The sequence below is a fragment of the Pseudomonas sp. FG6 genome (assembly GCF_057809015.1).
Genome location: NZ_JBMDJD010000018.1, coordinates 1 through 56,862, shown reverse-complemented (window position 1 = coordinate 56,862; position 56,862 = coordinate 1). Strand labels below are relative to the sequence as shown.

At 61.7% G+C, this 56,862-nt stretch carries 49 protein-coding genes and 2 pseudogenes (1 of these 51 only partly in view); 26 read left to right on the top strand and 25 right to left on the bottom strand.

What is annotated here, in order from left to right; all coding sequences use genetic code 11:
* Both ACODSJ_RS13930 and lpxO read right to left on the bottom strand, forming a co-directional pair.
* Positions 1-140 carry the start of a hypothetical protein gene (locus ACODSJ_RS13930; protein WP_489102278.1) on the bottom strand. It extends 199 nt beyond the left edge of the window, so the window shows 140 of its 339 coding nt (coding positions 1-140); the start codon lies at positions 138-140; its stop codon lies beyond the left edge, outside the window.
* Positions 141-387: 247 nt separating this feature from the next.
* Positions 388-1,287: a lipid A hydroxylase LpxO gene (gene lpxO, locus ACODSJ_RS13925; RefSeq protein ID WP_489102277.1), complete on the bottom strand. Its 900-nt coding sequence runs from the start codon at positions 1,285-1,287 to the stop codon at positions 388-390.
* 404 nt (positions 1,288-1,691) lie between these two features.
* On the opposite strand from lpxO, the gene ACODSJ_RS13920 reads away from it, so the two are divergent.
* Together ACODSJ_RS13920 and ACODSJ_RS13915 are read left to right on the top strand one after the other, a co-directional pair.
* Positions 1,692-3,278 (top strand): ABC-F family ATPase, encoded by a 1,587-nt coding sequence (locus tag ACODSJ_RS13920; RefSeq protein WP_489102276.1) that lies wholly within the window; start codon positions 1,692-1,694, stop codon positions 3,276-3,278.
* Positions 3,279-3,602: 324 nt separating this feature from the next.
* Positions 3,603-4,796 (top strand): MFS transporter, encoded by a 1,194-nt coding sequence (locus ACODSJ_RS13915; protein WP_489102275.1) that lies wholly within the window; start codon positions 3,603-3,605, stop codon positions 4,794-4,796.
* Here the strand turns inward: ACODSJ_RS13915 and ACODSJ_RS13910 are convergent.
* On the bottom strand, positions 4,790-5,827 hold the full coding sequence (locus ACODSJ_RS13910) for an alpha/beta hydrolase family protein (RefSeq protein WP_489102274.1): 1,038 nt from the start codon (positions 5,825-5,827) through the stop codon (positions 4,790-4,792). The two genes, ACODSJ_RS13915 and ACODSJ_RS13910, sit on opposite strands and share 7 nt — an antisense overlap.
* Positions 5,828-6,013: 186 nt before the next feature.
* Positions 6,014-6,622 (bottom strand): FMN-dependent NADH-azoreductase, encoded by a 609-nt coding sequence (locus ACODSJ_RS13905; protein WP_489102273.1) that lies wholly within the window; start codon positions 6,620-6,622, stop codon positions 6,014-6,016.
* Positions 6,623-6,762: 140 nt separating this feature from the next.
* Here ACODSJ_RS13905 and ACODSJ_RS13900 point away from each other — a divergent pair, with 140 nt between their 5' ends.
* On the top strand, positions 6,763-7,671 hold the full coding sequence (locus ACODSJ_RS13900) for a LysR substrate-binding domain-containing protein (RefSeq protein ID WP_489102272.1): 909 nt from the start codon (positions 6,763-6,765) through the stop codon (positions 7,669-7,671).
* Entirely contained in the window at positions 7,668-8,018 is a 351-nt protein-coding gene (locus ACODSJ_RS13895) for an MmcQ/YjbR family DNA-binding protein (protein WP_489102271.1), read from the top strand. The genes ACODSJ_RS13900 and ACODSJ_RS13895 overlap by 4 nt, the downstream gene beginning before the upstream one ends.
* A gap of 7 nt (positions 8,019-8,025) precedes the next feature.
* Here the strand turns inward: ACODSJ_RS13895 and ACODSJ_RS13890 are convergent, their stop codons facing one another.
* On the bottom strand, positions 8,026-8,445 hold the full coding sequence (locus ACODSJ_RS13890; protein WP_489102270.1) for a DUF1294 domain-containing protein: 420 nt from the start codon (positions 8,443-8,445) through the stop codon (positions 8,026-8,028).
* Complete coding sequence (locus tag ACODSJ_RS13885) at positions 8,442-9,272, bottom strand: undecaprenyl-diphosphate phosphatase (RefSeq protein WP_489102269.1); 831 nt, start codon at positions 9,270-9,272, stop codon at positions 8,442-8,444. The genes ACODSJ_RS13890 and ACODSJ_RS13885 overlap by 4 nt, the downstream gene beginning before the upstream one ends.
* A gap of 273 nt (positions 9,273-9,545) precedes the next feature.
* Between ACODSJ_RS13885 and ACODSJ_RS13880 the strand changes: the two genes are divergently transcribed.
* The 9 genes from ACODSJ_RS13880 to fapF all read left to right on the top strand — a co-directional run bounded on the left by ACODSJ_RS13880 (position 9,546) and on the right by fapF (position 17,814).
* Positions 9,546-11,180, top strand: coding sequence for a methyl-accepting chemotaxis protein (locus tag ACODSJ_RS13880; RefSeq protein WP_489102268.1), 1,635 nt, complete (start codon positions 9,546-9,548; stop codon positions 11,178-11,180).
* Between the two features lie 172 nt (positions 11,181-11,352).
* Entirely contained in the window at positions 11,353-11,916 is a 564-nt protein-coding gene (pnuC, locus tag ACODSJ_RS13875) for a nicotinamide riboside transporter PnuC (protein ID WP_489102267.1), read from the top strand.
* Positions 11,913-12,455 (top strand): AAA family ATPase, encoded by a 543-nt coding sequence (locus ACODSJ_RS13870; RefSeq protein WP_489102318.1) that lies wholly within the window; start codon positions 11,913-11,915, stop codon positions 12,453-12,455. Before pnuC ends, ACODSJ_RS13870 begins: the two co-directional genes overlap by 4 nt.
* A gap of 292 nt (positions 12,456-12,747) precedes the next feature.
* Positions 12,748-13,194: a fibril amyloid chaperone protein FapA gene (fapA, locus tag ACODSJ_RS13865; RefSeq protein WP_489102266.1), complete on the top strand. Its 447-nt coding sequence runs from the start codon at positions 12,748-12,750 to the stop codon at positions 13,192-13,194.
* A 1-nt stretch (position 13,195) separates the two neighbouring features.
* Complete coding sequence (gene fapB / locus ACODSJ_RS13860) at positions 13,196-13,774, top strand: fibril amyloid subunit FapB (protein ID WP_489102265.1); 579 nt, start codon at positions 13,196-13,198, stop codon at positions 13,772-13,774.
* A 60-nt stretch (positions 13,775-13,834) separates the two neighbouring features.
* Positions 13,835-14,812, top strand: coding sequence for a heme utilization protein (locus ACODSJ_RS13855; protein ID WP_489102264.1), 978 nt, complete (start codon positions 13,835-13,837; stop codon positions 14,810-14,812).
* Positions 14,813-14,980: 168 nt separating this feature from the next.
* A complete protein-coding gene (locus ACODSJ_RS13850) occupies positions 14,981-15,664 on the top strand; it encodes a C39 family peptidase (RefSeq protein ID WP_489102263.1) in 684 nt (227 codons plus the stop codon).
* A gap of 74 nt (positions 15,665-15,738) precedes the next feature.
* On the top strand, positions 15,739-16,485 hold the full coding sequence (gene fapE, locus ACODSJ_RS13845; RefSeq protein WP_489102262.1) for a fibril amyloid subunit FapE: 747 nt from the start codon (positions 15,739-15,741) through the stop codon (positions 16,483-16,485).
* Positions 16,486-16,530: 45 nt separating this feature from the next.
* A complete protein-coding gene (gene fapF / locus ACODSJ_RS13840) occupies positions 16,531-17,814 on the top strand; it encodes a fibril amyloid transporter FapF (RefSeq protein WP_489102261.1) in 1,284 nt (427 codons plus the stop codon).
* Positions 17,815-18,074: 260 nt separating this feature from the next.
* On the opposite strand, the gene ACODSJ_RS13835 is transcribed toward fapF, so the two are convergent.
* Positions 18,075-19,400, bottom strand: coding sequence for a sigma-54 dependent transcriptional regulator (locus ACODSJ_RS13835; protein WP_489102260.1), 1,326 nt, complete (start codon positions 19,398-19,400; stop codon positions 18,075-18,077).
* 341 nt (positions 19,401-19,741) lie between these two features.
* On the opposite strand from ACODSJ_RS13835, the gene ACODSJ_RS13830 reads away from it, so the two are divergent.
* The 3 genes from ACODSJ_RS13830 to nhaB all read left to right on the top strand — a co-directional run bounded on the left by ACODSJ_RS13830 (position 19,742) and on the right by nhaB (position 23,049).
* Positions 19,742-20,008, top strand: a complete 267-nt coding sequence (locus tag ACODSJ_RS13830) for a hypothetical protein (RefSeq protein ID WP_489102259.1) — start codon at positions 19,742-19,744, stop codon at positions 20,006-20,008.
* A gap of 185 nt (positions 20,009-20,193) precedes the next feature.
* Positions 20,194-21,483, top strand: coding sequence for a hypothetical protein (locus tag ACODSJ_RS13825; protein WP_489102258.1), 1,290 nt, complete (start codon positions 20,194-20,196; stop codon positions 21,481-21,483).
* Between the two features lie 63 nt (positions 21,484-21,546).
* Positions 21,547-23,049 carry a sodium/proton antiporter NhaB gene (nhaB, locus tag ACODSJ_RS13820; protein ID WP_489102257.1) on the top strand — a complete coding sequence of 501 codons (1,503 nt, stop codon included), beginning with the start codon at positions 21,547-21,549 and terminating at the stop codon, positions 23,047-23,049.
* Between the two features lie 169 nt (positions 23,050-23,218).
* Here nhaB and ACODSJ_RS13815 read toward each other — a convergent pair whose 3' ends face one another.
* From ACODSJ_RS13815 to gnd, 3 genes are read right to left on the bottom strand one after another with little or no spacing between them, the layout of a single operon-like run.
* Entirely contained in the window at positions 23,219-24,040 is an 822-nt protein-coding gene (locus ACODSJ_RS13815; RefSeq protein ID WP_489102256.1) for an HAD family hydrolase, read from the bottom strand.
* A complete protein-coding gene (gene zwf, locus ACODSJ_RS13810) occupies positions 24,037-25,557 on the bottom strand; it encodes a glucose-6-phosphate dehydrogenase (protein ID WP_489102255.1) in 1,521 nt (506 codons plus the stop codon). Before zwf ends, ACODSJ_RS13815 begins: the two co-directional genes overlap by 4 nt.
* On the bottom strand, positions 25,554-26,534 hold the full coding sequence (gene gnd, locus ACODSJ_RS13805; RefSeq protein WP_489102254.1) for a phosphogluconate dehydrogenase (NAD(+)-dependent, decarboxylating): 981 nt from the start codon (positions 26,532-26,534) through the stop codon (positions 25,554-25,556). The genes zwf and gnd overlap by 4 nt, the downstream gene beginning before the upstream one ends.
* Before the next feature lie 272 nt (positions 26,535-26,806).
* On the opposite strand from gnd, the gene ACODSJ_RS13800 reads away from it, so the two are divergent.
* From ACODSJ_RS13800 to ACODSJ_RS13785, 4 genes are all read left to right on the top strand, one after another.
* Positions 26,807-26,980, top strand: coding sequence for a DUF6026 family protein (locus tag ACODSJ_RS13800; RefSeq protein WP_489102253.1), 174 nt, complete (start codon positions 26,807-26,809; stop codon positions 26,978-26,980).
* Positions 26,981-27,269: 289 nt separating this feature from the next.
* Positions 27,270-29,009: a phosphoethanolamine transferase CptA gene (locus ACODSJ_RS13795; RefSeq protein ID WP_489102252.1), complete on the top strand. Its 1,740-nt coding sequence runs from the start codon at positions 27,270-27,272 to the stop codon at positions 29,007-29,009.
* A gap of 469 nt (positions 29,010-29,478) precedes the next feature.
* Complete coding sequence (locus tag ACODSJ_RS13790; RefSeq protein ID WP_489102251.1) at positions 29,479-29,964, top strand: flavin reductase family protein; 486 nt, start codon at positions 29,479-29,481, stop codon at positions 29,962-29,964.
* Between the two features lie 172 nt (positions 29,965-30,136).
* On the top strand, positions 30,137-31,180 hold the full coding sequence (locus ACODSJ_RS13785; protein WP_489102250.1) for an LLM class flavin-dependent oxidoreductase: 1,044 nt from the start codon (positions 30,137-30,139) through the stop codon (positions 31,178-31,180).
* A gap of 117 nt (positions 31,181-31,297) precedes the next feature.
* Here the strand turns inward: ACODSJ_RS13785 and ACODSJ_RS13780 are convergent, their stop codons facing one another.
* Positions 31,298-33,418, bottom strand: a complete 2,121-nt coding sequence (locus ACODSJ_RS13780) for a TonB-dependent siderophore receptor (protein WP_489102249.1) — start codon at positions 33,416-33,418, stop codon at positions 31,298-31,300.
* Between the two features lie 272 nt (positions 33,419-33,690).
* Here ACODSJ_RS13780 and ACODSJ_RS13775 point away from each other — a divergent pair, with 272 nt between their 5' ends.
* Positions 33,691-35,487 (top strand): methyl-accepting chemotaxis protein, encoded by a 1,797-nt coding sequence (locus ACODSJ_RS13775; RefSeq protein WP_489102248.1) that lies wholly within the window; start codon positions 33,691-33,693, stop codon positions 35,485-35,487.
* A 338-nt stretch (positions 35,488-35,825) separates the two neighbouring features.
* Here ACODSJ_RS13775 and ACODSJ_RS13770 read toward each other — a convergent pair whose 3' ends face one another.
* Positions 35,826-36,023 (bottom strand): YbdD/YjiX family protein, encoded by a 198-nt coding sequence (locus ACODSJ_RS13770; protein WP_047702630.1) that lies wholly within the window; start codon positions 36,021-36,023, stop codon positions 35,826-35,828.
* 15 nt (positions 36,024-36,038) lie between these two features.
* Entirely contained in the window at positions 36,039-38,099 is a 2,061-nt protein-coding gene (locus tag ACODSJ_RS13765) for a carbon starvation CstA family protein (protein WP_489102247.1), read from the bottom strand.
* Positions 38,100-38,436: 337 nt separating this feature from the next.
* On the opposite strand from ACODSJ_RS13765, the gene ACODSJ_RS13760 reads away from it, so the two are divergent.
* The 3 genes from ACODSJ_RS13760 to ACODSJ_RS13750 are packed head-to-tail and all read left to right on the top strand — an operon-like array spanning position 38,437 to position 41,286.
* Positions 38,437-39,798, top strand: coding sequence for a cache domain-containing protein (locus ACODSJ_RS13760; protein WP_489102246.1), 1,362 nt, complete (start codon positions 38,437-38,439; stop codon positions 39,796-39,798).
* Between the two features lie 28 nt (positions 39,799-39,826).
* Positions 39,827-40,459, top strand: a complete 633-nt coding sequence (locus ACODSJ_RS13755; protein WP_489102245.1) for a response regulator — start codon at positions 39,827-39,829, stop codon at positions 40,457-40,459.
* 35 nt (positions 40,460-40,494) lie between these two features.
* Positions 40,495-41,286: a transporter substrate-binding domain-containing protein gene (locus ACODSJ_RS13750; RefSeq protein WP_489102244.1), complete on the top strand. Its 792-nt coding sequence runs from the start codon at positions 40,495-40,497 to the stop codon at positions 41,284-41,286.
* A gap of 241 nt (positions 41,287-41,527) precedes the next feature.
* On the opposite strand, the gene ACODSJ_RS13745 is transcribed toward ACODSJ_RS13750, so the two are convergent.
* From ACODSJ_RS13745 to ACODSJ_RS13735, 3 genes are all read right to left on the bottom strand, one after another.
* Positions 41,528-42,157 carry a glutathione S-transferase family protein gene (locus tag ACODSJ_RS13745; RefSeq protein ID WP_489102243.1) on the bottom strand — a complete coding sequence of 210 codons (630 nt, stop codon included), beginning with the start codon at positions 42,155-42,157 and terminating at the stop codon, positions 41,528-41,530.
* A 129-nt stretch (positions 42,158-42,286) separates the two neighbouring features.
* On the bottom strand, positions 42,287-44,341 hold the full coding sequence (locus ACODSJ_RS13740) for a 2Fe-2S iron-sulfur cluster-binding protein (RefSeq protein ID WP_489102242.1): 2,055 nt from the start codon (positions 44,339-44,341) through the stop codon (positions 42,287-42,289).
* A gap of 248 nt (positions 44,342-44,589) precedes the next feature.
* The gene (locus ACODSJ_RS13735; RefSeq protein WP_489102241.1) at positions 44,590-45,204 is read right to left on the bottom strand and encodes a TetR/AcrR family transcriptional regulator; all 615 of its coding nucleotides are present in this window, start codon (positions 45,202-45,204) and stop codon (positions 44,590-44,592) included.
* Between the two features lie 140 nt (positions 45,205-45,344).
* Here ACODSJ_RS13735 and ACODSJ_RS13730 point away from each other — a divergent pair, with 140 nt between their 5' ends.
* Together ACODSJ_RS13730 and ACODSJ_RS13725 are read left to right on the top strand one after the other, a co-directional pair.
* A complete protein-coding gene (locus tag ACODSJ_RS13730) occupies positions 45,345-46,127 on the top strand; it encodes an SDR family NAD(P)-dependent oxidoreductase (RefSeq protein WP_489102240.1) in 783 nt (260 codons plus the stop codon).
* Positions 46,128-46,165: 38 nt separating this feature from the next.
* On the top strand, positions 46,166-47,167 hold the full coding sequence (locus tag ACODSJ_RS13725; RefSeq protein ID WP_489102239.1) for an NADP-dependent oxidoreductase: 1,002 nt from the start codon (positions 46,166-46,168) through the stop codon (positions 47,165-47,167).
* A 33-nt stretch (positions 47,168-47,200) separates the two neighbouring features.
* Here the strand turns inward: ACODSJ_RS13725 and ACODSJ_RS13720 are convergent.
* The 9 genes and pseudogenes from ACODSJ_RS13720 to ACODSJ_RS13680 all read right to left on the bottom strand — a co-directional run.
* Positions 47,201-47,674, bottom strand: a pseudogene (locus ACODSJ_RS13720) (methyl-accepting chemotaxis protein); the annotation flags it as partial.
* A 114-nt stretch (positions 47,675-47,788) separates the two neighbouring features.
* A pseudogene (locus tag ACODSJ_RS13715) lies at positions 47,789-48,466 on the bottom strand (PAS domain-containing protein); the annotation flags it as partial.
* 538 nt (positions 48,467-49,004) lie between these two features.
* A complete protein-coding gene (locus ACODSJ_RS13710; RefSeq protein WP_489102238.1) occupies positions 49,005-50,150 on the bottom strand; it encodes an OmpA family protein in 1,146 nt (381 codons plus the stop codon).
* Entirely contained in the window at positions 50,147-50,614 is a 468-nt protein-coding gene (gene tssE, locus ACODSJ_RS13705; protein WP_489102237.1) for a type VI secretion system baseplate subunit TssE, read from the bottom strand. The genes ACODSJ_RS13710 and tssE overlap by 4 nt, the downstream gene beginning before the upstream one ends.
* Before the next feature lie 3 nt (positions 50,615-50,617).
* Complete coding sequence (gene tssJ, locus ACODSJ_RS13700) at positions 50,618-51,160, bottom strand: type VI secretion system lipoprotein TssJ (RefSeq protein ID WP_489102236.1); 543 nt, start codon at positions 51,158-51,160, stop codon at positions 50,618-50,620.
* Entirely contained in the window at positions 51,141-52,238 is a 1,098-nt protein-coding gene (gene tssG, locus ACODSJ_RS13695; protein WP_489102235.1) for a type VI secretion system baseplate subunit TssG, read from the bottom strand. The genes tssJ and tssG overlap by 20 nt, the downstream gene beginning before the upstream one ends.
* Positions 52,202-53,971, bottom strand: a complete 1,770-nt coding sequence (tssF, locus tag ACODSJ_RS13690) for a type VI secretion system baseplate subunit TssF (protein ID WP_489102234.1) — start codon at positions 53,969-53,971, stop codon at positions 52,202-52,204. The genes tssG and tssF overlap by 37 nt, the downstream gene beginning before the upstream one ends.
* 28 nt (positions 53,972-53,999) lie before the next feature.
* Entirely contained in the window at positions 54,000-55,586 is a 1,587-nt protein-coding gene (gene tssA / locus ACODSJ_RS13685; protein ID WP_489102233.1) for a type VI secretion system protein TssA, read from the bottom strand.
* The coding region (locus ACODSJ_RS13680; protein WP_489102232.1) for a type VI secretion IcmF C-terminal domain-containing protein at positions 55,583-56,862 on the bottom strand (1,280 nt) is incomplete at its 5' end. The genes tssA and ACODSJ_RS13680, both read right to left, overlap by 4 nt.

Genomic DNA, 56,862 nt, shown 5'->3' with positions numbered 1-56,862 from the left:
GCCCGGCGCGTCGGGCTGTTGTAGGGATTGCTGTTGCCCGGCAGATTCTGGGCCAGGAGCGCAGGACCTGCGCTCGGCACAGCGGCTTGGACAGCGGCGCTCAGGAGCAGCGCCAGGAACGTGATCATCAACCTGCTCATTCGCACACCTCGTGTATTCACGCATATCGAAAACACGCTACGCCGCCGGTTCGGCGCTGTATAAGAAAAATGTCCACCGCGAAGCCCCCTGCGAAACCTGCGAAAAACGGCAAATCCGCTCCGGCTAAAAAAGCCTCGAAGGCCTCCCGGGGCTAAGCCCTGGCGCGCAATACAAAGGAATCTGTCATGGCCAAGGCGTAACAACTGGAGGCGCCGGAATTTGGGGCATAAAGACACCGGCCCGCCTTCAAATCCAGACAAAGACCGCCAGCAAAGCGCCAAAAAACGTCCATTTCTGCAAGTAGTACAGCGGGCGGTTACGCTTCTTCAGTGCCTTGCCTTGCAGGCGGATCTTGTACAGCCTGGAAAATGCCCGGTTCAAGCCGCCGGTCTTGTCGCCGGCATCGTTGGGGGCACCGGCGGCAGCCATCACGGTGCGGCTGAACCAGCGGTTGAACGCCGTGGCCCAGCGAAATTTCATCGGCCGCTCCACATCGCAGAACAAAATGATGCGGTTACGGTTGGTGGTGTTCTCGGCGTAATGGATGAACGTCTCGTCAAACATCACCGCCTCCCCGTCCCGCCAGTGGTAGCGCTCGCCGTCGACGTCGATGTAGCAGCCGGGGTCGTTGGGCGTCTCCAGCCCCAGGTGATAGCGATACGACCCGGCATACGGGTCGCGATGGCGGACCAGCTTCGACCCAGGCGGCAATTCGGCGAACATCGCGGCCTTGATCGAACCGATGCCCTGCACAAGCTCGGTAGTGCGCGGGCACAGTTTCATCGCCGAGGGGTGACTGTCGCCATACCACTTCAGGTAGAAACGCTTCCAACCGGTCTTGAAGAATGAATTGAAGCCAACGTCGTCGTATTGGTTGGAACGCTTGATCTCGCCGGCCTGCAACAACTGCTGGCCCTCGGCGCGAATCTGCTCCCAATTGGCCTGCAACGGACTCAGGTCCGGAAACTCCCCAGGGCTCAGGAACGCTCGGCTGGGCCATTTCGAACACAAGTACAACAGGCAATTGATCGGCGCGAGAAAGGACGAGTGATCGCTCAACTGCCGCCCGAGCTTGTGCCGTACGCGCCCTCGCAGGTGCACGTAGCCGATGGACAGCAGGTAAATCGCGACGATGAACAGTTTCAAAGGAGTCCGTCACACAGTGGGGTGAACAGGCGGCCTCCCCGGCCAATCAAGCGGCAAGGGGGATGGCGTCGAGGGAGATGGCATTTTAGCCACAGTTCGTAACCGAAAGTTAAGCCTCAGTTGTGAAAAACTGTCTTGCTCCGGCAACACCCTATCGTTAATGCGGCCAGATCAGTACAATCGCCGCCAATATTACGCGCCCCCCTTTTGGCCGATGCCGCAAACCTGGCTTCGGCGCACTTGCACTCGGGCCTGGCGCTCCGTATGCAGCTGTCCTCTTATGCCGGAAGGACCCTTGCGCTTGCGACCGCGACACCTTCGCGCGGGCCGCATCAGCGCAAACAAGGTACTGAACAGGTACTGCCGCACCCTTAGCTACTCTGAATGTTCCGCAGGATAAACCTTTGATCTCTACAGCTAACATCACCATGCAGTTCGGCGCCAAGCCGCTGTTCGAAAACGTTTCGGTCAAGTTTGGCGCGGGCAACCGCTACGGCCTGATCGGCGCCAACGGTTGCGGCAAGTCGACCTTCATGAAGATCCTTGGCAGCGACCTCGAGCCGTCCGGCGGCCAGGTGATGCTCGAACCGAACGTGCGCCTGGGTAAGCTGCGCCAGGACCAGTTCGCCTACGAACAATTCACCGTGATCGACACCGTGATCATGGGCCACGAGGAGCTGTGGAAGGTCAAGGCCGAGCGTGATCGCATCTACTCGCTGCCGGAAATGACCGAAGAAGACGGCATGGCCGTGGCCGAGCTGGAAACCGAATTCGCCGAAATGGATGGCTACACCGCCGAATCCCGCGCTGGCGAACTGCTGCTGGGCCTGGGTATTCCGTTGGAACAGCACTTCGGCCCGATGACCGAAGTCGCGCCAGGCTGGAAGCTGCGGGTGTTGCTCGCCCAGGCACTGTTTTCCGATCCGGAAGTGCTGTTGCTCGACGAACCGACCAACCACCTGGACATCAACACCATCCGCTGGCTGGAAAACATCCTCACGGCGCGTAACAGCACCATGATCATCATTTCCCACGACCGGCACTTCCTCAACAGCGTCTGCACCCACATGGCCGACCTGGACTACGGTGAGCTGCGCCTGTTCCCGGGCAACTACGATGAGTACATGATCGCCGCCACCCAGTCCCGCGAACAGCTGCTGTCGGACAACGCCAAGAAGAAAGCCCAGATCGCCGAGCTGCAGACCTTCGTCAGCCGCTTCTCGGCCAACGCCTCGAAAGCCAAGCAGGCCACCTCCCGCGCCAAGCAGATCGACAAGATCCAGCTGGCCGAGGTCAAGCCGTCGAGCCGCGTGAGCCCGTTCATCCGCTTCGAACAGACCAAGAAGCTGCATCGCCAGGCGGTCACCGTCGAGCGCATGTCCAAGGGCTTCGAGGGCAAGACCCTGTTCAAGAACTTCAGCTTCACCGTCGAAGCCGGCGAGCGCGTGGCGATCATCGGCCCCAACGGTATTGGCAAGACCACCTTGCTGCGCACCCTGATGGGCGAGCTGACCCCGGACGCCGGCTCGGTGAAGTGGACCGAAAGCGCTGAATTGGGCTACTACGCCCAGGACCATGCCCACGATTTCGAAGACGATGTCAGCCTGTTCGAGTGGATGGGCCAATGGACCCAGGGCGAGCAGATGATCCGGGGTACCCTGGGCCGCATGCTGTTCTCCAACGACGAGATCCTCAAGTCGGTCAAGGTCATCTCCGGTGGTGAACAGGGTCGCATGCTGTTCGGCAAGCTGATCCTGCAAAAGCCTAACGTACTGGTGATGGACGAACCGACCAACCACCTGGACATGGAATCCATCGAAGCGCTGAACCTGGCGCTGGAGAACTACCCGGGCACGCTGATCTTCGTCAGCCACGACCGTGAGTTCGTATCGTCCCTGGCCACCCGCATCATCGAGCTGAGCGCCGACGGTGTGGTTGACTTCAGCGGCACCTACGACGATTACCTGCGCAGCCAGGGTGTGATGTTCTAAGAACGGCCCCGAGCGGTAAGCTGCAAGCAAAGCCCTGTCCGTTGTGACAGGGCTTTTTTGTAACCGGTCCCCGTGGAGAGGGAGCTTGCTCCCGCTCGGGCGGTCCGACGCCTCGGGCGCAGCAGCCGCACACCAAGCCATGCGGTTCACCTGGAACAATGCAGGGGCCTGCTTCGCAGACCAACGGGAGCAAGCTCCCTCGCCACGGGTGTTGCGGTGCCTGGGCCTACACCCCTCTCCCAAGCCATTTAGTTAGCCTGCTTCCTTTTCTCCCCGCCGCGCGCCATGATGAGGCTCTCCTGCCGCCGCCCGCGAACGAGCCCCATGTCAACGCATTCACCCGCCCCCAGCTCGCTGTCGATCACCCTGCAGATCGTTTCCATCGTCTTCTATACCTTCATCGCCTTCCTCTGCATCGGCTTGCCGATTGCCGTGCTGCCGGGCTATGTCCATGAGCAACTGGGCTTCAGCGCGGTGGTGGCCGGGCTGACCATCGGCTCACAGTACCTCGCCACCCTTCTCAGCCGCCCGATGGCCGGAAGGCTGTCGGACAGCGTCGGCACCAAGCGGGCCATCGTCTATGGGCTGTCGGGGATCGTGCTCAGCGGCGTACTGACGCTGCTCTCCACGTTATTGCAGAGCCTGCCGCTGGTGAGCCTGCTGATTCTGATTGGCGGTCGTCTGCTGCTTGGTGCAGCCCAGGGCCTGATTGGCGTGGGCACGATCAGTTGGTGCATGGGCCAGGTTGGCGTGGAACACACCGCCCGCTCGATTTCCTGGAACGGCATCGCGTCATACGGCGCCATCGCCATCGGTGCCCCGCTGGGGGTAGTGATGGTCGGCGAGCTCGGTTTCGCCAGCCTGGGCGTCGCCCTGTCCCTGTTGGCCGGCGCGGCGTTGCTGATGATCCGCAACAAACCGTCGGTGCCCGTCGTTCGCGGTGAACGCCTGCCCTTCCGGGCGGTTTTCGGGCGCATCGCGCCTTACGGGACCAGCCTGTGCCTGGCCTCGATCGGCTACGGCACCCTCACCACGTTCATCACGCTGTTCTATATCAGTCGCGGCTGGACCGGCGCAGCATGGTGCCTGACGGTATTCGGCGTGTGCTTCATCCTGTCGAGGTTGCTGTTCATTTCCAGCATTGCCCGCTTCGGTGGATTCAACTCCGCCATTGCCTGCATGAGCATCGAGACCCTGGGGCTGGCGTTGCTTTGGCTGGCGCCCAGCACCGCCTTCGCACTGGTCGGCGCAGGGTTGGCGGGCTTCGGGTTGTCGCTGGTGTACCCGGCGCTGGGTGTGGAGGCCATCAAGCAAGTGCCCAACACCAGCCGGGGCGCGGGATTGAGCGCCTACGCGGTGTTCTTCGACCTCGCGCTGGCCATTGCCGGTCCGCTGATGGGGGCGGTGGCGTTGAACCTGGGCTATGCCTCGATTTTCTTCTGCGCCGCGCTCCTGTCCATCACCGGCCTGGGCCTGACCCTGCTGCTGCGCCGCCGGAGCGAAAAAACCGCTTATTGATCGGCCGTGCGCATACCCGCCCGACTCGGCTTGCCCAAGGCCTGGCTGAAAAAGCGGCTGGCCTCGGAGATCATCGTGCGGTGAATGTCCTTGCGGTCCACACCGTCGGCATCGGTGCACAAGGCCGGCATCGCCGCGATCTGTTCCTCGGTGCACGGGGCCAAAAACACAAAGTGTCCGGCGCCGACCAGGGTCTTGAAGTCCGGAGCGATGGGCAGCTTGCGGGCCAGCGCGGCGGCGTTCTTGTCAAAAGCCACCAGTTTGTCGCCGTCGCCGCTGTACAGCAGCACCGGCACATGAACGTCGGCCAAGGTGTGCCGACCGAATTTCAGGCTCAGCGGCGCCATCAGCAGCAAGGCCCGGACCCGGCTGTCGGCCACCGGTTGCAGATCGTCACGGTCAGCCACCAGCTCGCCCTGGGTGTTGCAAGCATCCCGGTCATCCGGGCGCTCCAGGCAATAACGTCGCAGGCGATTGAGGTCCGGCGTGGCGCCCGACAGGATCAGCGCCGTCTCGCCACCTGCGGAATAACCGATCACACCCACCTGGTCGGCATTGACGAACGGTGAAAGCATCGGGTCATTGAGCGTCGCGGTGATGGCTTCAGAGATCTGGATCGGCCGCCCGTAAAGGTTGCTGAGGGTACCGAGCCGGCTGTGATCCTGGGCGTTGTCGCCGGGATGAATCACCGCCACCACGACAAACCCCTTGCGCGCCAGGGACGTCGCCAAGTCATGCAGGGCCAGCGGTGTACCGGTGTTGCCGTGGGACAGCATCAGCATCGGAAAGCGGCCGATGGCGATCTGGGCGTCTGGCGCGGCATCGATCTGATAGCCGCCCAACGGGCTGGTCTGCTCTTTATCGGTTGAGGGGTAGAACGCGATGGCATGCATCGGCTGCCGATCCAACGGATCGAGAAAGCTGAGTTCATGAAAACCGGCGCTCCAATGCGGATGCAGTCCCGGAGCGGCCTGCACCGGACCGAAACTGGCAAACAAGCAAAGCAGCGACGCTGCACCAAAACGTATCATCGTATCTTCCACCTTCACCAGCGTACGGGAAGGCCCCGTCGCTCGCACACCTTGGCCGTGCATAACTTGCGCCAGAAACCCCGGCGCCGAATGCAGCAAAACCCTGCATCCCGGCCATCCAATGACGACGAGAATACAGGGTTTTGCGAAGGTTGCCCCGAAGAGCTTGGTGTCTTTACGCAAGCCTTACGCGGCGGCGAACTGTTCGCCGATCTGCGCCTTGGCGTCGCTCATGGCTTTGGCACGCATATCGTCACCGTAGGCCAGGCCTTCGGCGCGGACGAATTCGATCTCCGTGATGCCCAGGAAACCGAACATTTGTTTCAGGTATTGCTCATGGCCCACGCCGCTCGGTTGGCCGGCATGCAAACCGCCCGCGGTGGAAACGATCACCAATTTCTTGCCGCGGCACAGCCCTTCAGGGCCCGCTTCGGTGTAGCGGAACGTCTGGCCGGCCACGGCGATGCGGTCGATCCAGGCCTTGAGCTGGGTCGGAATGCTGAAGTTGTACATCGGCGCGGCAATGACCACCGCATCGGCTGCCTGGAACTCGGCCATCGTCACGGCACTGAGCTGCGCCTCGTGTTGCAGGGCAGCGTCGCGCAATTCGGCGCTGGTGCCGGCGGCGACCAGGGTCTGGGCGGAGAAATGGCTAATGGCGTCGGCGGCCAGGTCGCGATAGGTCACCACGGTTTCAGGTTCGGCGGCTTTCCACGCGTCGACCACGTCGCGGCTCAGTTGGCGGGATGCGGAGTTGTCGCCGAGGATGCTCGAATCGATGTGCAACAGTTTCATGTAAGGGCTCTCCAAGTGAGGATCGCAACCGGCGATCAATTGAGGACAATCCTACCGATGAAACCAATAGCCGATTAGTCCGTATCGGTGCGATAGTTCGTTCCATCGATAGGACAATGACAGGACAAATCGAGCCAGCTATGCAAGACCTCAACGATCTGTACTACTTCGCCAAAGTCGTCGAAGCCGGCGGGTTCGCGGCAGCCGGTCGGGCCTTGGGCATTCCCAAGTCGCGGCTGTCCCGGCGCATCGCGGAACTGGAGGCGCGTCTCGACGCCCGCCTGCTCCAGCGCACCACCCGCCAGTTGAAACTGACAGCCGTGGGCGAACGCTATCTGCGCCATTGCCAGGCGATGCTGCTAGAGGCGGAGATGGCCGACGAAGCGGTGGCGAGCATGTCCAGCGAACCTCGCGGGCGCTTGCGCGTGTCGAGCCCGGTGGGTTTGGCCCATGAAATCCTGTCGGGCTTGACCGCCTCGTTCCTGGCGAAATACCCCCAGGTGCAGTTGGAAATGGTGCTGCTCAACCGCCGGGTGGACCTGGTGAGCGAGGGCATCGACGTGGCCTTGCGCGTACGCGACCTCGGGACCGAAGACCCACTGCTGGTCACGCGACGCCTGCGCCAGGCCCGGCTGGTCATGGTGGCCAGCCCGGCCTTCGTCCAGGGGCGTCGGATCGAAACGCCGCAAGACCTCGCGCAGCTGCCGGTGCTCGGCGCACTGGAGGCCGATCGCCTGGTGCACCTGCGCCTGCTCAATGCCAACGGGGAAAGTGTCGAGCTGGCGCTGGAGGCACGGCTGGGCATCGACGATTTCATCGTCCGGCGCGCCTGCGTCCTCGAAGGCCTGGGTTTTACCTTGTTGCCAAACATGTATTGTGAGCAGGCGTTGCGCGACGGCACCCTGGTGGAATTGCTGCCGCAATGGTCGCTGCCCGACGGCTGGCTCCAGGCGGTCTACCCTCATCGCCGGGGCATGCTGCCCGCGGTACGCGCCTGGATCGACCATCTGGTGGAAGGCTTCAATCTGTGTGGAAACAGAACCCTATGAGCATGAGTGAAGAAAGCGTTGCACGGTTTTGCCTGAGCCTGCCCGGCGCCCGGGAAGACTACAAATGGGGCGGCGTCCGAGTGTTTTCCATCGCCGGGAACAAGATGTTCGCCCTGCAAAACCTGCGGGGCGACTCGTTGGCGTTCAAGGTCGACAAGGACTTGTTCCTGGGGCACTGCGACCGCCCCGGCATCCACCCCGCGCCTTACCTGGCGCGCGCCCAGTGGATCATCATGCAAGTGCCCTACCCGCTGGGCGCCGAAGAGCTGCGGGGCTTGCTGCAACGCTCCCATCAACTGGTGGTCAGCAAGTTGCCCAAGCGCACCCAGATTGGCCTGTTGCTATAGCCGTTGTTCAGAACAAGGCGCCGCCGAGGAACAACTGGTCGATCCAGAACACCTGGTGCAGCAGTACGATGATCCAGAACACCACTTGGAACGACACCTTGCGGGTCTTGTGGCGAAACACCTGCTGGGCCAACAAGGCGCCGGGCCAGCCGCCCGCCAGTTCCACCGCGTGCAGCACGTTTTCCGGGGTACGCCAGGCGTCGGTGCGGGCCTGGCGCTTGTCGTGCCAATACAGCAGGAACGCCACCAGGCTGACCGCGCCATAGGCCAGCAAGGGCACCCACGACACCGACCGCAGCCCGAACAGCAACGCGCCGAACAACGGCAGCGCACACACCAGGGCAAATACCGTCAGCTTGAGTCGCAGGTACTGCACGCCTCCGTTGCCATTGCGCCCCGCGCGTTTGCGACTGCCCGTTTCATTCATGGCTTGGCCGCGCTCCAGTCCACCCAACCGAACTGCCAGGTGGCCAGGATCAGCAGGCCGAAGGCGATCCGATACCAAGCGAACACGGCGTAGCTGTGGCTGGCGATGAAGCGCAGCAGGGCCTTGACGGCAATCATGGCGAAAATGAACGCGGTGACGAAACCGATGGCGAACACCGGGAAATCCGCCGGGACGAACAGTTGACGGTACTTGTAGCCCGAGTACACCGCCGCGCCGACCATGGTCGGCATGGCCAGGAAGAACGAAAACTCGGTGGCCGTCTTGCGCGACAGGCCGAACAACAAGCCGCCAATGATGGTCGCGCCCGAACGGGAGGTGCCAGGGATCATCGCAATGCACTGGGCCAGGCCGACCTTCAGCGCATCCTTCCAGGAGATCTCGTCCACCGTTTCGGCGTGCACCTGGTGCTGGCGCTTCTCGGCCCAGAGCATCACGAAACCACCGACCACCAGTGCTGCGGCCACCGTGATCGGATTGAACAGGTAGTGATGGATCCAGTCGGCCAACAACACGCCCAATACCACGGCGGGCAGGAAGGCGATCAGCAGGTTAGCGGTGAACCGGCGCGCGCTGGGCTGGGTCGGCAAGCCCAGCACCACGTCGAAGATCTTGCTGCGAAACTCCCAGACCACCGCGAGGATCGCGCCAAGCTGGATGATGATGTTGAACGCCATCGAGCGCTCGCCGCCAAAGTCGAGCAAGTCGGCCACGATGATCTGGTGTCCCGTGCTGGAGATCGGCAGAAACTCCGTCAAGCCTTCTACCACGCCAAGAATCAGTGCCGAAAAGGCGCTCCACAAATCCATTCATCCCCCAAAAAGGACCCTGTTTTGTACGGGTCTCATCAATAATCAAGTGTCAGGCAGGTGCACGCAGCGGCTGCACGATAACGGCTACCGGTCGAAAAAAACCAATGAAACATCGCGCGGGGCTCAGGTTTTGCGCTGCGGCGCCGAAATCCTATCAGACAAGCCCTGATAACGCTGCCGCGTTATGACTCAGGTCAATTACGGACAGCCGCCGGGCGCTACAGTGCCGGCCGTCGATATGACAAGAATAAAAAACCGGAGTGACAGCGTATGAATAGCTTGCGCAATGTGTCGATCAGCCGACGCCTTTGGCTCATCCTGATCGTGTCCATCGTGATGGTGTTCACGCTGGGCGCGTTGATGCTCAACCAGATCCACACCGACCTGTACCAAGCCAAGGTGCAGAAAACCCAGCATGTGGTGCAGACCGCCAGTGGCGTGCTCGCTTATTACCATGGCCTGGAAACCGCCGGCACCCTGACTCGCGACGCTGCGCAAAAGCAGGCCCTCAGCGCCGTGCGTGGGCTGCGCTACAACCAGAGCGACTACTTCTGGATCAACGACCTGACACCGGTCATGGTCATGCACCCCGCCAACCCGAAGCTCGAAGGCCAGAACCTCTCGGCCATTCGTGACCCGAACGGTTATGCGCTGTTCAACGAAATGGTCGCCATCGCCAAGGCCAAGGGCGCCGGCATGATCAACTACCTCTGGCCGAAGCCGGGCGCCGACGCGCCGGTGGGCAAGACTTCCTACGTTCAATTGTTCGAGCCCTGGGGCTGGGTCATCGGCTCGGGGGTGTATGTGGATGACGTCCAGGCCGAATTCCAGTCCCAGGTGATCAAGGCCTCGGTGGTTGGCCTGATCATCACGCTGCTCATGGGCGTGCTGTTGACGCTGATCGTGCGCAGCATCGTCAGCCCCCTGCAGGAGACGGTCAACGCCATGGCCAACATTGCCAGTGGCGAGAGCGACCTGACCCGCACCCTCGACACCCATGGCCAGGACGAAGTGACCCAATTGGCCCGGCATTTCAACGCGTTTACCGCCAAGTTGCGCCAAGTGGTCAGCCAGTTGCAGGTCTCGGCCAGCGCGCTGGGGCAATCCTCCAGCGAGTTGGGCAACGATGCCGCCCAGGCCCAGGAACGCAGCCAGCAGCAATCGCAGCAAATGGAACTGGTGGCCACGGCGATCAACGAAGTGACCTATGGCGTGCAGGACGTGGCGAAAAACGCCGAGCACGCCGCCAGCGAGATGCGCGACGCCGAGTCCCAGGCCCAGCAAGGCCAGGTCAACATCGACGGCAGCCTGCAACAGATCGATCGCCTGTCTCAGACCATTGACCAGGCGGTGGAAGTGATTCGCACCCTGGCGAGCGAAAGCACCCAGATTGGCAGCGTGCTGGAGGTGATCCGTTCGATCGCCGAACAGACCAACCTGTTGGCGCTCAACGCCGCGATCGAAGCCGCGCGTGCCGGCGAGCAAGGCCGTGGTTTTGCGGTGGTTGCCGATGAAGTGAGGCTGCTGGCCCAGCGCACGCAGAAGTCGACGGCGGAAATTCAGGCCATGATCGAACGCCTGCAGAATCACTCCGAAGCGGCGGTGAAAGTCATCAGCGACAGCAGCCGCGCCTCGCAACTGACCATCGAGCAGGCCGGCCTCGCGGGCGCCAGCCTCAATGCCATTGGCCAGGCCCTGCGCAATCTCAACAGCCTCAACGCCTCCATCGCCAGCGCGACCCTGCAACAGGCCCATGTGGTGGAAGACATCAACCAGAACGTCACCCAGGCCGCCGGCCTGTCCCACAGCACCGCCATGGCCGCCGAACAGTCGAGCCTGGCGAGCGGCCGACTCAAGGCGCTGAGTGAACAGTTGAACGGGTTGCTTACACAGTTCCGGGTCTGACGACCGATCGACAACCCTGTGCGAGCCTGCTCGCACAGGTTTTTTTGCTGTTCACCATAAGCTCTGTGGAAGGCCGCTCGCGATAGTGCACCCCATTCAACATTGGTATTGGAGCTCTCCACACCCTAGCGTTTACAATCCCCGCCCTTTTCCATTTCCCAAGGAACCCACCATGTCCGGGCTTGAACTGTTTGCCGCAGCCCTCGGCGTGATCGCTGTCTGGTTGACCGTCAAGCAGAACCCCTGGTGCTGGCCGATCGGCCTGGTCATGGTGGCGCTCTACAGCTGGATCTTCTTCGAAGTGAAGTTGTACTCGGACATGTTGCTGCAAGTGATTTACGCCGCCTTGCAACTCTACGGCTGGTGGCAGTGGACCCGGGCCGGGCAGCATCACGACGGGCGGCAGGTCACGCGGCTGGATGGTCCGTCCATGCTGCTCGGCCTGGGCGCAGGTGCAGTGGGCAGCTTGGTGCTGGGCGCGGCCATGGCGCACTGGACCGACGCCGCCCAGCCTTGGCTCGACGCCGCGCTGACCGGTTTCAGCCTCGTGGCCCAATGGTGGATGGCGCAGAAACGCGTGCAATGCTGGCCGCTGTGGATCGCGGTGGACGTCGTTTTCGTGGGCCTGTTCGTCTACAAAGATTTGTACCTGACCGCCGCGCTCTATGCGCTGTTCACGCTGCTGGCCGTGCAAGGTTGGCGGCAGTGGCAGGCCGATCCGGCTTTGCGCGCATGAAGGTGGTGGTGCTGACCGGCCCCGAATCCAGCGGTAAAAGCTGGCTGGCCACGCGTTTGCAGGAGCACTTCGGTGGCTTGCGGGTGGACGAATACGTGCGCCACTTCATGGAACAGAACCCACGCGACACCTGCCTGGCCGACATCACCGACATCGCTGGCGGGCAGTTGGCCTGGGAAGACGCGGCCCGCGCCGAGCAACCCTCGTTGCTGATCCTGGACACGCATCTGTTGAGCAACATCCTCTGGAGCCAGACCCTGTTCGGTGACTGTCCGGACTGGCTGGAACCGGCCCTGCTGGCCCGTCATTACGACTTGCACTTGCTGCTGAGCCCGGAGCAGGTCGAATGGACCGGTGACGGCTTGCGTTGCCAACCGGAGCTGGGTGAACGGCTGGCATTTTTCGAAGCGATCGAGGCTTGGTTGATCCGGCATCGGCAACCTTTGCGGGTCATCGAGGGCGATTGGGCGCAACGCCAGCAGCAAGTGTTCGCAGCCGTCGCCCATCTGCTGGGACAAGGCGCTGTGTTCCACGGCTGAAACAACGATGTCGCATCAAGCCCGGATCCAAAGCCGTTTCATATCGTTGTCATCAACACTGTAACCCCCCTGAAACACCCTCCCAAAACCCTGGATCCAGAGCCCTGTGATCACAGACGGCACGTCGATCGTCACGCGCCCTGTCTCAGCCTTGAAACAGGCCGCTCCTCCAAGGACGAACGCACAAATCCAATCCTTTGAATTCAAAGGCATTTCACAATCCGGCACGACCCATGCTCTACCCCTTCGCAACGCTGTATAGGGCCAGCGTACCGTAGAAGGAATCGATGCCATGGGGATGTTCGAGAGGCGCTTGAGCTATTTGCTGTTAATCGGCTGCGCCGCCAACGCAGCGCTCAGCCTGCCAGTGCAGGCCGAAGGCAACGGCGTCATCGTGCTTAACCGTGACGTGCAACCCATCGCTATTGGTCGCAACGGCGGCAAAGACCCCTACCCGACCACCGTCAACGCCAACCCGTCCGAGCGGATCGCCCAAGCGAGCGCCAGCAGCGAGCTGAGCGATGGCGAGTTCGCCAGCGTGGCCAGCGGCTCATCGATCCGCAACACGATCAACACCAATACCGGCGTGCAGGGCCTGAACGTGGTGACCAACCCCAACGGCATGCCTGGCATGGGCGCCGGACATGGAGGCGGCAGTGGTGGTGCGATCTCCGGCACCATCAACCGCTCGTTGAGCTCCGGCCTGGCCCCATTGGGTCGGCTCGCCGGAGGTCAGTGACATGAAGCCTGCATGGCTTGTACTTGCCCTGCTCGGCGCGTCCTTTGCCCATGCCGATCCCCGCGTAACGGCGAGCAACAGCGCCAACCTCCAGGATTCGGGCAGCCATTACAGCGGCAACTTCAACCTCAACCAGGCTGCGGGCGACCAGACCCAGCAGACCAATACCCGGGCCATCGCCATCGGCACCGATGCCCAGGCCACCACCGGGGTGCACCAACGCCTGGATACACCCGCCGACCCTTCGATGAACGCCACCGCCCGCATCGGTGGCCGGTCATTCACCAACGGCAACGGCGTGCTGGGCGTCAACCAGTCCGCCGGGGCCAACAACCAGATGGCCAATGTCCTGCGGGTGGGCATCAGTGCTCATCCGCAGAGCATGGACGACAGCGCCTTGTCTCAACAGAACGTGGCGTTGTTACCGAACTCAGGCGCAACTGGCGCCCCAACCGGCAGTCGCCAGGTCGTTACCAGCGACCAGGCCTTCACCGGCAGCCGTGGGGTTATCCAGGTGAACCAGAGTGCCGGGGTGGGAAACCGCATGGCAAACACCCTGAGCATCCGGGTTGCTGACTGACCCGGTCGTAAAAATAAGAAAGTACCAACACTTAACCAACGACATGCAAGGAGAAACACCATGAAACCGACAATGGCACTCCAACCATTGGTTTTCGCTCTCGCCGCTGTCATGACAATGGCCGCGCAGGCCGGAGGAAACGATAACAACGGCCATGGCAACGACCACGGCCACCACGGCCCGAAAGGCCCGAACTGGGAGCAGCAACTGTCCATCAGTGCCGGCGCCACGGCTACGGTGCTGGATGAACAGAACAGCGATGGCAACGTCGTGACCAACCAGGCCACCAAAAACACTGCCGAAGCCAAGGACTCGCTCAACGGCAGCAACGGCAACATGGGTGCCAACGTCGCAGGCGGCGACGGCAACCAGCAGGACAACGCCGCCGCCCTGGCCACGGCAGACGAAAGCTTCATTTTCGGGTCGGCTGTTTCGGCCTCCAGCGCAACCCAGGTCAATAACAACAACTACGTCAAGAACAACTCGACGCAAAACAACGCCTCGCTCACCAACGCGGGCAACAACGGCTCCGGCAACATCGGCATCAACGTGACCGCCGGCAACTTCAACCAACAGAAAAACAACCTGGCCATCGCCGTATCCGGCGGTCGGGTCGCCCAGGCCTCTGCCGCGGCGGACCAAACCTCCACGGGCCTTGTGGTCGACAACAAAGGCGTGCGGACCTACAAGACCGACACCCTTACCAGCACCTACAGCGCTTCCGGGACCTTCAAGGCCAAAGGCACCGGTACCGCCGAAGACGATCATGGCGGCTGGGACAACAAAGGCGGCTACGGCGGCGGTCATGATGACGACAAGTTCAAGTTCTCCGCCGTGGGGACCTTCGAACTGGCCGGCAGCAACACCCAGCAGGTGCTGACCCGCGACGGTTGGAAAAACCCTGTGATCAACAACGCCACCATGACCAACTCCATGAACGGTTTCTCCGGCAACGGCGGCGCCAACGTGTCGGCGGGCGTGGGCAACCAGCAAAGCAACTCGCTGTCCATTGCGGCTGGCTGCAAGGCTTGCATGTAAAAAAGTACCACTGTGGGAATGACTCTGTGGGAGCACAGCTTGCTCGCGATGAGGGCGTCACATACGGCACCTCTGTCGGCTTGAAATCGCTGTCGCGAGCAAGCTGTGCTCCCACGGATCCACGCCCACAGGGAGCTTTTTCCCGGCTCTAGATCAGGTGTATCGATCATGCGCGCCACGACTGCCCTTTCCCTACTGCTCTGCATGGCTTGCACAGCACAAGCCGCATCGATGCCCGTTGCCGCGCTGCCCGGCGGCATGCTGGTCTTCAAACCCGTGCAAAGCGTGCGCGAACGCAAGTTCAGTGACATCGTCGAGCAGAAAACCGATTTCAGTTGCGGTGCCGCCGCGCTGGCCACAGTGCTGCGCCAGGCCTATTGGCTGGATGTCGACGAAGAACACGTCATCAAAGGCATGTTGGTCAATGCTGACCAGAACCTGGTCCGCACCCAAGGGTTCTCCATGCTCGACATGAAGCGCTACGTGGAAACCATCGGCATGCGTGCCCGAGGCTACCGGATCCCACCCGAAAAACTCGAAGCGGTGACGATCCCGGTGGTCGTGCTGATGGAGATCCGCGGCTACAAGCACTTCGTGGTGTTGCAGCGCGCCGACAAGCAGTGGGTCTACATCGGCGACCCGGTGCTGGGGCACAAGCGCTACGCCCATGATGACTTCGTCAAAGGCTGGAACGGCATCGTCTTTGCGATCGTCGGCCCCGGCTACGACAAGACCAATGCCCTGCGCAGCCCTCCACAACCGTTGACAGCCCGTAACAAGCTGGACGGCTTCAACCCGGTCAGGGATGCAGAGCTGATGGATTTTGGCTTCATACAGAGCGACTTTTTCTAATCGCCGATCTTTCCAATTGCTGACCACTGCCAACGAATAACTACAAAAGGAGCAGGATGCTCCGGGAGCAGGACATGAAAACTTCACACTGGCTCTCGCTGGCCTGCCTGGTCGCGACTGCCTCGGGCTACGCCCATGCCGGATTCAAACCCATCGAGGTCCAGGACCAGGAGCTTGCCGAGCTTCGCGGCCGCTACATCATGCCAGGCCGGATCATCAGCTTTGGCATTGTCATGAGCAGTACCTGGCGCAACGCCAGCGGTGACGTCATCGGCGCCACGAGTTCCATGCAGATCCAGGCCAGCACGGTCAAACCCCAATTCTACGTTTCCACCCTCAAGCAGACCGGCAATGGCCACACCCCGGAACAGGGCAACGGCAACATTACCGGTGGCGCCGGCCTGGGCTCCAGCCAGGGCGTGACCCAGAGCGTGCGCGCGGCAGGCGACGGCAACACCGCCTACAACAACGTCAGCATCAATGTGAAGGAGAGCAACCAGGCACCCGCGCTGGCGCCCTCCCAAGGCCAGCTGCTGACCCAGGGCCAGACCATCAGCGGCAGCAATGCCGCCGGCAGCGTCGCGGTCACCGCCACCGGCAGCGGCGTGCAAATGGCAATCCAGGCCAACCATAACCAGGGCAGCACGTTGCAGCAGGTGGCCCAGGGCGGCTTGCTGCAAAACACCCGCCTGCTGGGCAATAGCAACCTGGTGAATAACCTGACGCAACTCAACGTGGTGCTGAACAACAACGGCCCCAGTGCCGGGGCATTGGACTGTAACCTGACCCAACTGCGAGGCCTCCGCAATCTTGGTTATTGAACTACGCTGAGTCGCGATCATTGGGCAAATAGGGACGGCATATTCATGTATCGATCCGTATCGTTGCGCGCTGTGATGTGTTTAAGCACGTTGTTCCCGGCAGCCGTGTTGCAAGCGGCACCCGATGCGGACATCGAGGCCCTGAAACAGGAACTTCTCGAGCTCAAGCAGCGATACGAGGTCCAGCAAAAGGCCTTGGCGGTGCTCGAACAGCGGGTTCGCCAAGTGGAGGACCAGCCCGCCACGCCGGCGCCCAAGCGCCTGGTCAAGTCCCCTGCCGACATGAAAGGCAACCAGACCGTCGCTGGCGGCGCGGCGGCAACGGCCGGTGGCAGCGGCTATGGGCAATCCCTGGCCGATGACTCCCAGCCCGCCCAAAGCGTATCCAACCTGTATGACGAGGCCAGCGGCTTCTTCGGCGGCGGCAAGTTCAGCTTCGAAACGGGCGTGACCTATTCGCGCTACGACACGCGGCAACTGATCCTCAACGGTTTCCTGGCCCTGGATTCGATTTTCCTGGGCAACATCAACCTGGACCGGATCAAGGCCGATACCTGGACCCTGGACCTCACCGGTCGCTACAATTTTGACAACCGCTGGCAGTTCGACCTCAACGTGCCAGTGATCTACCGCGAATCCACGTACCAGTCGGGCGGGGCCAACAATGGCGCTGCCGGCGTCACCAGCGAAGAAACGGTCACCCGTGACCCGACCATTGGCGACGTCAACTTCGGCATCGCTTACAAGTTCATGGACGAATCGGTCGACAGCCCGGACGCCGTGGTCACGCTGCGGGTCAAGGCGCCGACCGGCAAGGACCCGTTCGGCATCAAGCTGCGCCAATCCCAGGCCAACACCAACCTGTTCGTGCCTGAAGACCTGCCCACCGGTAACGGCGTCTGGTCGATCACCCCCGGGCTTTCGCTGGTCAAGACCTTCGACCCGGCCGTGCTGTTCGGCACCCTGTCCTACACCCACAACTTCGAAGAGTCGTTCGATGACATCAGCTCCACCGTCAATCAGAAAGTCCCGGGCAAGGTGCGCATCGGCGACAGCTTCCAGATTGGCGCCGGCGTGGCATTTGCCTTGAATGAGAAGATGAGCATGTCGTTCTCGGTCTCGGACCTGATCCAGAAGAAAAGCAAGCTCAAACAGGACGGCGGCGATTGGGAATCGGTGGTGTCCAGCGACGCCAACGCCGGCTACTTCAACATCGGCATGACCATCGCTGCCAGCGACAACCTGACAATCGTGCCCAACCTGTCCATCGGCATGACCGACGATGCGCCGGACTTCAGCTTCAGCCTGAAATTCCCGTATTACTTCTAAGGGCGGAGCAAAACCAATGTGGGAGCAAGCAAACTTTGCTCCCACAGAGATTTGGTGTTGAAACACAGCCCCGTTGAACACCCGAGAACCCTGTGGCGAGGGAGCTTGCTCCCGCTGGCCTGCGCAGCAGGCCCCTGCGTCGCGTCAGACAGGCCGCACTATCCGGCTTTGCGACTGCTGCGCAGCCGAGCGGGAGCAAGCTCCCTCGCCACAGCAAGGCTGCTCAAGGCGTGAGTGCGGGAGTGGGTTGGCCCCTTGGTTCAACGAATTTGATGCTTATGCAACAACCGATAGAACGTCGGCCGCGAGACCCCCAGCACCCGGGCGGCGACGCTCAGGTTATCGCTGTGGCGGTTGAGCACGTCGCTCAGCGCCTGGCGCTCGGCGCGGGTCTTGTAGTCTTCCAGGGTCCCCATGGGGGCGGCGACACCTTGAAAGCCGTCCAGGCCGAGGTCGCGGGCTTCGATCTGGCGGCCCTCGGCCAACACCAGGCCACGACGTACACGGTTGGCCAATTCGCGGACATTGCCGGGCCAATCATGCATGCCCATCGCCACCAGCGCATCCTCACTGAAACTGCGCGGACGGCGACCGGTTTCCTGACTGTAGGAATGGGAAAAGTGGCTGGCCAGCATCGCCAGGTCGCCATGACGCTCACGCAACGGCGCCATCACCACCTGCAACACGTTCAAGCGGTAGTACAGGTCTTCGCGAAAGCGCTTGTGCTCGATCGCCGCTTCAAGGTCCACATGGGTCGCGGCCAACACCCGCACATCGACAGCAATCGGCTGGCTGCCACCGACCCGTTCGATGCGTTTTTCCTGTAGGAAACGCAACAGATTGGCCTGCAATTCCATGGGCAGATCGCCCACCTCGTCGAGGAAAAGCGTGCCACCGTTGGCCGCCTCGATCCGCCCGATCTTGCGCTGGTGAGCCCCCGTGAAAGCGCCCTTCTCGTGCCCGAACAGTTCGGACTGGATCAAGTGCTCGGGGATCGCACCACAGTTAATGGCAATGAACGGTTTGTTGCACCGGTGGGACTGGCGATGCAGGGTGCTGGCCACCAGCTCCTTGCCAGTGCCGCTCTCGCCGCGAATCAGGACCGGCGACTCGGTCGGCGCAAGCTTGCTCAACAATTTGCGCAGTTCCCGCATCGGTTTGCTGTCACCGAGCAGTTCATGTTCGGACTGGCTGATGTGAATCGAGCCCTGCCCGCGCAGGCGCGCCATGCCAAACGCCCGACCCAGCGTCACCTGGACTCGGGACACGTCGAACGGCAAGGTATGGAAGTCGAAGAACCATTCGCAGACGAAATCGCCCACGTTCTTCAAGCGCAGCACTTCCTGGCTGAGCACCGCGATCCACTCGGCACCACTGCGGCTGATCAGTTCCTTGACCGCTTCGGGGCGCTCAAGATGAAACGGCTGCAGGCGCAACAGGCCAACGTCGCAGGTGCGATCGGCTGCATGTTCAAGGGCGCAACTGTCCACTTCCCAACCGATGCTGCGCAGCTCAGGCAACAGGCGATGGCAATCATCGCAGGGATCAACCACGAGCAGACGACGCGACGTACTGGCTTCGATCATGACTGATCCTTGGCGCCAAAATAAAGAAATATGATTAGAAACAGGCGTTTGGCAAACCTGCATGTAACAGTAGCAAGAAGTTGACGCTCGCTTGTATCAATTGATTATCGAAAGTCTCGAAAAGTGGTTATAAGCGAACGTTTCGTTAGTTGCCAAGCCGAAAAAACTTTCAAAAACCTTTCAAACAAAAGCCCCGGAGCCTGGTCTGAAAGAAAATCGAAATTTATTCAAAGAATGTGTGACCCGCCCCCGGGTTCGGAACATCAGTACAAGTAACCTGCCGCACGGTACGCCCAACCGACGGCCTATCATTTGATTGGGCAAACTCAAGAGAAACTGCCATGAACGCCCCGCTCCGTATCAACGAAGCTCTTTTGATCGCCGACCGCGCATTTCGTCCTTTCCAGTGCGTGGCCTGGGCTCCACAAGACGGTAATGGTGAACTTAACCTGACCGTCGTCGACCGTACCAACACCCATATAGGCCGCACCAAGATTCCAAGCAGTGCCTATACCGATCCTGCCAAACTGGCCAATCTGTTGAAACAGGCCCGTGCGCAACTGAGTCAGGAAGGTTACACACTGCAATCCTGGTCCATGCCTGAATAAACTCCGGGAAAAGCCTGTTATTGATTGCAGGCTTTGCAGTGGCCCGGAAAGTCATTGTTCCGGCACGGATCGTCTGTCGTTGTATAGGACATGACAGTTGTCTGCTGTCCCGTTCAAGGATTGAATGTTGCCCTCATGCAGTCGTCGCCCTCACGGGCCGGTCGATACGCAAGGAGAGGCATTGCATGCCCGATCAATACGCGTTTGCGGTCTCCAGGGCCGAAGCCCGTGCCGGACAACTGGACCCAGGCTTTGCCAATGCCGGCAAAGCCTGGGTTCATTTTGCCGACAGCACGTGCAGCCTGACCAAGGGCTTGACCGTCGACCACGCCGGACGGATTCTGCTGACCGCCCGTATCGAAACGCCTCATGGCAGCCGCTTCGGGCTGGCGCGACTCAATGCCGATGGCTCGGTCGATCCCAGTTTCGGCATCCACGGCTGCATCACCGGCGCGTTTGAAGACGGCGGCGAAGCGACTGTCGGCAAAGCCGTCGAATTGCCCGACGGGCACATCCTCCTGTCCGGCCTGCACTACGAAAACCGCGACCGCACCCTTCCCGCCCTGGCGTTGTTCGATCAACAGGGCCGCGCCGTGCAGCGCTTCGGCAACACCGGCCGACAGGTTATCCGACTCTGCGGCAACCTCTCGCAAGGCTTGCGCGACCCTTGGCTGCCGCCCGGCATACCGGGTCTTGAAGCCTGCGACATGCAAGTCCAGGCCGATGGCCGGATCCTGTTGCTGGCCAATCATCACTTCCAATTGGCCGACCATGTCGGCGTACTGATCCGACTCCTGCCGGACGGCACGCTGGACGCTTCGTTCAATGGCCGAGGCTTTGTCATCGTCCGGCGATCGCTGAAGAACACCTGGCTCGGCTGTTTGCTGCTCCAGGCTGACGGCCACATTATCGTGGGGGGCGCCATCGACTCGCCCCAGCAGGGCCTGATCGCCCGTTACGACCCCAGCGGCAAGCTCGATGACAGCTTCGGCGAGGACGGTTTCCTGTCCATCAACGTCCAGAACCGCAGCGTAATGGTCAGCCAGGTCGTCCAGTATGAACAGGGTGACCTGCAAGCGTTCGGCAGCAGCCGCGACCCCATGCATTGCCTGTCCTTGAAAGTGCGTGCGGACGGCAGGCCAGACCCGCACAACAACCAGGAACAATGCCGCCTGCTGGAGATGGGGCACAACCCCAGCCAATGGACCGCCGCCCTGGTTCAGCCCGACGGCAAACTGGTAACCGCCGGCGCCATCGTCGGCGGCATCGAAGCCGATTTCCTGCTGGCCCGGCACCTGCCCAACGGCAGCCTGGATCCGGGCTTTGGCCAGGGCAAGGGCTGGGTCCGCACGCGACTCGGCTACAGCCTGGACACCGCTACGTCACTGGCCGTACAGGCGGATGGCAAGATTCTGGTGGGCGGCTATTCGCTCTTGGGCAATTATCGAGCGGTGGTGGCACGGTACTGGGGGTGACGAGGCTTGATATTCGGATTTTCTTGCGGCAAGTTGCGCGCTTCTAATTAAAAGGAGCAGCCGATGTCCGGTTCAATGGCCCAGGCTTTCGCGCATAACTTTCTGGGGCACTCACCACGCTGGTACAAGGCGTGCATCGTTACTTTCCTGATTCTCAACGCCGTGGTGCTGTGGACACTGGGTCCGGTGGTTGCCGGCTGGATGCTGGTCATCGAGTTCATCTTCACCTTGGCCATGGCCCTCAAGTGCTACCCGCTGATGCCCGGCGGCCTGTTGCTGCTTGAGGCCCTGGCGCTGGACATGACCACACCCCAGGCGCTGTACGACGAGCTGCTGCACAACTTCCCGGTGATCCTGCTGCTGATGTTCATGGTCGCCGGGATCTACTTCATGAAGGACCTGCTGCTGTTCCTGTTTTCACGCCTGCTCCTGGGTGTGCGCTCCAAGGCGGCGCTGGCGCTGATGTTCTGCTTTCTTTCGGCCTTCCTGTCGGCGTTCCTCGATGCATTGACCGTCACGGCCGTGATCATCAGTGCCGCGATGGGTTTCTATGCGGTCTACCATCGCGTGGCCTCAGGCAACGATCCGCGCCAGGACAGCAGCGTCGACGAAGACCATGACCTGCCGACGCTGCATCATCAGGACCTGGAGCAGTTCCGCGCCTTCCTGCGCAGCCTGCTGATGCACGGCGCCGTCGGCACCGCGCTGGGCGGCGTGTGTACCCTGGTGGGCGAGCCGCAGAACCTGCTGATCGGCCATGAAATGGGCTGGCACTTCGCAGATTTCTTCAGGAGGGTCGCCCCGGTTTCGCTGCCGGTGCTGGTGGCGGGCCTGGTGACCTGCGTGCTCCTGGAGAAGCTGCGCTGGTTCGGTTACGGCACGCTGCTGCCGGACAACGTACGCGCCGTGCTGGCCGACTACGCCGAGCAGGACAACCGCGAGCGCACCGCACGCCAACGGGCTGCGTTGATCGTCCAGGGCGTCGCTGCGCTGATCCTGATCGTGGCCTTGGCCCTGCACATCGCCGAAGTCGGCCTGATCGGCCTGACGGTCATCGTCCTGATCACCGCCTTCACCGGCATCACCGACGAGCACCGGCTCGGCAACGCCTTCAAGGACGCCATGCCGTTCACCTCTCTGCTGGTGGTGTTCTTTGCGGTGGTGGCGGTCATCCATGACCAGCAGTTGTTCACACCGCTGATCCAATGGGTGCTGGCCCTGCCCGTCGATCGCCAGCCTGGCATGCTGTTCATTGCCAACGGCCTGCTGTCGGCCATCAGCGACAACGTCTTCGTGGCCACCATCTACATCACCGAAGTGAAGCAGGCGTTCGTTTCCGGCAGCATCAGCCGTGAACATTTCGAAACCCTGGCAGTGGCCATCAACACCGGCACCAACCTGCCCAGCGTCGCCACGCCCAACGGCCAGGCGGCTTTCCTGTTCCTGCTGACCTCGGCGATTGCCCCGCTGATTCGCCTGTCCTATGGCCGGATGGTCTGGATGGCCTTGCCCTATACCGTGGTGATGGGTGGTTTGGGCTGGTTTGCGGTGACGTACTGGTTGTAAAGCTACTGGAGGCAGAAGTAACCCGTGGCGAGGGAGCTTGCTCCCGCTGGGCTGCACAGCAGCCCCATTCCCATTTAACACGGTGTGCCAGGAAAGTATGGCCGCCAGGTTTACGGCCGCTGCGCAGCCCAGCGGGAGCAAGCTCCCTCGCCACAAAGGTCATAAGGTCCTATCGCGGGAGAATGTACCGCTCGATGGCCAAGGCCGCGCCGTCTTCGGTCACGGCGGCGGTGACCACATCGGCCTGGTGCCTGATCGCCTCCTCCGCCTGCCCCATGGCAATCGACAATCCCGCACGTTGGAACATCGCCGGGTCATTGCCGCCGTCGCCCATGGCCGCTGTCTGATGCAGCGGCACCTCGAGGAAGGCCGCCAGGGTCGACAAGGCTTCCCCTTTGTTGGCCTTCATCGCCGTGACGTCCAGATAGATCGGTTGCGAGCGCGAGACCTGGGCCTGGCCCTTGAGCAGCGGATGCAGCCGCGCCTCCAGTTCCACCAACAGGTCGGTGTTGGCGCTAGTGGCGACGATCTTGTCCATGCGCTCCAGATAAGGTTCGAAACTCTCGACCTCCACCGGCGGATACCCCAGGCCGCGCGTTTCCACAGGCACCATCGGCCCGTTGGCGTCGCGTACCAGCCATTGGTCGTCGGCAAACACCCACACCTCGATGCCAGGCTGGTCGGCGTACAACGCCAGCGTCGTGAGCGCCGCTTCGACGGGCAGGTAGTGCACGGCCAGGAAACTGCCGTCGGGATGAACCAGCGTACCGCCATTGAACGCAGCCGTAGGCAGGTCGACACCAAACGCTTCGATGAAGTGCAACATCGCCCGCGGCGGTCGTCCGGTGGCGAGGCTGAACAGCACTCCTGCCTCACGCAAGGCGCGAACCGCTTCGACGGTGCGCTGGTTGAGACTGTGATCAGGCAGCAGCAACGTGCCGTCCATGTCACTGAGCAGAAAACGGATGGGATGTTTCACCTGGACACTCATCCGAGGCCATGCCAGACGCGACCGTCGCGTGTCAGCAGGTCATTGGCGGCCGAGGGGCCATCTTCGCCGGCCTTGTAGGACTGCACCGAGGCATCCTGCTGCCAGGCATCGAGGAACGGTTGCACCGCACGCCAGCCATTCTCAATGTTGTCGGCGCGCTGGAAGAGCGTCTGGTCGCCGGTCAGGCAATCGTAGATCAGCGTTTCGTAGCCCGTGGACGGCTGCATTTCAAAGAAATCCTTATAGGCAAAGCCCAATTCGATGTTCGCCATGTCAAGCGTCGGCCCGGGCCTCTTGGCCAGTAGGTCGAACCACATGCCTTCATTGGGCTGAATCTGGATTCTGAGGTACGTCGGTTGCAGTTCGTCGACCTCCGTGTCACGAAACGGCGCGTAGGGCGCGGGCTTGAAGCAGATCACGATCTCGGTATCGCGCACGCTCATGCGCTTGCCGGTACGCAGGTAGAACGGCACGCCCACCCAACGCCAGTTATCGATCATGACTTTCAGGGCCACATAGGTTTCGGTGTTGCTGTCAGGTGCGACGTTGGCTTCCTGGCGATAGCCGTTCACTGCCTTGCCGGCGACAGCGCCGGCGGTGTACTGGCCGCGGATCGAATTGGCCCGGGCCTGTTCCACTGTCCAGGGCCGAATCGCACCGACGACCTTGGCCTTTTCCCCCCGCACCGCATCGGCGCCGAACGCAGCCGGTGGCTCCATGGCCACCATCGCCAGCAACTGGAACAGATGGTTGGGGACCATGTCCCGCAGGGCGCCGGTGTGTTCATAAAAACTGCCACGGGTTTCCACACCGACGGTTTCGGCGGCAGTGATCTGCACGTGGTCGATGTAATGGTTGTTCCAGAACGCCTCGAACAGGCTGTTGGAGAAGCGGCTGACGAGAATGTTCTGCACCGTTTCCTTGCCCAGGTAATGGTCGATCCGATAGATCTGTTTCTCGCTCATGACCTTGAGCAGGCGGGCGTTCAGCGCTTCGGCGGTTTGCAGGTCGGAACCGAACGGCTTTTCGATCACCACCCGCCGGAAAGCGCCCTCACGCTCCTCAAGCAGCCCGGCCGCGCCAAGGCGACTGACCACTTCACTGAAGAAGCGCGGCGCGGTCGCCAGGTAGAAAACCGCATTGCCGGTGCCGCTGGCGGCGATCTTCGCCGCCAGCGCTGCATAGGTGTCGTCTTCGAGGAAATCTCCCTGGACGTAGCTGATGCCCTGGGCCAGCTTGGCCCACAGCAACGGGTCGAGCGCGCGGTCAGGATCGCCGCCCTTGCCCGCCGCTTCCTGACGGATGAAGTCCTCGAGCTTCCTGGCGAAATCCACATCGCTGATGGCGTTGTGGTCGACGCCCACGATGCGCAGCCCATCGTCCAGCAGACCGTCGCGACTGAGGTGGTAAAGCGCCGGCATCAGCAGGCGCTTTACCAGGTCGCCATGGGCGCCGAACAAAAACAATGTGCTCGGCGGCGCGGGTTCTGCCGTGGATGGGCTGCCGATCGAGGTCATTTTTTCGGTGTCTCCACGTGGCCGCCAAAGCCCAAGCGCATGGCCGAAAGCATCTTGTCGCCGTACGTGCTTTGCTGGCGCGAGCGGAAACGGGCGAACAGCGAACTGGACAGTACCGGGACCGGCACCGCTTGCTCGATGGCGGCCTCGATGGTCCAGCGCCCTTCACCGCTGTCGGCCACCTCGCCGGAAAAACCATCGAGTTTCGGATCGACCGCCAACGCATCGGCAGTCAGGTCCAGCAACCAGGACGAAACCACGCTGCCGCGCCGCCAGACTTCGGCAATATCGGCGACATTCAGGTCAAAACGCTGTTCTGGCGGCAGACTTTCGCTGGACTTGGTCTTGAGGATGTCAAAGCCCTCGGCGAAGGCCTGCATCATGCCGTATTCGATGCCGTTGTGGATCATCTTCACGAAATGTCCCGAACCGGCCGGGCCCGCATGGATGTAGCCACGTTCGGCACGGTCATCGTCGGACTGGCGATCACGGGTGCGCGGGATGGTGCCCATGCCCGGCGCCAGGCTGTCGAACAGCGGGTCCAGGCGCTTCACCACCCCGGCGTCGCCGCCGATCATCATGCAATAGCCGCGCTCCAGGCCCCAGACGCCGCCGGAAGTGCCGACATCGATGTAGTCCAGGCCTTTTTCCGACAAGGCTTGGGCACGTCGGATGTCGTCCTTGTAGTACGTATTGCCGCCGTCAATGATCACATCGCCCGGCTCAAGCAATTCACCGAGCACGTTGATGGTGTCTTCGGTAGGAGCGCCGGCCGGCAACATGACCCAGACGGCCCGAGGTTTTTCCAGGCCGGCGACCAACGCCGCCAGATCGCCAGCACCTGTAGCACCCTCCTGGACCAGATTTTCGACAAAAGTCGCATTTCGGTCGTAGACCACGGTGGCGTGGCCTTTGAGCATCAAACGCCGCGCAATATTGCCGCCCATCCGGCCCAATCCGATGATTCCGAGTTGCATGTGCGGATGCTCCCTACTACAAATAAAGGTAAGTCAAAGGTTTAGCTCCGACTACAAAGGAGGTTAGTCCAGAGCATTGCAGCATAGTTTCCGGGTAATTGGAGGGATCACAAGCAATAACACTCCAAACCCGGTGAAGGCACAGCGACCATGAAAAATAAAAAAGTTCCAATCACAAGCAAAAGAAATCAGAATCGGCGCCGATAGTAGGGTGTCGACCAAAATACTGGCGGCATCTCTACAGTTGATGTACGCCATTTGCGAGGTGAGCAATGGGCCCAGTCGTTACCGCACGTCCTCCCCAAACCCTTTACGTGACCATTCGTCGCGACGAATTACGCCTGCTTAAAGAAGAGCGCGACCTGCTACTCGAAGAAGTGACGCAGTTGCGCATGCAGCTGCAACACGTCCAACTGTCCTCTCAGAACCAGGCGATGATTCGATAATCGCCCGCAGCTCCCTGCAAGCGACGCTGCCGACGCGGTGTCGCTTGCGGGAGCGAAGCTCGCACAGAGAAAAACTACACCGTCCTCATCGCGGCCAAGCTTTGCGACCACTAGTAGATCTATCCCTTGGGCCTGGTGCATTTGCACCCAAGGCCGCACTTTGAAACCAAAAACTCACGAACTTTTCACAAGCGCCTCGCAATAATCCCCGCCTTTAAGGTTTCTCGGCGTCTGCCTGCGGTTACCCATCCGGGACCGACAGCATCGTCGACAAGGGCTGGAGCGCTTGATGAGCTTGTTCAAACGCAGCAAAACGACTGCGAAAGGTTTCGACTGGGCCGGACTCGGCTGGCTATTCCTGTTCTTCTGGTATTTCTCGGGCATTACCCAACTGCTTATCCTCCTGAGCGACACGTCCGGCTTCTCCGGGTTTCGCCAGGCCTTCGTGATGAGCGCGTTGTGGCTGGCCCCCCTGCTCCTTTTCCCTGCCCGCGCGCGCTTGCTCGCCGCATTGATCGGCCTCGTGCTGTGGGCCTGCTCCATGGCCAGCCTGGGCTATTTCTTCATTTACCAGCAGGAATTTTCCCAGAGCGTCATTTTCATCATGTTCGAGTCGAACGTGGCCGAAGCCGGGGAATACCTCACGCAATATTTTGCCTGGTGGATGGTCGCGGCCTTCTTGGTCCACACCGCTGTCGGCTATTGGCTCTGGACGCGCCTGCGCCCGGTATACCTGCCTCGGGGCCAGGCCCTGGTGACGGCCGTTGTCATTGTGGCGGCCGTGGTCGGCTATCCGCTGGTCAAGCAGACCCAGCGCACCGGCAGCTTCGCCGGGGGCCTGGAGAAGTTCGAAGATCGCATCGAGCCCGCGGTGCCGTGGCAAATGGTCGTTGCTTATCATCGCTACACCGAACAGCTGGAAAACATGCAAGGCATGTTGCACAGCGCCAGCAAGATCCCGCCCCTGAGCAACCTCAAGGACGCCATGGCCGAACAGCCGGCGACCCTGGTGCTGGTGATCGGTGAATCCACCAACCGCCAACGCATGAGCCTCTACGGCTACCCGAGGGAAACCACGCCGGAACTGGACAAGCTCAAGGGCGAGCTTTCGGTATTCGACAACGTCATCACGCCGCGCCCCTACACCATCGAAGCGCTGCAGCAAGTGCTGACGTTCGCCGATGAGGAGAGCCCGGACTTGTACCTGAGCACACCGTCGCTGGTGAGCATGATGAAACAGGCCGGCTACAAGACCTTCTGGATCACCAACCAGCAGACCATGACCAAGCGCAACACCATGCTCACGACCTTCTCCCAGCAGGCCGACGAACAGGTGTACCTGAACAACAACCGCAACCAGAACGCCGCGCAATACGATGGCGACGTCATCGAGCCGTTCAACAAGGCCCTGGCCGATAGCGCACCGCGCAAGCTGATCGTGGTCCACCTGCTCGGTACCCACATGAGCTACCAGTACCGCTATCCGCCTGCCTTCGACAAGTTCACCGACCGCCAGGGCGTGCCGGCCGGCTTGCGTGACGATCAGGTCCCGACCTACAACAGCTACGACAATGCGGTGCTGTATAACGATTTCGTCGTGTCCAGCCTGATCAAGGACTACGCCAAGACCGACCCTAACGGCTTCTTGCTGTACCTGTCAGACCACGGCGAGGACGTCTTCGATTCGCAAGGCCATGACACCCTGGGCCGCAACGAAGGCAAGCCGACCGCACCGATGTACACCATCCCGTTCATGGCCTGGGCGTCGCCAAAATGGCGCGAAAGCCATGACTGGAACTTTGCCGGTGACCTGTCGCGGCCTTACAGCAGCTCGCACCTGATTCATACCTGGGCAGACTTGGCGGGCTTGAGTTTTGATGAGCTGGATCGCAGCAAGAGCCTGGTCAGCACTGACTTCAAGGCTCGGCCGCTGTTGATTGGCAATCCTTATGAGAGTCAGCACAAAGGGTTGATCGATTTCAGCCTGGTGCAGCCCAAGGCACCTACGGCCAAAGTCGTGCAGCAGTGACTGGGGCTCGCCGTTGCTGAGGTAACGGCGGGTCATTACTCAGTGCCTCGTCCAGGTCGGGATACCCGGACGTAGGCATTGCTCCGAGGGCCGCCGCCAGGCGGCCGGGTAGCCGACCGGTCTCTTCATCGGCACCCCGATCGTCTGCGTGAGCAAGCTTGCTCACGACTGCGATCTCACCTTCCCCCACGCACCCAATCAATCCGTGCAACCCCATCGCGCCGCCGGGCCTGCCCACGCTTGGCAAACGGCCGCTGCACCACGATGCCGATGAAGCCCGTCGCGATCGCCTGCCTACCGCACGCCCTCTGATTCGCAAACCGTTGCGCAAGAGCGCCGCGAAAACCCCATCCTCATTGGGGTTGACGCAACCGGACGACGTTTATCGGATCCGCCAGAAAGCCCTTGCAATGATCGTATTACGGTATACCATCAGACCTACAAATCTATAAACCACGAGGGCCGTCCAATGATCGATGCCGCTGTCTACAAACAAGTCCTGGGCTCATTCCCGTCCGGCGTAACCGTGATCACCACGTTGGATGACGACGGCCAAATCGTCGGCCTGACGGCCAGCGCCTTCAGCTCGCTGTCCATGGACCCGGCCCTGGTGCTGTTCTGCCCCAACTACAGCTCCGACTCCTACCCGGTACTGATCAAGAACAAGCGCTTCGCCATCCACGTGCTTTCCGGCGGCCAGCAAAGCGAGGCCTACGCCTTTGCGCGCAAGGGCAAGGACAAGGCGCAGGGCATCGAATGGACCCTGAGCGCGCTGGGCAACCCAATCCTGGCCAACGCCACCGCGGTGATCGAGTGCGAACTGTGGCGCGAATATGAAGGGGGTGACCACGCGATCATGGTCGGTGCGGTGAAGAACCTGATCGTGCCTCGGCAGGACGACGGCCCCATGGTGTATTGCCACGGCAAGATGGGCGCCCTGCCCGTTCTGGCCTGACAGGATATATTTTGCAGATATTCCGTATTATGGTATACCAATAATCAGTCAGATCGAGCGCAGTCCTCAGTGATGCGCTTACCCTGGCGAGAACACCCGGGAGCCCCGCGCTCGTCCCAGGCAACAGGCCCGCAATCGACAGGCCGACAACAAGAGATCCGAGGTAAGCGTCATGAAATTTTCCCTGTTCGTACACATGGAACGTTGGGACGAAAGTATCAGCCATCGCCAGCTGTTCGAAGACTTGAGCGAGCTGACCCTGCTGGCCGAAGCGGGTGGTTTCAGCACGGTCTGGATCGGCGAACACCACGCCATGGAATACACCATTTCGCCGAGCCCGATGCCGTTGCTGGCCTACCTGGCGGGCAAGACCACCACCATTCACCTGGGCGCCGGTACCATCATCGCGCCGTTCTGGCACCCGCTGCGGGTAGCCGGCGAGTGCGCGCTGCTGGACGTGATCAGCAATGGACGGATGGAAGTCGGCCTGGCGCGTGGCGCCTATCAAGTGGAGTTCGACCGCATGGCCGGCGGCATGCCCGCCTCCTCCGGCGGCCAGGCGCTGCGGGAAATGGTTCCGGTAGTGCGCGCCCTGTGGCAGGGCGATTACGCCCATGATGGCGAAATCTGGAAATTCCCGACCTCCACCAGCGTACCCAAGCCCGTGCGCAAACCGCACCCGCCCATGTGGATCGCCGCACGGGATCCGGACTCCCACAACTTTGCGGTCGCCAATGGTTGCAACGTGATGGTCACGCCGTTGATGAAAGGCGACGAAGAAGTCCTGGACCTCAAGAACAAGTTCCAGGCCGCCCTGGACAACAACCCCGGAGTGCCGCGCCCGCAATTGATGGTGTTGCGCCACACCCACGTGCACGCCGAGAACGATCCCGAGGGCTGGAAAGTCGGCGCCAAGGCGATCTCCAAGTTCTACCGGACCTTTGACGCCTGGTTCGGCAACAAGCAAGTGCCGGTCAATGGTTTCCTGGCGCCGAGCCCGGAAGAAAAATTCGCCGAGCGCCCGGAGTTCGAGCTGGAAAACATCCGCAAGAACACCATGATCGGCACCCCGCAGCAAATCATCGAGCGGATCAAGTACTACCAGGAACTGGGCGTGGATGAGTTCAGTTTCTGGTGCGACAACAGCCTGTCCCATGCCGAGAAAAAGAAATCCCTGGAGCTGTTCATCCAGCAGGTGGTGCCGGCGTTTCGGTGATCACGTAGATCGCCCTCGTCGGATTGCCGCCCAGAGCAGGCTCGCGATGACGGAGTTAAACTGAAACAAAAATGCCCGGACTTTCATGTCCGGGCATTTTTTTTTGCTGCGCTGCGATCAGAACGTCACGCTGGCACTCAACCTGGCGGTACGCGGCTCGCCGACGTTAACCTGCAACTCGCTGCCGGTGGAGGACGGGTAGTAGTGTTTGTCGAACAGGTTGTCGACGTTCAGTTGCAACGATGTCTTGTGCCCGAACACTGGCGACTCCCAGCGCAGGAAGGCATCGGCGACGGTGTAGCTGCTGAGCCAGAAATCATTGGCCTGGTTGGCGGCACGCTCGCCCACATAGCGCGCACCGCCACCGGCGTGCCAGGCGCCGAACTCGGCAGGCACATCCAGGTGGTGGCTCAGGTACAGACTGGCGATGTGCTTGGGCGCGTCAGGCAAGCGATGGCCTTCGTTTTTCGGGTCGTCGAGAATTTCCGTGTGGGTGTAGCTGTAGGTGCCGATCAGGTCCCAGCGCTCGGCCAGGCGTCCGGTGACATCCAGCTCCAGGCCTTGGGAGCCGACTTTGCCGGCGGCTTCTGCCAGGGTCACTCCATTGACCGTGGAGGACGTTACGACGTTCTTCTTTTCGATGTCGAACAAGGCAAGGTTGATATTCAAGCCCGGAAGCGGATCGTACTTGGCGCCGACTTCATAGCTGCGACCTTCCTCCGGCTTGAAGGTACTGAGGTTGTCATCGACCGTATCGTTTGGCTTGAATGAACGACTGTAGTTGCCGTACAGAGACAGGCTATCAGTGGCTTTGTAGACCAGCCCCAGGAACGGGACAAAGGCGTCACCGTTATCGTCGCGAACAGGTACGCGCGTAACCGAACCCTGTTCGCTGAATTGATCGTAATGCTGATACCGGCCGCCAAACACCAGAATCCAACGGTCATCAAGGTGCCAGTTGTCCTTCAGGTATACCGAGCTGGAGGTCAATTGATTGCTCAGGTTACTTTGCGGTGCATTCACGACGCTTGGCTCATCCAAGCCGCCATACACCGGTGCCGCAGGATCGAAACCTGGTTGATACGCGCCACGATATGTCTTGCCACGAAACTGGTCGGACACTTGGTTATCAACGCCGATCAGCAGGTCATGTCGTTGGCCGAACACCTCCTGTTTGCCGATGAAATCCCAACTGGCGTAGCGGGTTTCATCGTCGTAGTGCGCACCGTTAGCGGCACGCTGGAGAACACCACCTGACATTCGCGGCTGCGCAATCGAAAGACTGTACCGGTCATTATTCCAACCATAAGTCACACGGGTCTTCCACGCCTCGCTCAACTCATATTCGAACCGCGCCGTAGCAGTCTCGCGAATTCCCTCGCTTTTGGCCCACGGCTCGTCAAGGCGCTTGTCGTAGTCGATGTCCATGGGATGTCCGTTGCGGAACATCGTCCCACGGTCAAACGGGTTGGAGTACTCGTTGTACTCATAGCTCAGGTTCAACGAAGCCCGCTCGCCGGTCCAGGCCAACGATGGCGCCACCAATGTGCTTTCGTTGACCCCATAGTTGCGCCAGTAGTCCTCGTGCTTGCGCTCGGCGATCAGTCGATAGGCCAGCCCGGTGTCGCCCATCGGCCCTGTGGTGTCCACGGCCGTGGTGCCACCGCCTTCGCTGTAGGCGGAGCCGCTCAATGTGGTGCTCTGGGTGTATTCGGGTTTCTTGCTGATGACGTTGACCAGGCCACCGGGTTCGAGGGCGCCGTACAACATCGAGGCCGGGCCCTTGAGCACTTCGACGCGGTCGGTGGTGGCACTGAAGTTATGCCCGAGGTTCGAACGCACGCCGTCGCGCAGGATCGAGCCGTCGTCGTTGGTGCCGAAACCGCGCTTGACCAGCGAGTCCCGCGAGCCTCCCAGGGTGTTGCCCTGGCTGACGCCGCTGACGAACTTCATCGCGTCGTTCAGCGAACGCACCTGGAAATCGGACAGGGTCTGCTGGGTGACCACGTTGATCGATTGCGCCTCTTCCTTGATCGGTACATCGCTTTTGCTCGCCGTACTGGCTTGCGACGTTGTATAGCCCTCATCCTGAGTGACGCGAGTGCCCTGAATATCCGTGACCGGCAGTTCAAGCGTGTCCTGTGCCCACAACGGGCCGGCAATCAGGCAGCAGGAAAGCGTGGGGAAGACGCGTTTGAGGAAGGCGTTACGGTGAGCGGGAGGAGTGGAACGATTCAAGAGACGCACTCGTAGAGGGTTGTGAATGAGAGCGAATATACTTTGAGAACGATTCCCAGTAAATATTTTGTGTCAAATGATGTGGCTGCAAATCATTGTGGGAGCGGGCTTGCTCGCGAAATCGGTGAATCAGTCACACCTGATTAGCCTGACACTGCGCCTTCGCGAGCAAGCCTGCTCCCACAGAGTGATATCAAATCGCCCTAAAGCTTTGCTTCCCACGGTCGACTGTATGAACTGGAATGAGAGAGTTTTCGCCCAGGAGCAGCGGCATGCAGACGTTAAAGGCCTTGTACGAGTCTATCGAAATGCGTTTTTTCGATACGCTCACCAAAAAGCTTTCGAGCCTGTTCCTGCTGGTACTGGTCAGCGGGCTGCTGTACTGGGTGGCCCTCAACGCCCGGGCCGACATCGTGCTGCAATTGCGCAATGCGCAGTTGGACAGCGCGTTGCTGGGGCAGATCGAGGGTCGGCTCGACAACCTTACCCATGCCCTGCTCTTCGGCGCGTTCCTGACCCTGTGCATGATCAGTTTCATGGTCTGGTATTTTCGCCACCTCATCGTGCGCCCCGTCAACACCATGACCCGGGCCCTGGAAGAGATCGCCAGCGGCGAAGGCGATCTGTCCAAGGATCTGCCCCTGGTGACCCACGACGAGATCCGCGTGCTGGCCGGTACCTGCAATCGTTTCCTGGCCAAGCAGCGCGAGATCATCAGCAACGTCCAGGCGCTGACCGTGCACATTGCCGTCGAATCGGCCCGCTCGCTCAAGAACATCAGCGACTCCAGCGACAGCGCGACTCATCAGGCACGCTTCGCCAAGGAAGTGATGGACCAGAGCAACACCGCCGTAGGCCGCATCGACGAGGTCTCGCGCCAGACCCAGGGCATCTCCAGCACCACCGCACAGAACCTGAGCATGGCCCGCGACTCCTATGCCGAGTTGCTGGAAGTGACCGGCAACATCAGCGAAATCTCGGGCAGCCTCGATGAGTTCGCCACGCTGGTGAGCGCGCTGAATCAACGCTCGTCGAGCATCAAGTCCATCGTCGGGTTGATCCAGCAGATATCGGCGCAGACCAACCTGCTGGCGCTCAACGCCGCCATCGAAGCAGCCCGTGCCGGCGAGAGTGGTCGTGGCTTCGCGGTGGTGGCCGATGAAGTGCGCACCCTGGCACAGAACGTCAGCAAGGCCACCGACGATATCTCGCGCAACATCGACGCCATGCTCGAAGAAGTCGGATCCACCCACGAGCAGACCGCCCAGATCAGCCACAGCGCCCGGGAAACCCAGAAAGTGGTGGAACGCGCTTCCGGCCATTTCGAAAGCATGATCGTCGATTTCGAATCCACCAACGGCAAGCTGTCGGACATCGCGACCCACATCCAGCAGTTCGCCGACAGCAACACGGGCATCAACGACCGCGTCACCCAGATCCATGCCGACAGCCAACTGATCGACCAGCGCATGCAGCACTCGGCAACGGCCACCCGCGACTTGTCTGGCGTGGCCGAAAAGGTCCAGGCGCTCTTGGGCCGCTTCGTGCTCGGCCACGGCAAGCTGGATGCCGCCATCACCCGCGCCAGCCAGTGCCGCGACACGCTCCAGGTGCGCCTGGAGGCACTGCAACGCGAAGGTCTGAACCTGTTCGACCAGAGTTACCAACCGATCCCCGGCACCGATCCCAAGCAGTACATGACGGCTTACACCGAACGCTTTGTCCAGGTCTGCCAGGAAGCATGCGACCAGCTCACCCGCAGCACGCCGGGTGGCAAGGTCTCGTTCATCGTCGACAGCAAGGGCTATTGCCCGGTGAACAACAGCTGGGTCTCCAAAGCGCCCACCGGCGACCGCGCGGTGGACTTGCCGGTGTGCCGCAACAAACGGATCTTCAACGACCCGATCGGCCTGCGCGCCGCCGGCAACACCCAGCGCTTCCTGCTCCAGACCTACCTGCGCGACACCGGGGAAATCATGACCGAGATCGACGTCCCTTTCTTCTTCGGCGGCCGCCACTGGGGCAATTTGCGGGTGGGGTTCGACGCGGCGGTGTTGCTGGCGGATTGATCAATAGCGTAAGCAAGCCAGACAACTACCGTGGCGAGGGAGCTTGCTCCCGCTCGGCTGCGCAGCAGTCGCAAAACTGGCTGATGCGGTCGGCCTGAAGAACCGCTGGGGCCTGCTTCGCATGCCAGCGGGAGCAAGCTCCCTCGCCACAAGGGATTTATGCTGTACGCAAATCTTGCGACCACCCAAAAACAACTGTGGGAGCGGGCCTTTGTGGGAGCAAGGCTTGCCCGCGATACAAGCGCCTCGGTCTACATACAAACCGAGGCGATGCTGTCGCGGGCAAGCCTTGCTCCCACAGGCTTGCTCCCACAGGGATTTACCTCATGGCTGCCGGGTCAGCAGCACTTGGGCCCACCCTTGCCGCCGTAACGGGCCTCCTGGCGTTCACGAAAGAACGCCTCGTAGTCCATCAGCGGCTGGTCCGGGTGTTTGGTCTGCATATGCTCGACGTAGTTGTCGTAGTCGGGCATGCCGACCATCAGGCGGGCGGCCTGACCGAGGTATTTACCGAGGCGACTCAAGTCATTGAACATCGTTGCATTCCCCTATCAAGCGTCCGGCAGGGCCTGGAATGGCGCTTCCTTGTCCGTGCGTTCCTGGGTCCCCCAAGCGGCGATGCCGACCTTGATCGCATAGAACAGGATGCTCAGCACCACGAACAGGAACAGCGCCGTCAGCGTCGCGTTGGTGTAGGCGTTGAACACCACGTGCTGCATCTGCTCGATGCTCTTGGCCGGGGCCAGGACTTGCCCAGCAGCCAGGGCTTCGTTGTATTTGCGCGCCAGGGCCAAAAAGCCGATCGCCGGGTTGGCGTCGAACAGCTTGATCAGGCCCGCCGTGGTGGTGCAGATCAGCAGCCAGCTCGCCGGCAGCAGCGTGACCCAGACGTAGCGCTGGCGCTTCATCTTGATCAGCACCACGGTGCCGAGCATCAGCGCGATACCGGCCAGCATCTGGTTGGAGATGCCGAACAGTGGCCACAAGGTGTTGATGCCACCCAGCGGATCGATCACGCCCTGGTACAGCAGGTAGCCCCACAGCGCCACGCAACCGCCGGTGGCGATCAGGTTGGCGGTCCAGGATTCGGTGCGCTTGAGCGATGGCACGAACGAACCGAGCAAATCCTGCAGCATAAAGCGCCCGGCACGGGTGCCGGCGTCTACCGCGGTGAGGATGAACAGCGCTTCGAACAGGATCGCGAAGTGGTACCAGAACGCCATGGTGTTTTCACCCGGCAGCACCGAGTGCAGGATCTGCGCGATACCGACCGCCAGGGTCGGCGCACCGCCGGCACGGGCCAGCACGGTGGTTTCGCCAATGTCCTTGGCCACCGCTTGCAGCGCGTCCGGCGTGATGGCGAAGCCCCAGCTGCTAACGGTCTGCGCCACGGCCACCACGTCACCGCCGACGATCGCCGCCGGGCTGTTCATGGCGAAGTACACGCCCGGCTCGATCACCGACGCCGCGACCATGGCCATGATTGCCACGAACGACTCCATCAGCATGCCGCCGTAACCGATGTAGCGCGCGTTGGTTTCGTTATCCAGCAGCTTGGGCGTGGTGCCCGAGGAGATCAGCGCATGGAAGCCCGACACCGCGCCACAGGCAATGGTGATGAACAGGAACGGGAACAGCCCGCCCTTCCACACCGGCCCCAGGCCGTTGGTGAACTGGGTCAGCGCGGGCATTTTCAGCTCGGGCATGGTGACCAGGATGCCGATCGCCAGGGCGACGATGGTGCCGATCTTGAGGAAGGTCGACAGGTAGTCACGCGGCGCCAGGATCAGCCACACCGGCAGCACCGCCGCGACGAAACCGTAGCCGATCAGCATCCAGGTGATCTGGATCCCGGTGAAGGTGAAGGCCTTGGCCCAGGCCGGATCGGCAGCGACCTGCCCGCCCAGCCAGATCGAACCCAGCAGCAACAGCACGCCGATGAGCGAGATTTCACCGATGCGGCCCGGGCGGATGTAGCGCATGTAGACGCCCATGAACATCGCGATCGGCAGGGTCGCCATCACCGTGAAGATCCCCCACGGGCTCTCGGCGAGGGCTTTGACAACGATCAGCGCCAGCACCGCGAGGATGATGATCATGATCAAAAAGCAGCCGAACAGCGCGATGGTGCCGGGGATGCGGCCCATTTCCTCGCGCACCATGTCGCCCAGGGAGCGACCGTTGCGGCGAGTGGACAGGAACAGGACCATGAAGTCCTGCACGGCCCCTGCCAGCACCACGCCGGCGATCAGCCACAGCGTGCCGGGCAGGTAGCCCATCTGCGCCGCCAGCACCGGCCCAACCAGCGGCCCTGCGCCGGCAATCGCCGCGAAGTGGTGACCAAAGAGGATGTGCTTGTTGGTCGGGACATAGTCCAGGCCATCGTTGTTGAGCACGGCGGGCGTGGCCCGGCGCGCATCGAGTTGCATCACGTTATTGGCGATGAAGAGGCTGTAGTAGCGGTACGCGACCAGGTAGATGGCCACGGCGGCGACGACGATCCAGAGGGCATTGATGGCTTCGCCGCGGCGCAAGGCCACGACACTCAACGCACAGGCTCCCAGAACAGCCACGGCAAACCAGGCGAGGTGTTTAACCAGACGGGTTGTCATTGCATGTCTCCTGCCGATATCCAGTGGATTGCGGCGATTGTTTTTATAGTTCGCCCCGGCTATTCGGAGCGGGCCCAATATCGCCGCAAGTCGTCAATAAATAAATCCGTAGTACTACGTAGACGCGCAGTTGCCCCTGTGGGAGCAAGGCTTGCCCGCGATAGAGTCAATGCGGTCCCCCATGAACCGCGGCGCCTGCATCGCGAGCAAGCTTTGCTCCCACAGGGTCTGCTCTCAGGGTTGGCTCTACAGGTTTTATGTCTCCTATTCGGTAGGAGGTTTGGCATATGATGCCGATCATTCACCACCGTCGCGTCGAGTCCCGCCTGGAGTACAGATGCTGCTCAAACACAAGATCGTCGCCCTCGGGATTCTGCCGCTGGTCCTGGCGATTGCTGTCATTTGCGCCTTGGTCATTTCGCTCAATCGCCAGTTGGGCGACCAGCAGGCGCAATTGATCGAAGACAGCATCCTGGCGAGCAAGCGCGCCGAGTTGAAGAACTACGTCGAGATGGCACAGAGCCTGATCGCCCCGTTGTACAACAACGGCCAGGGCGACGAACGCGCGCAGCAGCAGGTGCTGGAAGAGCTGCGCAAACTCAGCTTCGGCATCAACGGCTATTTTTTCGTGTATGACCGCCAGGGCCGCAGCCTGATGCATGCCCGCCAGTCGGAATTGGTGGGGCAATACCTCTGGGACATGAAGGACCCCCACGGCCTGCCCGTCATCCAGGCCCTGATCAAGAGCGCCGAATCCGGCGAAGGTTTCCAGCGCTATGCCTGGAACAAACCCTCCTCCGGCCAGGTCACCGACAAGCTGGCCTATGTGGTGATGCTCGATCGCTGGGGCTGGATGCTCGGCACCGGGATCTACCTGGAGGATGTCGAGCGCGCGACCCAGCAAGCCCGCGATGAAGTCGCCAATGGCATCCACACCACCATGCAGGCCATTGCCGCGGTTGCGCTGGTTGCGGTCCTGCTGGTGTTTGCCGGTGGCATGACCCTCAACGTCAGTGAGCATCGCCTGGCCGACAAAAAGCTCCAGCGCCTGAACCAACGCATCGTCAGCCTGCAGGAAGAGGAACGCTCGCGGGTGTCCCGCGAGCTTCACGACGGCATCAGCCAACTGTTGGTGTCGATAAAATTCCAGTTCGAACTGGCCAGCCATGTCCTGGAGAGCGGTCAGGAAAACGGCCTGGGCATCCTGAAAAACGCGACGGATCGGCTGGGCGACGCCATTGGCGAGATCCGCAGCATCTCCCATGACCTGCGCTCCTCCCTGCTCGACACCCTGGGCCTGCCTGCCGCCATCGGCCAGCTCGCGGCCGAGTTCCAGCAACGCAGTGGGCTCGAAGTGTCCTACCGAAGCAACGAGTTCGATTGCCGTTTGGAAAATGGCGCGCCCGTCTCGCTGTTTCGTATCGCCCAAGAAGCTTTGACCAACATCGAGCGTCACGCCGGGGCGAAAAGCGTCGGCATTACCCTGTTCGGCTCCGGCCAGTCCCTGCGCCTGACCGTGGTGGACGATGGGATGGGCTTCAATGTCCCACAGGTCGAGCGCGGCCATGCCGGCATCGGCCTGCGCAACATCCGCGAACGGGTGGAGCATTTCGGTGGCCGACTGGAAGTGACCTCAGTGCCGGGACGAAGCGAACTGGATGTCCTGCTGCCCATGAACCTGTCGGCCACGGAAAGCTGATGCCCCCCACTCCCAAAGGTACGTGTCGATGAGCCTAGCCCCTGCGATCCGTGTCGCGCTGGTCGATGATCACTCCCTGGTCCGCGATGGTATCCGGGCCCTGCTGTCCGTCATGCCCCGGCTGGATGTCGTGGGCGAAGCCGAGAACGGCGCGCAGGCCATCGAGATGGTCGGACGTTGCCAGCCTGACCTGCTGCTGATGGACATCGGCCTCAAGGACATGAACGGGCTGGAACTGACCCGTTTGCTGGGCAAGCAATACCCCCGCCTCAAGATTCTGATCCTCAGCATGTACGACAATTATGAGTACGTGAGCGAGTCGGTGCGCTGCGGCGCCAGCGGCTATGTGCTCAAGAATGCCCCGTCACGGGAAATCCTCGCGGCCATCGAAGCAATCATCAGTGGAGGCACGTTCTACAGCGCCGAAATCGCCCAGCGCCTCGCCACCGACCAGGTGGCCGATAACGAACTCACACCGCGCGAGAGCCAGGTGCTGTCCAAGATGGTCCAGGGCCTGAACAACAAGGAAATGGCCCGGGAACTGGACATCAGCGTGCGCACCGTCGAGACCCACCGCCTGAGCATCCGCCGCAAGCTCAACATCGACAAACCCGCCGCCCTGGTGAAATACGCCATTGACCATGGGATCATTTCCCGCTGACCCTTCCTTTCATCCTTGCGAGACGTCCAATCCTCATGAAAAACATAACAAGCGCAATGACGTTCTGTGGCCTGCTGGCGCTCTGTGGCAACGCCTTGGCCGAGCCGGCACCTTCGCATCTGGACCAGGTCCTGCAAGGCGGCGAACTGAAGGTGTGCACCACGGGTGACTACAAGCCCTATACCTACAAGGCCGAAACGGGCGATTACGAAGGGATCGACATCGACATGGCGCGCAGCCTGGCCGCGAGCCTGGGGGTCAAGGTGCAATGGGTGCAGACCAGCTGGAAAACCCTGATGCCGGACATGCTGGCGGGCAAATGCGACATCGGCATGGGTGGCATCTCGGTGACCCTGGAACGCCAGAAAAAAGCCTACTTCAGCGACACCCTGGATGTGGATGGCAAGATCCCGCTGGTGCGCTGTGAAGACCAGTCCCGCTACCAGACCCTCGAACAGATCAACCAACCGTCGGTGCGCCTGGTGGAACCGGCCGGCGGCACCAACGAAGCCTTCGTGCGCGCCTTCTTGCCCAAGGGCCAACTCAGCTTCCACGACAACGTGACCATCTTCCAGCAACTGCTGGACAAGAAAGCCGACGTGATGATCACCGACGCCTCGGAAGCGCTCTACCAACAGAAACTCAAGCCGGGCCTGTGCGCCGTCAACCCCACCCACTACCTGCAATACGGCGAGAAGGCCTACCTGCTGCCACGGGACGACACCACCTGGAAAATGTACGTCGACCAGTGGCTGCACCTGAGCAAGGCGAACGGCAGCCACCAGAAAATCATCGGCCAGTGGCTGGCGGTGCCTGGGGCGCAGTGACGGCCATCTGACCCAGTAATAGCTTCTTCGAGCGGCGATCCGACGATGATGCCCGCCCGAACACCGCTAATCCCCTGTGCGAGGGAGCTTGCTCCCGCTGGCCTGCGAAGCGGGCCTCTCGCATTTCGCCAGACTAACCGCATTGTCCGGTTTTACGACTGCTTCGCAGCCGAGCGGGAGCAAGCTCCCTCGCCACAGGGGTTGTCCTGGACTATCAGGCCAACTCAGGGGGCTCGGGCATTCAGGCTTGCTGCAAGCCCTTGGCGGTACGCTGCATGCCCACGAAACGCGGCAAGGCCTCGATGCTGCCCAGCCAGGCGCGGACGTTCGGGTAGTCAGTCAGCGCGACGTTGCCTTCGGGGGCGTGGGACACGTAGGTGTACGCAGCGACATCGGCGATGGTCGGTTGCTCGCCGGCCAGGAAGCGGCTTTGCCCCAGCTCCTGCTCCATCACCGCCAGCAAGGCATGGGAGCGCTTGATGGCATCTTCGGCGTCATAGCCGGCACCAAACACCGTGATCAACCGCGCGGTGGCCGGTCCCTGGCTGATCTGCCCCGCCGCCACCGACAGCCAGCGTTGCACCTTGGCCTGGCCCAGTGGATCGCTGGGCAACCATTGTCCCTTGCCGTACTTGGCCGCGAGGTAGACCAGGATTGCGTTCGAGTCGGCCAGGACGGTGCCGTTGTCATCGATTACCGGCACCTGGCCAAAACGGTTGATGGCGAGGAACTCGGGGGTCTTGTGCTCGCCTTTGAGCAAGTCCACGAATACCAATTCGGTGGGCAGGCCCAGCAGCGAAAGCATCAGTTCGACGCGATGGGCGTGGCCTGACAACGGGTGATGATAAAGTTTGATGGCTTGCTCAGACATGATGGAACTCCGTGTTGTTATGGCTCGAAGCGGTGATCGCGTCGATGGCGCTATCCTCTGCTCCTGGCCGAGGTAGCGGAATAACCAGCTTTTACAATCCAGCATTGCAGTGGCTGAAACAGTCGCTCATCAAGCGTCCAGCACCAACGGCTCGCTGCCCTGGGCCGGCACCGCGCAACAGATCAGCACCTCCCCTTCGCCAACCGGTTCGGCCGGCTGGCTCAAGTAGTGCACTTGGCCACGGCTCAGGCGGGTTCTACAGGTGCCGCAGGAGCCGCCGCGGCAGCTGAATTCCGGGTTCAGGCCGCGAGCCTCGGCGAGTTCCAGCAGCGTCCCGCTGCCGGGTTCCCAACGGGCTTCCTTGCCGGAGCTGGCGAACAGCACCTTCACCGGTTCGCTCCCGGCGGGTGTTTGCTGTGGCGCCGGCACGCTGACTTCGAGGTCTCGCACCAGTGTGGAAGGACCGAAGGTTTCCGCGTGGATGCGCTCGTCTGGGATGCGCAGCTTGCGCAACCCGTCATACAGCGCCTGGGTAAACGTGCCTGGTCCGCATAGATAAAAATCGTAGTCGTTGAATGGCAGCAGTTTCTTGAGCAGTTCCACATCGATCCTGCCCGCCAGGTCGTAGCCTTGGCCTTGCGCCGCTCCGGTGGGCGGTTGGCTGACCAGGCGCAGCACCTGCAACTTGTCGCCCGCACGGGCGGCCAGCTCGTCGATTTCCTCACGAAAGGCCAGCTCCGCCACCGAACGGGCGCTTTGCACCAGCCAGACCGGGCGCATGCGACTGATACGTCGCCCCTGGTAAACCACTTCGCGCAACATCGATAACAGCGGCGTGATACCCACCCCCGCCGCCAGGAGCACCAATGGCCGCCGTTCAGTGGCCTGGACCGTGAAATGGCCCTGGGGCGCCCGCGCTTCGATCTCCTGCATCACTTGCACCCGCTCATGCAGGTGGGACGACACCGCGCCATCGCGCTTGACGCTGATGCGCAGGAAATCATCCGACGGCGCACTGGACACGCTGTAGGTCCGGATCGATGGCGCTTTCTGTCCCTCCAGCAAGATCCGCACAGGCACATGTTGCCCGGCTTCAAACCGCGGCAACCCCAAGCCATCGCTCGCTTGCAGATAGAACGAGCGAATGCCGGGACTTTCCTCCACCACCCGCTCGACCCGCAACGCACGCCAGCGACTGCGCAGGGCCTCGGCCTGCAAGCGCTCGGCGGCTTGCTCCCAACTGCCGGTCATCAAGGCGTTGGGCGAGTCGCCTTCGTCCTGATCCTTCCAGCGCAGGGCAAGGGCCGCCGGGCGATGGACGATGCGTTGCGGCGTGAAGCGCAACAGCCGCTCGGCGCCCTGGAACGCACTGATCTGCGGATCGTCCAGCACCACCTCGGCCGCGCCGCTCATTTGCAGCAGATCACCGGTGGCAAAATCGACGAACACCAGCCCGGCCCGGGGGTTGACCAGGATGTTGCCCAGGGTGTTGAAGAACAGGTTGCCGGAAAAATCGGGAATGGTCAGCGCCCCGTCCTCCTCCATGCGCACAAAACCCGGCTTGCCGCCACGGTGGGACGCATCGACCTGCCGTTCGCCGTCGCGCACCACGTAGCTGGCGATGTAAAACGAATCAGCCGCCGTGACCAGGCGCCGGACCCACGGGTCGGTCACCGCCAGTTGTCGGGGAGCGAGCACCTGCGCCTCGACGAAACGGTACTGGCGCAGGTTGATGTAGCGAGGGCAGTTGCCATAGGCCTGACTCACGGACACCTCAAGCCCCGGCGCCAGTCGACGACGCACGACACCGTTCATGCGGTTGCGCCGGCGGGTGTGCAGCTCGATCCCGAGCATCCCGATGGCATCGCCCTCGCCCATCCCTTCCTGGGCCGGGTCGTCGGCTTGCGGTTCGACATTGATGTGCAGGGTCTGCGGATCGGGCGAATGCATGAAACCGGGTTGTCCCGAGCGCAGGGTGGCCCACACATCGCCCTGCCGGTCCACTGCCCCCAACACCACGAAAGGCAGTTGGGCGTAGAACTCGCGATGCTGGTCCGGCATCCAGGTGCGCGCCAGTTGTCGCTGGCCGACGCTGGCCATCATCTCGACGGCGCCGACGGTGCGCTGCAAGGCCAGCTCTCCGTCATGCCAGGGCGATGGGTTTGCTTTCGAGGCTTCGTTCATCGGCGACTCCATGCACCCGCAGCATCGCTGCTCGCGTCAGTGCGCTCCAGTGGGGGGCTGCGTCACGCCTCGTGCCGAAGTGTGTACGTCAGTGGAGTCATCTTGGGTCGAAAGTGAAAACGGCGGAATACGCACAAACTGCAATCCACCGTTTCAAGAAATGGAACGGTGGGATCAACAATGGGAAAAACGCCTGGGCCGTTGAGGCATGGGCGCCGTCGCCGCGCCGGTTTGCCTGGCTCCCCTGCTTAGCCCTTGCCTGGCTCACCGCCCGATGGCGGCGTATCCCCGGCCGCCGACGGCACCAAGGTCTGCAGAATGGCGTCGCGACTGGCCGTCAGAATTTCATCGGCCAAGGGCGAGTCGTCGGGACAAGCGCGTGACAGGACAAGGGCTCCTACCACCTGGGCCATCAGCACCAGACGCTTGGCACGTGCCTGGGCAGGATCTGCGTCACTCGATTGCCCGTTGCCTTCACGCAATACGTTCAGCTGAGTCTCGATGCCAGCGGCGAACGTGGCGCGAACCTCTTCTTTGCGCGCAGCGTCACCGCACAGCGCTGCCAAGGTACAGCCCGTAGCCCGGTCATCGCGGTGCGCACGTTCCAGATACAGCCTCACGAATTCCTCGGGCGATACCCCGGCCGTCAGCGCTGCGGATTGCGCAAGGCTGCAGGCCGACGACTCCGCCATCAGGTCGGCCTTGGAGTTGAAATGCTTGTAGAACCCGCCCTGGGTAAACCCGGCGGCGGCCATCAGATCCGCGATGCCAACACCGTCGTAGCCGCGCTCTCGAAAAAGCGTCGACGCGGTTTCCACGATGTGCGCGCGATTCGCCTGCACCTGTTGCTTGCTGACTTTCATCGTCCATCCACCCGATTCATACAGGTCAACACTATACATTGATGTCACACGACATCAAACCGTTGACATTTTTAGAGTTCGAACGCAATCATAAAAGCACTTGAGCTCCCTGCCCCCCTGCAAATATCAGGAAAACCCAAATGAAAACGCTTCCAACCGTCCTCATCACCGGTGCCTCCAGCGGTATCGGCGCCACCTACGCCCAGCGCTTTGCCCGTCGCGGCCATGACCTCGTCCTGGTCGCTCGCGACAAAGACCGTCTCGACGCCTTGGCCCTTCGTCTGCGTGAAGAATACGGCGTCGCTGTCCAGGTGCATCAAGCCGACCTGACCGACCCAGCCGACCTCAGCGCCGTCGAAACGCGTCTGCGTGAGGACGATCGCATCGGTGTGTTGATCAACAACGCCGGCATCGCCCAGTCCGGCGGGTTCGCGCAACAGAGCGCCGAGGCCATCGACAAACTCGTTTCCCTCAACGTCGTTGCGCTGACCCGCTTGGCAGCCGCCGTAGCGCCGCGTTTCGCGCAGTCGGGCAGCGGCGCGATCGTCAACCTCGGTTCAGTGGTGGGTCTTGCGCCTGAGCTCGGCATGACGGTGTACGGTGCGTCGAAGGCGTTCGTACTCTTCCTTTCCCAGGGACTGCATCTGGAGTTGTCGCCCAAGGGCGTGTACGTCCAGGCGGTACTGCCGGCTGCGACCCGCACGGAGATCTGGGAACGCGCAGGGATCGACCTCAACACGATCCCCGAGGTGATGGACGTCGAGGAACTGGTCGACGCGGCCCTGCTCGGTTTTGATCGTCGCGAGCCAATCACCATTCCGCCGTTGCACGTAGAGGGCCGCTGGGACGCGCTGGACCAGGCACGCCAAGGATTGCTCTCGGACATTCGACAAGCTCAAGCCGCCGAGCGCTACCGTCCATAACACCGGACCTCATTTCAGACACGTGGGAATCAGAGCCATTGAAAGCACTCACCTTCAAACGTTACGGCAAGTCGCCCGACATCGGCCTCGCGCAAGTCGCCCGGCCGACCATCAAGGCAAACGAACTGCTGGTCGAGGTTTACGCCGCCGGGCTGAACCCGATCGATAACATGATTCCCACGGGAATGTTCAAGCCGGTGTTGAAGTTCCAGCTGCCGGCCATCATGGGCAGCGATCTGGCCGGCGTGGTGGTCGAGGTGGGCAGCGCGGTGACTCGCTTCAAGGTCGGCGATGCCATTTTTGCCAGTCTGTTTGACCTGGGCAGCGGCTCGATCGCCGAGTTTGCCGCCGTACCCGAGCGAGTCGCCGCGCCGAAACCCGACACCCTGGACTTCGTGCAAGCCGCGTCGATTCCGATGGTGGGGCTCACTTCCTGGCAAGCACTGAAAGAGCGCGCCCACCTTGAGCCCGGCCAGAAAGTGTTCATTCCCGCCGGATCAGGCGGCATCGGCACCTTCGCCATTCAGTTGGCCAAACACTTGGGCGCGAAAGTGGCAACGACGACCAGCACGGCAAACGTCCCGATGGTTCGCAGTCTGGGGGCGGACGAAGTGGTCGACTACAAGAAACAGGCCTTTGAACAGGTACTGGGTGGTTACGACGTGGTACTGGGCACGACCCGGGGGGACGCGATTGAGAAATCCGTCGGCATCCTCAAGGCCGGCGGCAAGATTGTTTCCCTCGTCGGTCCGCTGGACAAAGCCTTCGCCAAGGCCCGTCGAATGAACGTGTTGCTCAGCTTCGTCTTCGGCTTGATGAGTCGCAAGATCATCGGTCTGGCGAAGAAGAACAATGTCCGTTATTCGTTCCTCTTCGTTCGCCCCGAGGGGGCTCAACTCCACGACATCGGCAAGCTGATCGACGCCGGGCAGATCAAACCGGTGATCGATCAGGTGTTTGCTTTCGAGCAGGCCGGGCAAGCCCTGGGGTACCTGGCCCAGGGCCGCTCGAAAGGAAAGGTCGTGGTCAAGATCAAGTGACCGTTGCGGCGCCCGGCGCGCGCGTCAACTCAGTCAACCCACCCAGCCGACCGCTGTCTTGGGAATGACGTCGGACTCGTCGAGCTTGGAGGCGAACATGCTCACGGCTTCGAGGGCATCGGTCGTACCGGTGCGGATCTGCACGATGACCGAGCCGGCCTGGTCCGCCAGGGTCACGCCGCGCAGCGCGCCCTCGTGGGTCACGTTCATGCTGGTCACGGCCTCGCGGGTTTCAGAGAGGATCATACCGATCATCTCGGCAATCTCCGAGGTCGAGCGGCTGGTGCGCCCGGCCAGTTGCCGGACTTCGTCGGCCACCACCGCGAAGCCTCGTCCCTGATCACCCGCTCGCGCGGCTTCGATTGCCGCATTGAGGGCCAGCAGGTTGGTCTGGTCGGCGATGCCGCGAATGGTGTTGACGATGGCGGTGATTTCTTCCGAGCGCGCGCCCAGTTGCCCGACCAGGCGTGCGGAAGCGCCGATGTTGTCGGCGATCTGGCGCATCTCCTTGGCCGTTTGATGGATGACCTGCGCGCCCTGCTCGGCCACTCGTTCGGTCTCGGCGGAAATGTGATACGCCCGCGACGCACCGCGGGAATCTTCTTCGAACTTTTCCACCCGTTCGCTGATGTCGCTGGCGAACTTCACGATCTTGCTCAGTTTGCCTTCGGCGTCGTAGACCGGGTTGTAGCTCGCCTCCAGCCAGACGACCTTGCCGTTCTTGCCGATGCGCTTGAATTGACCGCTGAAAAATTCACCGGAGTTGAGGCGACGCCAGAAATCACTGTATTCCGGACTGCTGACCAGGCTCGGCTCGCAAAACATCCGGTGATGTTTACCCTTGAGCTCGGCCAGCGTGTAGTTCATGACACTCATGAAGTTGTCGTTGGCGGTCAGGATGTTGCCGCCCAGATCGAATTCGATCACGGCCATGGCCCGATCGAGCGCCGCCAGCCGGCCACGGGTCTCGGCCTCGCTGGCCACCTTGGCGGTGACGTCGAGCGCGTACTTGACCACCTTCACCACTCGGCCCTGTTCGTCCACGACCGGGCTGTAGCTGGCTTCCAGCCAGACGTGCTGACCTGAAGCGCTGCGGCGCTGAAACGTGCCGGAAACGAACTGGCCGGCGCGCAACTGGTTCCAGAATTCGCGGTACTCAGCGCTGCCAGCCAAGGCCGGCGAGCAGAAATCCTTATGCCACAGGCTGCCCAACTGATCGGCGCGGTAGCCCATCGTGCGCAAGAAGTTCTCGTTCCCACGCAAGACCTTGCCGTCGGGGCTGAACTCGACAACGGCCATCGACCGCTCCAGCGCACCGACCAATCCCTTGTAGCCTGCCAATTCGGCTGTCCTAGCCGTCAGTTCGTTTTTTAGCATTGTGTTAAACATGACGTACCCTCGGCAAATCCAGAAAGTAACCAGCCCTTCTAATCCTATCGGCTACCCGGCTGGGGGCTGAACGCCTTGGCCTAATCATGTTTCGGAGCTAAAACTCACCGACTCCATCAACCTGGTTCTAGGTTCTGTACGAAAAGTCTTAAGACGAAGGTCAGGCAAGGCGAAAACAGCCGAGTAAGCGCAGTGTACTGGAGTACATGAGCATTCCGATCGGACTCGCGCACGAGGCTGTTTTCAACGCAGCATGAACGAGTATCAAGGCTTTTCGTACAGAACCTAAAGGCCTCACCCGTGGTGATCGCTCCGTGCCCGGGCATGTCGGACACTGGGGTTGCCAAAAGCGCCAAGCAGAAACTCACACTGGTATCCCCACACCTAAGCCTGCCCGCCCGGTGGCGAGGGAGCTTGCTCCCGCTGGCCTGCGAAGCAGGCCCCGACGTTATTTCAAGCGAGCCACCTCGTTCGTTGACACGGCTGCCGAACCGGCCGAGGAAGGTTCACAAGCACCCATTTGCGGCACCAGGCGAATATCGACACGCCGATTCGCCATCCGGCCCACCTCGGTCTCATTGCCGGCTATCGGTTGGCTGGCGGCGAACCCTTGCACCGCAAAACAATCGCCGGGGATGTTCCCCGCGCGTTGCATCCAGTCGCGCACGGCGGAAGCGCGGGCGTGAGACAGTTGCAGATTCTGCTCGACCGAGCCCGTCGCATCGGTATGCCCGGCAATGACGATCAACCAGCCTGGCTGGGCCTTGATACCGAGCAAAGCCCTGACCAATACGGGGACCGAGCCGGGCTTGAGTTGCGCACTGCCGGCATCGAACAGTGAAAGGCTGTCCAGGCGTACCGGATCGGGCAAGACGACCTCCTTGTGCGCGTCCAGCCACCACGTGCGCCAGGCGAATCCCGCGACCAGGGCAATTAGAAGCGCCGTTGCACACAGCCACAGCACCAATCGCCTGGTGCGAGATGTGACATCCGGAGGCGGCAGGATCACGATCGGCCCCGCAAATTCCGGTTCGGACATCGTCATGGACGGCAGCGTCGATTCAACGACCGAGGCGCTGCGCTCCAAACGCTGGATGAGTCTATTGACCTGCTGGCGCAACACCTGAAGTGTCACCAACGGCATGGACGTGTGGCTGGCCAACCGCTCCTCCAGGCATGCCAGCGCATGCGCCAGGTCCAGCAATGCAGGCACGTGCCAGGACGTCAGTGCCTGGCTGCGCAGCAGCGGTTGCAGTTGGGCAAACAACCACCCGAGGGTATCCAGGCGCATGGACACCGACGCAGGCCACAGTTTCGACCATTGACCACTGAGCGTCTTGAGCAATCTCACGCCCTGGACCATGCCTTGCAAACCATGACGCTGACTGCGTGCCAGCGTATAGAAGCTCACGGTTTGCAGTTCCGCCCCGTTCAACTGCAAGAGCAAAAGGCACCACTGCTCCACTTTTTGCCAATCCACATCGGGACGGGCGCGATGGCCCAGTTTGGACAGTTCATCGCGCAGGGCGGCGAACTCTTCGTAGCCCCGCGGATCACCGCCGACGCGTATATGCATTTCATATACGGCGCTCATCGCACTGCCTTTGCGTTATCCACGCCCTGCTTCGACAGAGGGTTGCGCTGCATCAGATAACGCACGCAGGCTTTGCCCTCGGGCCCCAGGGTGGTCCCGAAGCTGATCCGCTTCCCGTCCTTCAACTGCACGTCCAGGGCATATTCCAGATGTCCCGGCAGCGCCTGGGGTAGCAGCTCGATGGCAACCGCGGTCAGCCGTGGTTCGTATTTGAGCAAGGTGTCGGTCATGGTTCCCGTCAAGGTATGGGCGCTGGCTGGCAATCCCTGCAAGGTGGAACTCATGTCCGGCAACCCATAATCGGGCAAATGTTCGAGCGCACCGGCCCGACTGTTGAGAATACGCCGCACGTTGTCCAGGACCGACAGGGTGTACTGGTCCTGTTCGCTGACACACCGCAAGTCCAACTCACCGTCGAAGTTTTGCAACAGCATTTCGTAGAGCGAGGGGTTTGGCTCGATCATGGCTCACTCCTTTGCCTGGGCACACAAGGTCAAGCCGTTTGCGCCCAGCTCGATCACCCGGGCGCGGTTCGCAGCCAGGTCATCGGGTGTCAGCATCAGGCGCCACGAATCCGTCCGGGTATCGGGGCTGTGGAACAGCCCCATCACCGCGACGACTCGCGTGTCCTTGTCCAGCGGGACATTCAGGGGCGCCCCTTCTCCGGCTCTCACCACGACAACCCGCTTGTCCAACAGAGCGCTGCCGAGCAAACCGTCATCATCGGTGAGCAAACCGTGGTAGGAGGCCCTTTCCATCGCCTTGCCGTCACGCAGTTGATACACGCGCACCCACGTCGGCACCGACAAGCCCTCCCTACCCCTGTCCATGGCGTCGAGGCTGGGTGCAGGGCGAGCATTCAAGGCCAGGCGCAGCGTTTTCACCTGAGGATGGAAAATGCCCCGGGCGGAGGACGCCGTACCGTCCGAGACGGTCTGGGCTAATCCACATCCGCCGAGCGACACGGCAAACATCACTAACATCCATAAACTAAACACGGTACGCGACATGTTGTGCCTCCCTGAGCAAAGGGTTGTTCCCGAGGCCTTGGTAATGCCCCAGATTGATCGTGATTGTTTCTTGTTCCGTGGCCTGCCAGGCGCCCCCACCCAAACCCAGCACACCGGTCATGCCCAGCCATATGGACTGCGCACCCAACACCGGCGCTGGCAAGCTGCGCACGGGCAGTGATAACGCCAATGTGGCGGTGCAACGCCAGCCCAGGTACACCCGCAGTAACGCCAGTAGGTCACTGTGCAACTGGCCGCCGGGCAGCCATCCCTTGGCCTCTTGCATGTCCTCGGTGATCAGCGTCAGGGGCAACTGGCTGTTGACGTCACGCCCGACGCGGCCCAACGGCGTGCCTTCGGACAAACTGACCGGACAGTCCGGGCGGAGGCTGGCCGGTTGCGCCAGCACAACCTTGCGCGGCCAATGCGGGGTTATCCGCGCCCGGGTATGCGCAGCCAATAGTTTGACCAGCGCGTCGATACCCTCGGCGTTGCGAGTGGGCAGGCGCATCACACCGAGCAATGCCAGGAACCTCGATACCGGGGCGGCAATCTGTTGGGCCGAGCCAGGAATCCCCAACCCGATCAACCCCAACAGGCACTGCGAGGTCGCATCGGTGCCACCCGCTTCGAAGGTGGCGGGATAGGAGTATTTGCGCCAGATCCGATAGAACTGGGTGAAGATCCGGTGGTTGAAGATGTCAAGAAACGCCTCCAGCGCTTCATGCCCTTCACGGCGTTGGACGATATCGTCCAGGAAAGTCGTTGGCATGGGCGAGTCGACGCCGTACAGCCCCAGCAGGCGGGTGCGTACCGTGGCCGGACGGTCAGGCCGGGCGTCATCGGCCTCGATCGCTTTCAGTTCGCCGGCCGGGAACCCCATGCCCGGATCGGGCCGAAAGCGGACAGGATCATCCGCCGGATGCGTGGTGCTGCCCAACAGCGGATGGTCGGGCAAGGCTCGCTCCAGCAACTGACAGAACCGGTACAGGCTGGCCTCGGCCACTCGCCCATCGAGGGCCTCCAGCAAACCGCCGGCCTTCAGCCGGGAATACGCTGACAGTGGTTCTCGTTCCATTGCAGGCACTTTCCAGTAGGTTGCAGGACCAGCGTGAGCCGGGTGAACAAATGGATGTCGGCATAGAGGGCAAAGAAGCGGTTGAGCATCTCGCCGAACAGGCTGATGTCGCCATCACCCGAAAAGCCGTTGGCGTCCAGGGTGATTTCAATGTCCACCCCGCGCAGCAGAAAGCCTTTTTCAAAGCGCTGGATCAGGTGATGCTTCACCTCGACGATCGCCGCAAGGCGACGCCGGTTCAGCTCGCTGCCCGTCCAGTCGTACAACGCCAACGTCCCGCGCAACACCTCGGCACTGTCGAGCATCGGCAAGAAGTTCGAGCCCAGATGGCTGAGGATGCGCCAGTGAAAACGGTCGCGATTAGGCGGATAGCAGGGCATCGTCGGCGCACAAAGGTTGCGCACCCGCAGGCCGACCTGGGTGGACTGCACCACCGTATCGAGCAAGGTGCCCTGCAATGCCTTGCGAGGCAGTTGCCCATGGGTGCCGGTCAAGCGCAAAGACAGGCTTTCACGCTTGTGCAACCGGTCCTCGTCGAAGCCCTCCCCGCCCAAAATCAACCAGGTGTCATGCAACCCATTGGCGGCCCGTTTCAAGCGGGTATGGAAGTAGCGCTCCGGCGCCTCGTCACGCAGCATGCCGCCCTTGTGGCGAAAGCTGGTGAATGGCACGTAGTCCAGGCGCTCAGCGCTCTTCGATCCCGTGACCCGGTCCACTGAATAGATTTCCATGTGGCCATCCTGCAAGCGCACGGGACGCAGCAGGTAGTCGGTTTGCAAGGGCTCCAGCGTTAACGGATCGGCCTCCAGCGCGAACAGGTTGATCACCGGCACGGCGTGCAGGCGGATATGTTCGGCGCTCAGGTCAAAGGTGTGGGGCCAGGGTTCACGCAGCACCACGTCGAGTTCGAACCAATCTGCGCCGGCGTCGATGTCCAGTTGCTGCAACCCACAGAGGCTGACGAACATGAATTTTTCCCGGAACGTGAAATACTCCAGCAACAGCTGATAGCCGCTGAAGGCACTGTCGCCCTTGGGCCACAGCCGATCCTCGTCGGCAAAACCCTTGGCCGCGAAATACCCCTCCATGGGCGTGCGGCCCGACTGGCCCGCCACGCGCACATACATCGCCTGCCTGCCCAAGGTCAGGGCTTGGTGCAACGCACTGGCCAACGGCGCATCGGCATTGAGGTACAACGGCAAACGGCCCAGGTCGATCTCACGCCAATCGACGGACGCCGCACGGGTAAAGCGCAGGCGCAGCAGCGAACGACCGTCCGGCTCGTGGTCACGGGTGACGGAAGTCAGTGCCAAGGGGTGCAACGTCACATCTTGCGTGGTGGTGTAGCGACAGCGGGTGTGCTGCGGCCCGATGGGTTGCGAGAGGATCTCAAAACCCTGGTTGATCCGTTCGCTGCGCTTTATCTGCGTAAGGTCCGGGGTCAGCTCGATGATCGACAGCGAGGGGATCGTGCGCAAATAGTGCGGCCACAACAAACTGACCAGGCCTTCGGTCAGCTCCGGCAAGTCGTCGTCAAGTTTTTCCCGCAGGCGCCCCATCAGGAACGCGAAGCCCTCGAACAAACGCTCCACATAAGGGTCTTGCGCCCCCGGTTTGTCCAGGTTGAGTTGCGCCGCCCGGTCCGGAAACGCCTCGGCGAATTCCTTGCCGGCCTCTCGCAAGTAGCGCATCTCGGCATCGAAATAGCGCAGTGTCAGGTTGTCCATGCTCAAGAAAAAAACTCCTGTTCAGTTAAGAGCGTTAGCCGCAAAGCACAGCGGCACGTACCGGATCGACGGCCACCAAGGCCGCCAGCAACACCTCCATCCGCCGGGCCAAAGCGGGTTTGTCGGCATCGTTGCGCTGGGCTTTCAAACGCAGCAGCTTGAGCAGGCGGGCCTTGGCCTCGAAATACAGCTCGGGCTCCCATGCCGACAGGTCAAGGCGCTGTACCGTGGCGTCCAGTTCTCCCAGTAGGTGGATCGCCAGATCGCTTTTGCCGAACTGCTCAGCCACCCGCGCCATGAGCAAACGCAACAGCCAACGCTGGCGTCCGGTCTGGATGTCAGGGCGCGCCGCCAGCCAGGCCAACGCGTGCTCGACCCCTTCGTTATCGGCCTGTGCCAGGGCTTCGCTCTCCAGCGACAAGATGTCGGCATCGCCCGTGCCCGGCGCTGGCGAGGGAACGTGAAGCCAGGGTTGGGGCCGGTTGCTGCTGACATGCTGGGCGATCCACTCCCGGGTGGTCTCATCGGCAAAGGGGGTGCCGTCGTTCCAGCACAGCTGCTCCAGCCCCGGCAGCCGATCGAGGAGCATGCCCAGGTCTCGCTTGCTGACATCGGCCCAACTGTCCAAGGGCGCCGGTTGCTTGCTCAACGCCTGGTACACGTACCATTGCAAGTCCAGCCAGAAATGATTCACCCCCTCGGCATAGATCCGCTCCACTTGATCGAGCAGTTCGGTCCAGCGCTGTTGCAGGTATAAGCGCTTGAGCTGTGCCCGGTAGTCACCCCGGGGCGGCGCAAGGCGAGTGTTGCCATTGCCTTCTTGTGGGGGCGCCTGATGCACCGTGTCCCAGCGCAGGCTTTTCATCAATCGATGGGCCGCCAGCCAGCCCAGGGGGCGATCACGCAAATAACCGGCCAACGCCCGACCACTGTCCAGCAGATCTCGCCCGGACTTGATCGCCGGGACAGGTGATGCGACGGCATGAGCGTTGGACTCCGTGCTGGCCGTGTTCTGCGGCACCAACGCATCCACACCTCCGGACTGCGCCAGACGAGCAACCAGCGCGGTGTACAAAGGTTCGAGGCTTGGACGTTGCTCCGGCGGCCAGGCATCGAGCCCCTGTTCCAGCCACGCCAGTGCCGCGGCGGTACGTTCGGCCTCGGCCTTCACCACTTCCGGAAACAGTGACAGCGTGTCCAACAGCTTGCTGCCGGCCAACCATTGCAAAGCCATCTTCCGACTATTGGCCCGCAGCGGCAGCACCGTATCGGCAAAGCGCTCCACCAGGGCCGCCAACAGGTTCAGGCCGTCAGCCAACCCCGCCTCCCCGTCCTTGTGCAAGCGAGCCCACAGGTAATAGGTGACCACGCGCAGGTCCTTGCAGGTTTGAGTCAGCAGCTTCTCGGCCAGCTCACTCACCTGTTCGGCATCGGCCCCCGACAGCTTGTTGACCTCTTCGCGCATGCGCTGGAAATCATCGTCATAGCCAGGATCGTCGCCAACGGGCGAGTCCGTGCGGATGGGCTGCAACCAGGGTTGCCAACGTGCGGCCTGTTCCCGAGCCAGGGACACCGCGTCGCGCTCGCCCAGGCAGCGGTTGATCAAGTCGTGCAGGCTCATTCAAACACCTCGTTGCGTGCGTATGCCTCGCCCCCGCTTAGAAAGATCTGCCGCGGCAACTTGAAGCCCCGCAACTTGAGCAAGGCCAGCGGCCCGGCGTCCAGTTCGGTGCGCAGGTGCCAGACCAGACTCGCGCCATCGGGCGTCTTGATCACCATGCGGTAGTGACTGGCGCCGTCGTCCAGGGCGTTGACCTGGGCTTTCTCCAGCAAGCGGATAAGGCCCCAGGTGCCGGCAAAGTCGCCATACAGTTGTTCGTCGCCGATAAGACCGGTCCAGCTCAGGCGCACGCCGGGGTAGTCGCTGCGCCCCGGCCAGTTGAAGCGCTGCCAGCTTTCCATCTGGTTGAAATAGTGGTGTTTCTCACCGTTGAGCACGAAGGTGCTCTGCACCACGTCGCGCCGTGGTTTGCCGCGCAATTCAAAACTCAAGCCCAGGCCGCCGTCGGTGTAGAGCACGTCGGCCATCTCGTTCAGTTGGTTGATCGCCGCCAAAAATTGCGGGTTGAAACGCAGCCCCTGGCTATGGCGCGGATCGGCCACCCAGCGATTGCCTTCCTTGCGCAAGACCCCGCTCAACTGGCTGTGCAGGAAGCGTTCGATGCGCCCCGTGTCGGCGCGGATCATTTGCCCCAGCATCGGCAACGAGGCGTCGCTGGTGGTCGCGGCAAATGGGTAGCGGCCGGCAAAAGCCGTGTCCCAGTGATGGACGATCGAGCGCTGCCACTGGCTGTTGAGCCCTGCCGCCGACGGTTGCAAGACCCGCTGCCAGGCCTGCTCCAGCGGTTGCACGAACAGCGTCTCGCCGACGCCGGCCCATTGCGCCCCCAGGCTCGCGGCCATCAGGCGGCCATAGGACTGGGTGTCGGTCAGGTCGATACCGCGCCCCTGGAACACGGTTTGCGCCAAGGCCTGAGTCATTTCCAACGGATCGCTGGCGCTGCTGACCTGCTGCAGCTTCAGGCGCACCCGGGTCACGCGGGTGAGGAAGGCTTGCAGGTTCAGCGCGTCACTGCCGCCCTGGCCCTCGGGCGCCTTGCCCAGCAGCGCCAACAACGGCCCGAACGTCGCGTCCAACGGGCTGCCCGGTCCATCGCCGAGCTGATCGATCAGCGGCACCTTGTCCGGCCCAATCAACTGGTGCGCCGACTTCATCAGCGAGTCGGCCAAGGCCTGGCTGCGCGTGCCGGCCTGCCCTTGATAGGCCAAGGTGTTGACCAGTGCAATCAGCGGCGACTGGCGCACATCGCTCATCAGCGTCAACTGGTCGACCACCT

Excerpts from the sequence above, each read along its gene's own strand:
- ACODSJ_RS13915 (WP_489102275.1), top strand. The coding sequence starts at position 3,603 with ATGTCAACGCATTCACCCGCCCCCAGCTCGCTGTCGATCACCCTGCAG.
- ACODSJ_RS13910 (WP_489102274.1), bottom strand. The coding sequence starts at position 5,827 with ATGATACGTTTTGGTGCAGCGTCGCTGCTTTGCTTGTTTGCCAGTTTC.
- ACODSJ_RS13905 (WP_489102273.1), bottom strand. The coding sequence starts at position 6,622 with ATGAAACTGTTGCACATCGATTCGAGCATCCTCGGCGACAACTCCGCA.
- ACODSJ_RS13900 (WP_489102272.1), top strand. The coding sequence starts at position 6,763 with ATGCAAGACCTCAACGATCTGTACTACTTCGCCAAAGTCGTCGAAGCC.
- ACODSJ_RS13895 (WP_489102271.1), top strand. The coding sequence starts at position 7,668 with ATGAGCATGAGTGAAGAAAGCGTTGCACGGTTTTGCCTGAGCCTGCCC.
- ACODSJ_RS13890 (WP_489102270.1), bottom strand. The coding sequence starts at position 8,445 with ATGAATGAAACGGGCAGTCGCAAACGCGCGGGGCGCAATGGCAACGGA.
- ACODSJ_RS13885 (WP_489102269.1), bottom strand. The coding sequence starts at position 9,272 with ATGGATTTGTGGAGCGCCTTTTCGGCACTGATTCTTGGCGTGGTAGAA.
- ACODSJ_RS13880 (WP_489102268.1), top strand. The coding sequence starts at position 9,546 with ATGAATAGCTTGCGCAATGTGTCGATCAGCCGACGCCTTTGGCTCATC.
- pnuC (WP_489102267.1), top strand. The coding sequence starts at position 11,353 with ATGTCCGGGCTTGAACTGTTTGCCGCAGCCCTCGGCGTGATCGCTGTC.
- ACODSJ_RS13870 (WP_489102318.1), top strand. The coding sequence starts at position 11,913 with ATGAAGGTGGTGGTGCTGACCGGCCCCGAATCCAGCGGTAAAAGCTGG.
- fapA (WP_489102266.1), top strand. The coding sequence starts at position 12,748 with ATGGGGATGTTCGAGAGGCGCTTGAGCTATTTGCTGTTAATCGGCTGC.
- fapB (WP_489102265.1), top strand. The coding sequence starts at position 13,196 with ATGAAGCCTGCATGGCTTGTACTTGCCCTGCTCGGCGCGTCCTTTGCC.
- ACODSJ_RS13855 (WP_489102264.1), top strand. The coding sequence starts at position 13,835 with ATGAAACCGACAATGGCACTCCAACCATTGGTTTTCGCTCTCGCCGCT.
- ACODSJ_RS13850 (WP_489102263.1), top strand. The coding sequence starts at position 14,981 with ATGCGCGCCACGACTGCCCTTTCCCTACTGCTCTGCATGGCTTGCACA.
- fapE (WP_489102262.1), top strand. The coding sequence starts at position 15,739 with ATGAAAACTTCACACTGGCTCTCGCTGGCCTGCCTGGTCGCGACTGCC.
- fapF (WP_489102261.1), top strand. The coding sequence starts at position 16,531 with ATGTATCGATCCGTATCGTTGCGCGCTGTGATGTGTTTAAGCACGTTG.
- ACODSJ_RS13835 (WP_489102260.1), bottom strand. The coding sequence starts at position 19,400 with ATGATCGAAGCCAGTACGTCGCGTCGTCTGCTCGTGGTTGATCCCTGC.
- ACODSJ_RS13830 (WP_489102259.1), top strand. The coding sequence starts at position 19,742 with ATGAACGCCCCGCTCCGTATCAACGAAGCTCTTTTGATCGCCGACCGC.
- ACODSJ_RS13825 (WP_489102258.1), top strand. The coding sequence starts at position 20,194 with ATGCCCGATCAATACGCGTTTGCGGTCTCCAGGGCCGAAGCCCGTGCC.
- nhaB (WP_489102257.1), top strand. The coding sequence starts at position 21,547 with ATGTCCGGTTCAATGGCCCAGGCTTTCGCGCATAACTTTCTGGGGCAC.
- ACODSJ_RS13815 (WP_489102256.1), bottom strand. The coding sequence starts at position 24,040 with ATGAGTGTCCAGGTGAAACATCCCATCCGTTTTCTGCTCAGTGACATG.
- zwf (WP_489102255.1), bottom strand. The coding sequence starts at position 25,557 with ATGACCTCGATCGGCAGCCCATCCACGGCAGAACCCGCGCCGCCGAGC.
- gnd (WP_489102254.1), bottom strand. The coding sequence starts at position 26,534 with ATGCAACTCGGAATCATCGGATTGGGCCGGATGGGCGGCAATATTGCG.
- ACODSJ_RS13800 (WP_489102253.1), top strand. The coding sequence starts at position 26,807 with ATGGGCCCAGTCGTTACCGCACGTCCTCCCCAAACCCTTTACGTGACC.
- ACODSJ_RS13795 (WP_489102252.1), top strand. The coding sequence starts at position 27,270 with ATGAGCTTGTTCAAACGCAGCAAAACGACTGCGAAAGGTTTCGACTGG.
- ACODSJ_RS13790 (WP_489102251.1), top strand. The coding sequence starts at position 29,479 with ATGATCGATGCCGCTGTCTACAAACAAGTCCTGGGCTCATTCCCGTCC.
- ACODSJ_RS13785 (WP_489102250.1), top strand. The coding sequence starts at position 30,137 with ATGAAATTTTCCCTGTTCGTACACATGGAACGTTGGGACGAAAGTATC.
- ACODSJ_RS13775 (WP_489102248.1), top strand. The coding sequence starts at position 33,691 with ATGCAGACGTTAAAGGCCTTGTACGAGTCTATCGAAATGCGTTTTTTC.
- ACODSJ_RS13770 (WP_047702630.1), bottom strand. The coding sequence starts at position 36,023 with ATGTTCAATGACTTGAGTCGCCTCGGTAAATACCTCGGTCAGGCCGCC.
- ACODSJ_RS13765 (WP_489102247.1), bottom strand. The coding sequence starts at position 38,099 with ATGACAACCCGTCTGGTTAAACACCTCGCCTGGTTTGCCGTGGCTGTT.
- ACODSJ_RS13760 (WP_489102246.1), top strand. The coding sequence starts at position 38,437 with ATGCTGCTCAAACACAAGATCGTCGCCCTCGGGATTCTGCCGCTGGTC.
- ACODSJ_RS13755 (WP_489102245.1), top strand. The coding sequence starts at position 39,827 with ATGAGCCTAGCCCCTGCGATCCGTGTCGCGCTGGTCGATGATCACTCC.
- ACODSJ_RS13750 (WP_489102244.1), top strand. The coding sequence starts at position 40,495 with ATGAAAAACATAACAAGCGCAATGACGTTCTGTGGCCTGCTGGCGCTC.
- ACODSJ_RS13745 (WP_489102243.1), bottom strand. The coding sequence starts at position 42,157 with ATGTCTGAGCAAGCCATCAAACTTTATCATCACCCGTTGTCAGGCCAC.
- ACODSJ_RS13740 (WP_489102242.1), bottom strand. The coding sequence starts at position 44,341 with ATGAACGAAGCCTCGAAAGCAAACCCATCGCCCTGGCATGACGGAGAG.
- ACODSJ_RS13735 (WP_489102241.1), bottom strand. The coding sequence starts at position 45,204 with ATGAAAGTCAGCAAGCAACAGGTGCAGGCGAATCGCGCGCACATCGTG.
- ACODSJ_RS13730 (WP_489102240.1), top strand. The coding sequence starts at position 45,345 with ATGAAAACGCTTCCAACCGTCCTCATCACCGGTGCCTCCAGCGGTATC.
- ACODSJ_RS13710 (WP_489102238.1), bottom strand. The coding sequence starts at position 50,150 with ATGAGCGCCGTATATGAAATGCATATACGCGTCGGCGGTGATCCGCGG.
- tssE (WP_489102237.1), bottom strand. The coding sequence starts at position 50,614 with ATGATCGAGCCAAACCCCTCGCTCTACGAAATGCTGTTGCAAAACTTC.
- tssJ (WP_489102236.1), bottom strand. The coding sequence starts at position 51,160 with ATGTCGCGTACCGTGTTTAGTTTATGGATGTTAGTGATGTTTGCCGTG.
- tssG (WP_489102235.1), bottom strand. The coding sequence starts at position 52,238 with ATGGAACGAGAACCACTGTCAGCGTATTCCCGGCTGAAGGCCGGCGGT.
- tssA (WP_489102233.1), bottom strand. The coding sequence starts at position 55,586 with ATGAGCCTGCACGACTTGATCAACCGCTGCCTGGGCGAGCGCGACGCG.